The sequence below is a fragment of the Escherichia sp. TW09308 genome (assembly GCF_000208565.1).
GTDB lineage: Bacteria > Pseudomonadota > Gammaproteobacteria > Enterobacterales > Enterobacteriaceae > Escherichia > Escherichia marmotae.
The window spans coordinates 3,392,589-3,449,813 of the sequence record NZ_AEME01000001.1; the positions used below are offsets into that span (position 1 = coordinate 3,392,589).

Annotated in this window: 56 protein-coding genes, 1 tRNA gene and 6 pseudogenes; 29 read left to right on the plus strand and 34 right to left on the minus strand. The window is 49.8% G+C overall.

All coding sequences use genetic code 11. The features are described from left to right. Window position 1 precedes the first annotated feature (1 nt). From nanT to zapE, 8 genes are all read right to left on the minus strand, one after another. The gene (gene nanT / locus ESM_RS0116115) at window positions 2–1,492 is read right to left on the minus strand and encodes a sialic acid transporter NanT (protein ID WP_000108263.1); all 1,491 of its coding nucleotides are present in this window, start codon (window positions 1,490–1,492) and stop codon (window positions 2–4) included. 108 nt (window positions 1,493–1,600) lie between these two features. Next, entirely contained in the window at window positions 1,601–2,494 is an 894-nt protein-coding gene (gene nanA, locus ESM_RS0116120) for an N-acetylneuraminate lyase (protein WP_000224706.1), read from the minus strand. A 123-nt stretch (window positions 2,495–2,617) separates the two neighbouring features. After that, window positions 2,618–3,400 carry a transcriptional regulator NanR gene (gene nanR / locus ESM_RS0116125; protein ID WP_000990909.1) on the minus strand — a complete coding sequence of 261 codons (783 nt, stop codon included), beginning with the start codon at window positions 3,398–3,400 and terminating at the stop codon, window positions 2,618–2,620. A gap of 116 nt (window positions 3,401–3,516) precedes the next feature. Next, window positions 3,517–4,014 (minus strand): ClpXP protease specificity-enhancing factor, encoded by a 498-nt coding sequence (gene sspB / locus ESM_RS0116130; protein ID WP_000366123.1) that lies wholly within the window; start codon window positions 4,012–4,014, stop codon window positions 3,517–3,519. A 5-nt stretch (window positions 4,015–4,019) separates the two neighbouring features. Continuing rightward, window positions 4,020–4,658: a stringent starvation protein SspA gene (gene sspA, locus ESM_RS0116135; protein WP_000257293.1), complete on the minus strand. Its 639-nt coding sequence runs from the start codon at window positions 4,656–4,658 to the stop codon at window positions 4,020–4,022. A gap of 394 nt (window positions 4,659–5,052) precedes the next feature. Then, complete coding sequence (gene rpsI / locus ESM_RS0116140; protein ID WP_000829818.1) at window positions 5,053–5,445, minus strand: 30S ribosomal protein S9; 393 nt, start codon at window positions 5,443–5,445, stop codon at window positions 5,053–5,055. Between the two features lie 15 nt (window positions 5,446–5,460). After that, entirely contained in the window at window positions 5,461–5,889 is a 429-nt protein-coding gene (rplM, locus tag ESM_RS0116145; protein ID WP_001517180.1) for a 50S ribosomal protein L13, read from the minus strand. A gap of 274 nt (window positions 5,890–6,163) precedes the next feature. Beyond that, window positions 6,164–7,288 carry a cell division protein ZapE gene (gene zapE, locus ESM_RS0116150; RefSeq protein WP_001192361.1) on the minus strand — a complete coding sequence of 375 codons (1,125 nt, stop codon included), beginning with the start codon at window positions 7,286–7,288 and terminating at the stop codon, window positions 6,164–6,166. A gap of 193 nt (window positions 7,289–7,481) precedes the next feature. Here zapE and zapG point away from each other — a divergent pair, with 193 nt between their 5' ends. The 3 genes from zapG (at window position 7,482) to degS (ending at window position 10,559) form a co-directional block, all read left to right on the plus strand. Then, window positions 7,482–7,880: a Z-ring associated protein ZapG gene (zapG, locus tag ESM_RS0116155; protein WP_001517182.1), complete on the plus strand. Its 399-nt coding sequence runs from the start codon at window positions 7,482–7,484 to the stop codon at window positions 7,878–7,880. Window positions 7,881–8,034: 154 nt separating this feature from the next. Beyond that, entirely contained in the window at window positions 8,035–9,402 is a 1,368-nt protein-coding gene (gene degQ / locus ESM_RS0116160; RefSeq protein ID WP_000745037.1) for a serine endoprotease DegQ, read from the plus strand. A gap of 89 nt (window positions 9,403–9,491) precedes the next feature. Then, entirely contained in the window at window positions 9,492–10,559 is a 1,068-nt protein-coding gene (gene degS / locus ESM_RS0116165) for an outer membrane-stress sensor serine endopeptidase DegS (protein WP_000497718.1), read from the plus strand. On the opposite strand, the gene ESM_RS0116170 is transcribed toward degS, so the two are convergent. From ESM_RS0116170 to tssH, 19 genes and pseudogenes are all read right to left on the minus strand, one after another. After that, window positions 10,528–11,355 (minus strand): DUF932 domain-containing protein, encoded by an 828-nt coding sequence (locus tag ESM_RS0116170; protein ID WP_001234458.1) that lies wholly within the window; start codon window positions 11,353–11,355, stop codon window positions 10,528–10,530. The genes degS and ESM_RS0116170 overlap by 32 nt on opposite strands. A gap of 116 nt (window positions 11,356–11,471) precedes the next feature. After that, the gene (locus ESM_RS0116175) at window positions 11,472–11,759 is read right to left on the minus strand and encodes a hypothetical protein (protein ID WP_000107538.1); all 288 of its coding nucleotides are present in this window, start codon (window positions 11,757–11,759) and stop codon (window positions 11,472–11,474) included. A gap of 31 nt (window positions 11,760–11,790) precedes the next feature. Then, window positions 11,791–14,091: pseudogene (locus ESM_RS0116180) on the minus strand (DUF6531 domain-containing protein); the annotation flags it as partial. A gap of 19 nt (window positions 14,092–14,110) precedes the next feature. Beyond that, the gene (locus ESM_RS0116185; RefSeq protein WP_000203117.1) at window positions 14,111–14,554 is read right to left on the minus strand and encodes a DcrB-related protein; all 444 of its coding nucleotides are present in this window, start codon (window positions 14,552–14,554) and stop codon (window positions 14,111–14,113) included. 23 nt (window positions 14,555–14,577) lie between these two features. Continuing rightward, window positions 14,578–16,791, minus strand: coding sequence for a type VI secretion system Vgr family protein (locus tag ESM_RS0116190; RefSeq protein WP_000011507.1), 2,214 nt, complete (start codon window positions 16,789–16,791; stop codon window positions 14,578–14,580). A gap of 24 nt (window positions 16,792–16,815) precedes the next feature. After that, window positions 16,816–17,187: a hypothetical protein gene (locus ESM_RS0116195; RefSeq protein ID WP_000767837.1), complete on the minus strand. Its 372-nt coding sequence runs from the start codon at window positions 17,185–17,187 to the stop codon at window positions 16,816–16,818. Further along, complete coding sequence (locus ESM_RS0116200) at window positions 17,184–17,918, minus strand: hypothetical protein (protein WP_000528402.1); 735 nt, start codon at window positions 17,916–17,918, stop codon at window positions 17,184–17,186. Before ESM_RS0116200 ends, ESM_RS0116195 begins: the two co-directional genes overlap by 4 nt. 191 nt (window positions 17,919–18,109) lie before the next feature. Beyond that, window positions 18,110–18,874 (minus strand): TagF domain-containing protein, encoded by a 765-nt coding sequence (locus tag ESM_RS0116205; RefSeq protein WP_001250469.1) that lies wholly within the window; start codon window positions 18,872–18,874, stop codon window positions 18,110–18,112. Further along, window positions 18,874–22,740 (minus strand): annotated as a pseudogene (tssM, locus tag ESM_RS01000000125080) (type VI secretion system membrane subunit TssM). Before tssM ends, ESM_RS0116205 begins: the two are co-directional and overlap by 1 nt. A 295-nt stretch (window positions 22,741–23,035) precedes the next feature. After that, a complete protein-coding gene (locus ESM_RS0116220) occupies window positions 23,036–23,710 on the minus strand; it encodes a hypothetical protein (protein ID WP_000792641.1) in 675 nt (224 codons plus the stop codon). 5 nt (window positions 23,711–23,715) lie between these two features. Then, window positions 23,716–25,032, minus strand: coding sequence for a type VI secretion system protein TssL, long form (gene tssL / locus ESM_RS0116225; protein WP_000128884.1), 1,317 nt, complete (start codon window positions 25,030–25,032; stop codon window positions 23,716–23,718). After that, complete coding sequence (gene tssK, locus ESM_RS0116230) at window positions 25,029–26,372, minus strand: type VI secretion system baseplate subunit TssK (RefSeq protein WP_000118766.1); 1,344 nt, start codon at window positions 26,370–26,372, stop codon at window positions 25,029–25,031. The genes tssL and tssK overlap by 4 nt, the downstream gene beginning before the upstream one ends. Window positions 26,373–26,375: 3 nt before the next feature. Then, window positions 26,376–26,909 (minus strand): type VI secretion system lipoprotein TssJ, encoded by a 534-nt coding sequence (gene tssJ / locus ESM_RS0116235; protein WP_001045927.1) that lies wholly within the window; start codon window positions 26,907–26,909, stop codon window positions 26,376–26,378. A gap of 67 nt (window positions 26,910–26,976) precedes the next feature. Then, window positions 26,977–27,462 (minus strand): Hcp family type VI secretion system effector, encoded by a 486-nt coding sequence (locus tag ESM_RS0116240; RefSeq protein WP_000312805.1) that lies wholly within the window; start codon window positions 27,460–27,462, stop codon window positions 26,977–26,979. A 180-nt stretch (window positions 27,463–27,642) separates the two neighbouring features. Then, the gene (locus ESM_RS0116245) at window positions 27,643–28,095 is read right to left on the minus strand and encodes an STY0301 family protein (protein WP_000537223.1); all 453 of its coding nucleotides are present in this window, start codon (window positions 28,093–28,095) and stop codon (window positions 27,643–27,645) included. Between the two features lie 12 nt (window positions 28,096–28,107). Continuing rightward, window positions 28,108–28,515, minus strand: coding sequence for a BPSL0067 family protein (locus ESM_RS0116250; RefSeq protein ID WP_000332236.1), 408 nt, complete (start codon window positions 28,513–28,515; stop codon window positions 28,108–28,110). 51 nt (window positions 28,516–28,566) lie between these two features. Then, window positions 28,567–30,081, minus strand: a complete 1,515-nt coding sequence (tssC, locus tag ESM_RS0116255; protein ID WP_000245852.1) for a type VI secretion system contractile sheath large subunit — start codon at window positions 30,079–30,081, stop codon at window positions 28,567–28,569. Window positions 30,082–30,105: 24 nt separating this feature from the next. Next, window positions 30,106–30,651: a type VI secretion system contractile sheath small subunit gene (tssB, locus tag ESM_RS0116260; protein WP_000996822.1), complete on the minus strand. Its 546-nt coding sequence runs from the start codon at window positions 30,649–30,651 to the stop codon at window positions 30,106–30,108. A gap of 100 nt (window positions 30,652–30,751) precedes the next feature. After that, complete coding sequence (gene tssH / locus ESM_RS0116265; RefSeq protein WP_010379285.1) at window positions 30,752–33,394, minus strand: type VI secretion system ATPase TssH; 2,643 nt, start codon at window positions 33,392–33,394, stop codon at window positions 30,752–30,754. Between the two features lie 332 nt (window positions 33,395–33,726). Here tssH and tagK point away from each other — a divergent pair, with 332 nt between their 5' ends. The 6 genes and pseudogenes from tagK (at window position 33,727) to ESM_RS0116295 (ending at window position 39,896) form a co-directional block, all read left to right on the plus strand. After that, complete coding sequence (tagK, locus tag ESM_RS0116270) at window positions 33,727–34,638, plus strand: type VI secretion system-associated protein TagK (protein ID WP_000812393.1); 912 nt, start codon at window positions 33,727–33,729, stop codon at window positions 34,636–34,638. Further along, a complete protein-coding gene (locus ESM_RS0116275; protein WP_000183894.1) occupies window positions 34,628–35,458 on the plus strand; it encodes a type VI secretion system accessory protein TagJ in 831 nt (276 codons plus the stop codon). The genes tagK and ESM_RS0116275 overlap by 11 nt, the downstream gene beginning before the upstream one ends. Then, on the plus strand, window positions 35,455–35,949 hold the full coding sequence (gene tssE / locus ESM_RS0116280) for a type VI secretion system baseplate subunit TssE (RefSeq protein ID WP_001279389.1): 495 nt from the start codon (window positions 35,455–35,457) through the stop codon (window positions 35,947–35,949). Before ESM_RS0116275 ends, tssE begins: the two co-directional genes overlap by 4 nt. Before the next feature lie 15 nt (window positions 35,950–35,964). Further along, window positions 35,965–37,848 carry a type VI secretion system baseplate subunit TssF gene (tssF, locus tag ESM_RS0116285; protein WP_000371514.1) on the plus strand — a complete coding sequence of 628 codons (1,884 nt, stop codon included), beginning with the start codon at window positions 35,965–35,967 and terminating at the stop codon, window positions 37,846–37,848. Continuing rightward, a pseudogene (gene tssG, locus ESM_RS01000000125090) lies at window positions 37,845–38,839 on the plus strand (type VI secretion system baseplate subunit TssG). The gene tssF and the pseudogene tssG overlap by 4 nt, the downstream one beginning before the upstream one ends. Window positions 38,840–38,849: 10 nt before the next feature. Further along, a complete protein-coding gene (locus tag ESM_RS0116295) occupies window positions 38,850–39,896 on the plus strand; it encodes a type VI secretion system protein TssA (protein WP_000450215.1) in 1,047 nt (348 codons plus the stop codon). Window positions 39,897–40,044: 148 nt separating this feature from the next. On the opposite strand, the gene ESM_RS0116300 is transcribed toward ESM_RS0116295, so the two are convergent. Together ESM_RS0116300 and dnaQ are read right to left on the minus strand one after the other, a co-directional pair. Beyond that, window positions 40,045–40,121 (minus strand) — tRNA-Asp (locus ESM_RS0116300). 132 nt (window positions 40,122–40,253) lie between these two features. Beyond that, window positions 40,254–40,985 (minus strand): DNA polymerase III subunit epsilon, encoded by a 732-nt coding sequence (gene dnaQ, locus ESM_RS0116305; RefSeq protein WP_010379295.1) that lies wholly within the window; start codon window positions 40,983–40,985, stop codon window positions 40,254–40,256. Window positions 40,986–41,049: 64 nt separating this feature from the next. Between dnaQ and rnhA the strand changes: the two genes are divergently transcribed. Further along, complete coding sequence (rnhA, locus tag ESM_RS0116310; RefSeq protein WP_000917882.1) at window positions 41,050–41,517, plus strand: ribonuclease HI; 468 nt, start codon at window positions 41,050–41,052, stop codon at window positions 41,515–41,517. Here the strand turns inward: rnhA and ESM_RS0116315 are convergent. Then, a complete protein-coding gene (locus tag ESM_RS0116315) occupies window positions 41,514–42,236 on the minus strand; it encodes a class I SAM-dependent methyltransferase (protein WP_001515751.1) in 723 nt (240 codons plus the stop codon). The genes rnhA and ESM_RS0116315 overlap by 4 nt on opposite strands. Window positions 42,237–42,269: 33 nt before the next feature. Between ESM_RS0116315 and gloB the strand changes: the two genes are divergently transcribed. Together gloB and mltD are read left to right on the plus strand one after the other, a co-directional pair. Continuing rightward, window positions 42,270–43,025 (plus strand): hydroxyacylglutathione hydrolase, encoded by a 756-nt coding sequence (gloB, locus tag ESM_RS0116320; protein ID WP_001052786.1) that lies wholly within the window; start codon window positions 42,270–42,272, stop codon window positions 43,023–43,025. A gap of 71 nt (window positions 43,026–43,096) precedes the next feature. Further along, window positions 43,097–44,455 carry a murein transglycosylase D gene (gene mltD / locus ESM_RS0116325; RefSeq protein WP_000644687.1) on the plus strand — a complete coding sequence of 453 codons (1,359 nt, stop codon included), beginning with the start codon at window positions 43,097–43,099 and terminating at the stop codon, window positions 44,453–44,455. Window positions 44,456–44,502: 47 nt separating this feature from the next. Here mltD and ESM_RS0116330 read toward each other — a convergent pair whose 3' ends face one another. Beyond that, window positions 44,503–45,273, minus strand: coding sequence for a class I SAM-dependent methyltransferase (locus tag ESM_RS0116330; RefSeq protein WP_000211694.1), 771 nt, complete (start codon window positions 45,271–45,273; stop codon window positions 44,503–44,505). 77 nt (window positions 45,274–45,350) lie between these two features. Beyond that, window positions 45,351–46,151: an endonuclease/exonuclease/phosphatase family protein gene (locus tag ESM_RS0116335; RefSeq protein WP_001230982.1), complete on the minus strand. Its 801-nt coding sequence runs from the start codon at window positions 46,149–46,151 to the stop codon at window positions 45,351–45,353. A gap of 241 nt (window positions 46,152–46,392) precedes the next feature. Between ESM_RS0116335 and yafC the strand changes: the two genes are divergently transcribed. Then, window positions 46,393–47,307 (plus strand): DNA-binding transcriptional regulator YafC, encoded by a 915-nt coding sequence (gene yafC, locus ESM_RS0116340; RefSeq protein ID WP_000648552.1) that lies wholly within the window; start codon window positions 46,393–46,395, stop codon window positions 47,305–47,307. Here the strand turns inward: yafC and dkgB are convergent. Next, window positions 47,304–48,106: pseudogene (gene dkgB, locus ESM_RS01000000125095) on the minus strand (2,5-didehydrogluconate reductase DkgB). The gene yafC and the pseudogene dkgB overlap by 4 nt on opposite strands. A 187-nt stretch (window positions 48,107–48,293) precedes the next feature. Between dkgB and ESM_RS0116350 the strand changes: the two are divergent. The 14 genes and pseudogenes from ESM_RS0116350 (at window position 48,294) to ESM_RS0116395 (ending at window position 54,250) form a co-directional block, all read left to right on the plus strand. Beyond that, entirely contained in the window at window positions 48,294–48,614 is a 321-nt protein-coding gene (locus ESM_RS0116350) for a hypothetical protein (RefSeq protein ID WP_001060128.1), read from the plus strand. An 86-nt stretch (window positions 48,615–48,700) separates the two neighbouring features. Next, window positions 48,701–48,790, plus strand: a pseudogene (locus ESM_RS1000000129675) (RHS repeat-associated core domain-containing protein); the annotation flags it as partial. 48 nt (window positions 48,791–48,838) lie between these two features. Then, on the plus strand, window positions 48,839–49,129 hold the full coding sequence (locus tag ESM_RS1000000128495; protein ID WP_138922591.1) for a hypothetical protein: 291 nt from the start codon (window positions 48,839–48,841) through the stop codon (window positions 49,127–49,129). Further along, window positions 49,126–49,701, plus strand: coding sequence for a hypothetical protein (locus ESM_RS0116355; RefSeq protein ID WP_001058669.1), 576 nt, complete (start codon window positions 49,126–49,128; stop codon window positions 49,699–49,701). Before ESM_RS1000000128495 ends, ESM_RS0116355 begins: the two co-directional genes overlap by 4 nt. Window positions 49,702–49,973: 272 nt before the next feature. Beyond that, on the plus strand, window positions 49,974–51,110 hold the full coding sequence (locus ESM_RS0116360) for an ISAs1 family transposase (protein ID WP_000420985.1): 1,137 nt from the start codon (window positions 49,974–49,976) through the stop codon (window positions 51,108–51,110). A gap of 121 nt (window positions 51,111–51,231) precedes the next feature. Next, complete coding sequence (locus ESM_RS0116365) at window positions 51,232–51,495, plus strand: hypothetical protein (protein WP_001026260.1); 264 nt, start codon at window positions 51,232–51,234, stop codon at window positions 51,493–51,495. Between the two features lie 19 nt (window positions 51,496–51,514). Further along, window positions 51,515–52,168, plus strand: a pseudogene (locus ESM_RS1000000126965) (helix-turn-helix transcriptional regulator); the annotation flags it as partial. Window positions 52,169–52,284: 116 nt separating this feature from the next. After that, a complete protein-coding gene (locus tag ESM_RS1000000127875; RefSeq protein WP_001303586.1) occupies window positions 52,285–52,386 on the plus strand; it encodes a hypothetical protein in 102 nt (33 codons plus the stop codon). Then, a complete protein-coding gene (ybcN, locus tag ESM_RS0116375; protein ID WP_001054339.1) occupies window positions 52,383–52,838 on the plus strand; it encodes a DNA base-flipping protein YbcN in 456 nt (151 codons plus the stop codon). The genes ESM_RS1000000127875 and ybcN overlap by 4 nt, the downstream gene beginning before the upstream one ends. Then, entirely contained in the window at window positions 52,838–53,008 is a 171-nt protein-coding gene (locus tag ESM_RS01000000125100) for a NinE family protein (RefSeq protein ID WP_000224916.1), read from the plus strand. Before ybcN ends, ESM_RS01000000125100 begins: the two co-directional genes overlap by 1 nt. After that, window positions 53,001–53,291 carry a DUF1364 domain-containing protein gene (locus ESM_RS0116385; protein WP_000774513.1) on the plus strand — a complete coding sequence of 97 codons (291 nt, stop codon included), beginning with the start codon at window positions 53,001–53,003 and terminating at the stop codon, window positions 53,289–53,291. Before ESM_RS01000000125100 ends, ESM_RS0116385 begins: the two co-directional genes overlap by 8 nt. Then, complete coding sequence (gene rusA / locus ESM_RS0116390) at window positions 53,288–53,650, plus strand: crossover junction endodeoxyribonuclease RusA (RefSeq protein WP_001099715.1); 363 nt, start codon at window positions 53,288–53,290, stop codon at window positions 53,648–53,650. The genes ESM_RS0116385 and rusA overlap by 4 nt, the downstream gene beginning before the upstream one ends. Next, complete coding sequence (locus ESM_RS01000000125105; protein ID WP_000971055.1) at window positions 53,647–53,787, plus strand: YlcG family protein; 141 nt, start codon at window positions 53,647–53,649, stop codon at window positions 53,785–53,787. The genes rusA and ESM_RS01000000125105 overlap by 4 nt, the downstream gene beginning before the upstream one ends. A gap of 85 nt (window positions 53,788–53,872) precedes the next feature. Next, window positions 53,873–54,250 carry an antiterminator Q family protein gene (locus ESM_RS0116395; RefSeq protein ID WP_001204777.1) on the plus strand — a complete coding sequence of 126 codons (378 nt, stop codon included), beginning with the start codon at window positions 53,873–53,875 and terminating at the stop codon, window positions 54,248–54,250. A gap of 155 nt (window positions 54,251–54,405) precedes the next feature. Here ESM_RS0116395 and ESM_RS0116400 read toward each other — a convergent pair whose 3' ends face one another. Continuing rightward, on the minus strand, window positions 54,406–54,930 hold the full coding sequence (locus tag ESM_RS0116400; RefSeq protein ID WP_000780582.1) for a lipocalin family protein: 525 nt from the start codon (window positions 54,928–54,930) through the stop codon (window positions 54,406–54,408). 192 nt (window positions 54,931–55,122) lie between these two features. Here ESM_RS0116400 and ESM_RS0116405 point away from each other — a divergent pair, with 192 nt between their 5' ends. Together ESM_RS0116405 and ESM_RS0116410 are read left to right on the plus strand one after the other, a co-directional pair. Next, complete coding sequence (locus ESM_RS0116405) at window positions 55,123–56,082, plus strand: YbgA family protein (protein ID WP_000592547.1); 960 nt, start codon at window positions 55,123–55,125, stop codon at window positions 56,080–56,082. Window positions 56,083–56,433: 351 nt separating this feature from the next. Further along, the gene (locus ESM_RS0116410) at window positions 56,434–57,165 is read left to right on the plus strand and encodes a helix-turn-helix domain-containing protein (RefSeq protein ID WP_001146311.1); all 732 of its coding nucleotides are present in this window, start codon (window positions 56,434–56,436) and stop codon (window positions 57,163–57,165) included. Window positions 57,166–57,225 lie beyond the last annotated feature (60 nt).

Consider the following 57,225-nt stretch of genomic DNA (forward strand, 5'->3'; position numbering starts at 1 on the left):
ATTAACTTTTGGTTTTGACTAAATCATCTTTGGTGTTGCCAAACGGCACCGCACCGCTGAATGGTTTGCCGTCGATGGAGTCATGAGTACGCAATGCTTCCGGGCGCAACCAGCGCTGAACCCGGGAGGGCATATCCAGACCAATCAGCAGGATCACCACAAACGTCAGGCTGAACGAGAGCGATCCCAGAGCCGTCCCCAGGTCCAGGCGTTGAGCAATCAGCGCACCAATGATCGGTGCCAGTGCACCACCCAATGCACCAACGTTGTAGGTAAAGCCCAGTCCCGCCGCTCGCTGGTCGGTATCAAAATAACCGCCGATCAGTTTCGGCAAGATCCCGGAGATCCCCTGACCAAGCATTTGCTGGAAGAACAGTAACAGACCGAGTACCCAGACGTTTGCACCGCCAATCGCAAATACCGGAATAATCAGCAATTGCGAGGCCAGCAGGCTACAAACGTAGGCTTTGCGCGTTCCCAGCCAGTCACCGAGGAAGCCACCAACGCAGCAGCCAACTGCCGCACCAAAGCCACTAAAGAACAGGACATTGGCGACCGTATGTGGGTCATACGCCAAATCGGTTTTCAGATACGTCGGCAGCAGCGCCTGAATCGGCCATGAGTAAAGGAAAGCAAACAACACAACCACCATCAGCGTCACGCCCGTTGGCCAGCGCTTGCCCGTACTCTGAACCATAAAGCTAATAAAGATCGCAGCACATAACAGCCCGAGAACAGCGACGATTGCGGCATTTTGCAGGTTACCGGCAAAGCAGAACCACAGCGCAGTAGCCGCTGCCAGCGTCATCACAATATTGGCGATGCGATGTTCACCGCGATAAAGAATATCCACCATCGTGCGTACCGGCGCTTTACCTGCGTGCTTCTCTTTCCAGTCTTCCGCTTCCGGGATGTTTTTACGCAGCCAGAGAGCGAAGATGATGGGTAAAATGCCGATAAAGAACAGCGCACGCCAGCCCCAGACCGGAACCACCAGACTGTAAACCTGAGCGGCAACTACAGCCCCCACAGAGAAGCCTGAAATCAGAAAACCACTGGCTTTGTTGCGCAAGTGTTTTGGCCAGCTTTCAATCACATAAGTAGCGCTGGAGCCGTATTCACCCGCCATCCCCATACCGATCACCAGACGCGCGATAAACATAGTGATGTAGCCAGGCGCAAAGCCGCAAGCCAGTGTACCGGCAGAAAAGAGAACAATACTGGTGACCATTGCCAGTCGACGTCCGTAGCGGTCGCCCATAGCGCCAAGCATCAGGCCGCCGAACCAGCGAGAGATGAAGGCTGCGGAGATCAGGCTTGCTGCCTGTACCGTCGTCAGCCCAAACTCACCCTGTACTTCAGTAAGTACCAGGGCAATTAAAACGAAATCAAAACCATCAAGCAGGTATCCCAACCAGGCAGCGGAAAATGCCCGCCATTGTGCACGGTTGAGATGGCGATACCACGGGATATTCTGGATCGTTGTACTCATTGTGAGTCTCCCGCGGTGGGCGATGCCCACACGCTTTGGTATGAAAGTTGTAGGGTACAGATGCGGTTATTTCCCCTCACCCGGTAGGGGCGGGTGAGGGAAAAGAACTCACCCGCGCTCTTGCATCAACTGCTGGGCCAGCGCCTTCAGTTCTGGCAGATATTTTTCATCCACCGGACCAAACGGTTTGCGACACAGCGGCACAGACACCACATCCATATAGTGCAGAACGGTTTTCAGACCGCGGAATACGCCCGTTTTAATCAGTAAATCAATGACTTTATTACATTCGGTTTGCAGTTTCTGCGCGGTCTGGATATCCCCTTCTTTCAGCGCCTTCACGATACCCTGATAACGCCATCCCATAATGTTGTAAGTACTGCCAATACCACCGTCTGCGCCCGCCAGCAGGCCGGAGGCGAAGATTTCGTCGTAACCGTTATAGAGCACCAGATCCGGATGTTCGCGACGGATCTGTTCCATCTGATAGAGATCGCCAGAGGTCTGTTTCAACGCCCCTACGCCTGGCAGCGTAACCAGGGTGTTGATCTGATCCAGACTCAGTTTTACACCGCTCAGTGCCGGAATGTTGTACACCACCATCGGCAAACCATCCGCCGAATCAATGATTGCCCGGTAGTGATCGCAGTGTTCTTCAAAGCTGAAAGGATAGTAGAACGGCGTGACCGCAGAGACAGCATCAAAGCCATAACGTTTAGCAGATGCCGCAAGTTGCTGGCTTTCCGCAGTGCTGACGCAACCTACGTGAGCGATAAGTTTAATCTTGCCTTTTGCTTCTTCAGCGACAATCTCCAGTACCTGTTCACGCTCGGAAAGGCTCTGCACAAAGGCTTCACCGGTTGAACCACCTACGTACAGGCCGTCGATGCCCTGCTGAATATTGAACTGAACCAGGCGGCGCAGACTCGCTTTATCCAGTGCTTGTTGTTGGTCAAAAGGAGTCAGGAGTGCGGCCATTACGCCACGTAAATTCGTTGCCATAAATACCTCTGAAGTGATGCTTGCCTGTTAAAAACGATATACCTTTATACCTGTTATACCAGATCAAATAAGCAACACATCATACAGAACGCTTATAATGCGATCTGCTTCACTAAAGTGGCATTATTTCTTTTTGTTTGCGGTCTGCCCGAAGGCGTGCCAGGTGGCAGAGACGCTGTTGAGATGCGATTGCAATGCGCGATCGGCTTCGTCGGGATCGTGACGCCGGATCGCATCAACGATCGCAATATGTTGCTGATAACTAACGTTGTTATGTTCGTGTAGCGCCTGGTCAGCTACTGTCGGACGAGCTGCGATCAGCCAGTCAAGCAGAGCAACGTGGATCGCCATAAAGATCGGGTTGCCAGGGATCTCCGCCAGTACGCGGTGGAAATCAACGTCTGAACGAATGAACGCAGCGTTGTTATCCAGAGATTGACTGTTGATTTCCAGTGCTTTTGCCAGCAAATCGATTTGTTCATCGGTGGCATGTTCAGCCGCATAACGCACCAGGCTGGACTCAAAGAATAGACGTAGTTGTTCGAAATGGGCTATCCCACCAGGATGGGAAAGGAAATCTTTCGCCATACCGGATAGCTCACCAATGATGGTATCCGCGGAAGGACGCGAGACGCGAGCGCGTTCGCCGTTATTAATTTGTACCAAACCTTTGCGCTTTAACGCCGCCAGCGCTTCACGCACCGAAGGACGCCCAACGTTAAAGAACGCCATAAGTTCGCGTTCAGACGGCAGTTGCTCACCTTCGCCAAATTCGCGACGGCGGATCATCTGCTCCAGCTCTTCTTCCACCATTTCGGAGAGTTTTTTACGCGCCAGCGGACGACGACGCAAGTTACGACCGATAGTAGCCGGAGAATCTTCTGCTTGCGGATCAAATGCGTTCATAGGGCTCTTCTGGGAAAATATGTTGACGGATAATAGCGAAGTTATCGTAACACAGTATTAAAATCAGGCGAAAAGAAGGTAGATAGCAAAACAGGCCACATGGGCCTGTTTATCATTTATTTCACAACCCGCAATGCCGGGCGACCACCGCGGGGGGGCTGCGGAGGTTCATCGTCAGGATGATGGTCATCATCGTGATCTGGCTTATCGCCGTCAATAACCGACATAACGGTTTCATTATCTGCCGATGCTTCATCATCATTCATAATGCTGGCATCTTCGTCGTAGGCAGCTTCAGGCTCGAACATCGTTCCTGCGCCATTTTCGCGGGCGTAGATAGCCAGCACGGCAGCCAGCGGTACTGAAACCTGGCGCGGAATGCCACCAAAGCGCGCGTTAAAGCGCACTTCATCATTCGCCAGTTCCAGATTACCAACTGCACGCGGCGCAATATTGAGTACGATTTGCCCGTCACGCGCATATTCCATAGGAACCTGCACGCCAGGGAGCGTCACATCCACCACCAGGTGCGGCGTGAGCTGGTTATCCAGCAACCACTCATAGAATGCACGCAGCAGATAGGGACGACGTGGTGTTAGCTGTGACAAATCCATACAGATTAACTCCGGCCCAGACGCATTTCACGTTCTGCTTCAGTTAAAGAAGCAAGGAAAGAGTCACGCTCAAAGACACGAGTCATATAGCCTTTCAGCTCTTTCGCACCCGGGCCGCTGAACTCGATGCCCAGTTGCGGCAGACGCCACAGCAGCGGAGCAAGGTAGCAATCGACCAGGCTGAACTCATCGCTCAGGAAGTACGGTTTCTGACCGAAGACCGGCGCGATGGCCAGCAGTTCTTCGCGCAGTTGCTTACGTGCGGCATCCGCTTCAGAGGCTGAACCGTTGATGATGGTGTTCATCAGCGTGTACCAGTCTTTTTCGATGCGGTGCATGTACAGACGGCTTTCACCGCGAGCTACCGGGTAAACAGGCATCAGTGGCGGATGCGGGAAACGCTCATCCAGGTATTCCATAATGATGCGAGATTCCCACAGGGTCAGCTCACGATCCACCAGGGTCGGAACGCTCTGATTCGGGTTGAGGTCAATCAGATCCTGAGGCGGATTGTCCTTTTCCACGTGTTCGATCTCGAAACTTACACCTTTCTCAGCCAGCACAATGCGGACCTGATGGCTATAGATGTCAGTAGGACCGGAAAACAGCGTCATTACCGAACGTTTGTTGGCAGCGACAGCCATGAAAACCTCCAGGTATAGTCAGAATTTTTACTGCTACCAGCCACCAGGTGGCCGGTCAGAAGTTATGTTACCCAATGAGGAATTGCCTTCACTGTTCGAAAATCAAACAAAAAATGAGCAATACTCGACATTTGGGCAGAAAATTGGATGATAGTTTACCAGATTTTGCGACCTTTGTGGTAAGTCGATGCCGGAAATGGGGAAAAAGAGATGTTCCTTAGCCTGAAATGGTTGACTTAATCCCTTATCAGCGATGTTGTTTTTGCCTTTACCACCTGTTGGGTGGCAGTAAAAAGCACGTTTTCTGTTTTTACACAGATTCAGACTTAAGCTATAAAAAAACCCGCCGGAGCGGGTTTTTTCGCAAATTGTATTCTGCCGAAGCAGAAAGCAATTAACGTTTGGAGAACTGCGGACGACGACGTGCTTTACGCAGACCGACTTTCTTACGTTCAACCTGACGAGCGTCACGAGTAACGAAGCCAGCTTTACGCAGTTCAGAACGCAGGGACTCGTCGTACTCCATCAGAGCGCGGGTGATACCGTGACGGATCGCACCAGCCTGACCAGAGATACCACCACCTTTAACGGTGATGTACAGATCCAGTTTCTCAACCATGTCGACCAGTTCCAGCGGCTGACGAACTACCATGCGGGCAGTTTCACGACCGAAGTACTGTTCCAGAGAACGTTGGTTGATAACGATTTTGCCGTTGCCCGGTTTGATGAAAACGCGAGCTGCGGAACTTTTGCGGCGACCAGTGCCGTAGTATTGATTTTCAGCCATTGCCTATAATCCCGATTAGATGTCAAGAACTTGCGGTTGCTGTGCCGCGTGGTTGTGCTCGTTACCCGCGTAAACTTTCAGTTTACGGAACATAGCACGACCCAGCGGGCCTTTTGGCAACATGCCTTTAACCGCGATTTCAATCACACGCTCAGGACGGCGAGCAATCATCTCTTCAAAGGTCGCTTGTTTGATACCACCGATGTGACCGGTGTGGTGATAGTACACTTTGTCAGTACGCTTGTTGCCGGTTACAGCAACTTTGTCAGCGTTCAGAACGATGATGTAATCACCAGTATCTACGTGCGGAGTGTATTCCGCTTTATGCTTACCGCGCAGGCGCAGAGCCAGTTCGGAAGCCAGACGGCCCAGAGTTTTACCGGTCGCGTCAACAACATACCAGTCGCGTTTTACGGTTTCTGGTTTAGCTGTAAAAGTTTTCATTAAAAGCTTACCCAATAAATAGTTACACGTTGGTGAACACCCAAACGTCTTCAATTGTTGAGGTTCACACGACAAAGTCCGGCAAACCTACCCCTTCGAATAGCCTATGCCAGCACACAAAAAGTTTTGGGAAAAAAACTTTCTTGTAACGTGGGGTCGCAGGATTATAGAGAAGTCGGGGGCAAAGATCGACCCCTTTTTGTGATTTGTGGCAGGTTTTATCAGCAATGACGCGGTTGTTTGTACGCTGTCAGGATAAGACGTATGGCATAAATTACGCCAAATGCTCACGCGTCAAATACTCTTCGCTTTGCATTTCCTGCAAACGTGACAGACAGCGCTGAAACTCAAACTTTAGTCGCTCGCCCTGATAAATTTCGTACAAAGGGACTTCCGCGCTCACCACCAGCTTGACGTGGCGCTCGTAAAACTCATCCACCAGCGCAATAAAACGCCGCGCTTCGCTCTCCATCAACCGCGTCATGACAGGCACATCAAACAACATCACCGTGTGAAACAGACGTGAGAGCGCAATATAGTCATGCTGGCTACGGGCATCGACGCACAGCGTGATAAATGACACTGCCAGTGTCTGGTTTTCTACGCCCATTGTCGCCAGCGGTCGATGATTGATTTCCAGTGTGGGGGATTGTTCTCGTTTTGCACCTGCCAGTGCCAGCCACAGCTTATCCATCTGTTCACGCGTTTCATCATTGAGCGGCGACAGCCACAGATGCGCCTGAGTGAGCGTGCGCAGCCGATAATCAACGCCAGCATCGACGTTCATCACATCACAATGCTGTTTAATGGCGTCGATAGCCGGAAGAAAACGCGCACGTTGTAAACCATTTCGATAAAGTTCATCCGGCGGAATATTTGACGTCGCCACCAGCGTTATACCGCGAGCAAACAACGCTTTCATCAGGCCGCCCAGCAGCATAGCATCGGTAATATCCGAGACAAAAAATTCGTCAAAACAGAGCACATCGGTTTCAGCTTTGAAACGATCAGCAATAATTTCCAGCGGATCGCTCTGCCCCTGCAATGTGGTTAATTCTTCATGCACACGCAGCATAAAACGGTGAAAGTGCAGGCGCTGTTTTCGCTCTCCCGGCAAACTTTGATAGAACAGATCCATCAACCAGGTTTTTCCACGCCCTACACCGCCCCACATATATAAGCCACGCACCGGCGCGTTGCTTGTATCTTCACGTTTACCCCACAGCTTACCGACCCGCGCCATTATCCCGCTCACCCTGGCGGCTGGCGGCGTGCTACTGATGAGTTCCTGATAAATAATTTCCAGGCGACTGACAGCCTCTTTTTGTACGTCGTCGGGTTGATGGCTGCCTTCATTGAGCGCCTTCAGGTATTGCGATGTCGGGGTAACGCTTTGCATGATGTTATTGTTATTCCTTGAATAATCGGTGTACCGTTGTTCACGGTTGACGAAAAAAAGGCCGTTCTACACTACGCGATATGCAGTCGGGATTCCACTTCTGTGGAATTAACGGTTATAGTGGCATAATCAGCCGCAGGCATGGAGCCTGAAGCCAACACCCTACGGAAACAAAAGACAACGGGAGATGTTCATGACCTGGGAATATGCGCTAATTGGGTTAGTCGTCGGCATCATTATTGGTGCTGTGGCCATGCGTTTTGGTAATCGCAAGTTACGCCAGCAACAGGCGTTACAGTACGAACTGGAAAAAAATAAAGCTGAACTGGACGAGTATCGCGAAGAGCTGGTTAACCACTTTGCCCGCAGTGCGGAATTGCTGGATACCATGGCGCACGACTATCGCCAGCTATATCAACACATGGCGAAAAGTTCCAGCAGCCTGCTACCGGAACTGTCCGCAGAAGCCAACCCGTTCCGCAATCGTCTGGCCGAGTCTGAAGCCGGCAACGATCAGGCTCCAGTGCAGATGCCGCGTGACTATTCTGAAGGCGCATCCGGTCTGCTGCGTACTGGCGCGAAGCGCGACTAATTTATTTTTCGGGCGCAGCCATTGCGCCCTCCTCTTCTCCCGCCTCCGACTATCATTTAATTTGATGTCTCATTGTTAGCCATCTGAAAATTCAATAACATCAAACTGTTTTGAATCTTTTTTTCTTATCATTCAGGTACGAGAGCAGGAATAAATGAAAAAACAAACCCAGCTGTTGAGTGCATTAGCGTTAAGTGTCGGGTTAACTCTCTCGGCGCCGTTTCAGGCCATCGCATCGATTCCCGCTCAGGTTGCCGGTCAAGCGCCACTGCCCAGTCTGGCCCCGATGCTGGAAAAAGTGCTTCCCGCGGTAGTAAGCGTTCGAGTCGAAGGAACCGCCAGCCAGGAGCAGAAAATTCCGGAAGAATTCAAAAAGTTTTTTGGTGATGATTTACCGGATCAACCAGCGCAACCCTTCGAAGGTTTAGGCTCCGGCGTCATTATCAATGCCAGTAAAGGTTATGTGCTGACCAACAACCATGTCATTAATCAGGCGCAGAAAATCAGTATTCAGCTCAATGACGGGCGTGAGTTTGATGCGAAGCTGATTGGCGGCGATGACCAGAGCGACATTGCCCTGCTGCAAATCCAGAATCCTGGCAAGTTAACGCAGATCGCCATTGCCGACTCCGATAAACTGCGCGTCGGTGATTTTGCCGTCGCGGTCGGTAACCCGTTTGGACTCGGGCAAACCGCTACCTCCGGGATTGTTTCCGCATTAGGTCGCAGCGGGTTGAATCTTGAAGGTCTGGAAAACTTTATCCAGACCGATGCCTCCATTAACCGTGGTAACTCCGGCGGTGCGCTGTTAAACCTTAACGGTGAATTAATTGGCATCAACACAGCAATCCTTGCTCCTGGCGGTGGTAGCGTCGGGATTGGTTTTGCCATTCCGAGTAATATGGCCCGCACCCTGGCACAGCAACTTATCGACTTCGGTGAAATCAAACGCGGCCTGTTAGGTATCAAAGGTACAGAGATGAGTGCCGATATCGCTAAAGCCTTCAACCTTGACGTACAACGCGGAGCATTTGTCAGCGAAGTGCTACCAGGTTCTGGCTCAGCAAAAGCGGGCGTGAAAGCGGGTGATATTATTACCAGCCTCAATGGCAAACCACTTAATAGCTTTGCCGAGTTGCGTTCGCGCATCGCGACCACCGAGCCGGGCACGAAAGTGAAGCTCGGTCTGCTGCGTAACGGCAAGCCGCTGGAAGTGGAAGTGACCCTCGATACCAGCACCTCATCATCCGCCAGTGCTGAGATGATCACACCAGCGCTGGAAGGCGCAACGTTGAGCGATGGTCAGCTAAAAGATGGCAGCAAAGGCATTAAGATCGATGAAGTAGTTAAGGGTAGCCCTGCCGCCCAGGCTGGTTTGCAAAAAGACGATGTGATCATTGGCGTAAACCGCGATCGGGTGAACTCAATTGCTGAAATGCGCAAAGTGCTGGCAACCAAACCGGCCATCATCGCCCTGCAGATTGTACGCGGCAATGAAAGCATCTACTTACTAATGCGTTAATGTCGCAAACCGGGCATCAGGCTGACGTGTGATGTCCGGTTAACTCGTGGTATGCTGCTGCCGTTCCCTTTATTAACGACGCCTCCATCATGTTTGTGAAGCTCTTACGTTCCGTTGCGATTGGATTAATTGTCGGCGCTATTCTGCTGGTTGCCATGCCTTCGCTGCGCAGCATTAACCCGCTTTCCACGCCGCAATTCGACAGTACCGATGAGACGCCTGCCAGCTATAATCTGGCGGTTCGCCGCGCTGCGCCAGCAGTAGTCAACGTCTATAACCGTGGTTTAAATACGACCTCACACAATCAGCTTGAGATCCGCACGCTGGGATCTGGTGTGATCATGGATCAACGCGGTTATATCATCACCAACAAACACGTGATCAACGACGCCGATCAGATCATCGTCGCCTTACAGGATGGTCGTGTTTTTGAAGCGTTACTGGTGGGATCTGACTCTCTGACCGATCTGGCAGTGCTTAAAATTAATGCCACTGGCGGTTTACCCACTATCCCAATTAATGCTCGTCGCGTACCGCACATTGGCGATGTGGTGCTGGCGATCGGTAACCCGTACAACCTCGGACAAACCATTACTCAGGGGATTATCAGCGCCACGGGTCGAATCGGCCTGAACCCAACCGGACGGCAAAACTTCCTGCAAACCGATGCCTCCATTAACCACGGTAACTCCGGCGGCGCGCTGGTTAACTCGCTGGGCGAATTGATGGGCATCAACACGCTGTCGTTTGATAAGAGTAACGATGGCGAAACGCCGGAAGGTATCGGCTTTGCAATTCCCTTCCAGTTAGCGACCAAAATTATGGATAAGTTGATCCGCGATGGTCGCGTGATCCGTGGCTACATTGGTATCGGTGGACGCGAGATTGCTCCTCTGCACGCCCAGGGTGGCGGCATCGATCAACTGCAAGGGATCGTGGTTAATGAAGTGTCACCTGATGGCCCGGCAGCTAACGCGGGTATCCAGGTCAACGATCTGATTATCTCTGTGGATAACAAACCGGCTATCTCTGCTCTGGAGACGATGGATCAGGTAGCAGAAATTCGCCCTGGTTCGGTGATCCCGGTTGTAGTGATGCGTGACGATAAGCAGTTAACGTTGCAGGTTACGATTCAGGAATATCCGGCGACCAATTAAGGCCGGAGTTAAGCACAAAAAACCGGAGACTTATATCACCATCAATACCTGTAATGGCTCTTGTCCTGGTATTTTTCCCGGAGGCACTTCGCCCCGATAATCCACCTTTTATCATATTCTCCTGAACCCGCTGCCAGGTTGTCCAGAGATCGTTCTGTTTATCCTCCCGACGACGGGGAGTAATTATCTGTTCAGGCGTCACCGGCGTTTTATTTTCATCTTCATACCTGACCATCAGGGCAGCTCTGCCAAATAAATGTTGCTCGTCACTGTTAAGATGAATTTCTTTCATTGCCTCCATATTATCAGTGACCTTATCAAAGACACCGATCACTTCATACGCTCCCTCGATAACCTGCCCGACAATATCACCTTTATGTGGAACGCGGATTTCGCCAAAATTATTTCCGCACACCAGGCCATTTGTGCAGACAAAACGAAAAATTCCCGGGATCATCTGATAACTGGATGAACCATCATGTGAATTAAGCAGGATAATTTCAGGAACTTCCTGCCCGTTAATATGCCCTTCCCTACGAAGACGTAACATATGTTTACTGTATTCCCGACGCCCCAAATCACGAACCCGACTCTGACAGGCAAAGAATGGCTGGAAACCTTCATCACGTAACTTATTGATGATATTGATTGTTGGAATATACGTATAACGTTCACTCCGGGACTCATGTTTATCACCGGAAAATACCGAAGGCACGAACTGCATTAATTCATCATCCGTTAAAGGACGTTCACGGCGGATGGAATTATACCGACCAAAACGGGAAGCTAATCGCATAACAGCTACTCCTTTATGAAAGAATAAATTTAATAAAAAATTTTTCCGCTTAATATCATCCCCCGTTCTCCATTAACAACATTGCAACAATCAGGAGGGATATTCATCACATCCGGTCAGCAGATCGCCCGGATATCGAGGCCGGCACGCTTAATCTGACGCAGGAACTGTTTGAAGTGATCAGCTTCCGCAATGTTGATATGGCGGAACTGCGTATCCACACCCTGGCTGAGCGCGTAGCTATAGCTGAAGGCCATCTTTTCCGGGTGGCTTTTGCGATATTTTTTCAGCTCAGTCAGGCTGCTGAATTCCAGGACGTCCCACTCTTCCCCGGTGTTTTTTTTCTTCCCGGCAACAAGAAGCGTGTACGACGCGGTGTTAACGTGGATATTTCGGGTACTCATCCTGCTTTCTCCTCTCTCTGGTTTTCAGCATCCGTATCAGGCCGTCCGGGCGCTGTTCTCCCGTCAGTCGTCCATCCGCATCGTGACTGAACCGGTAAAGCGCCCCGTTGCCGTTACTCAGGCTGGCAATCCACCCCTCCGCAGTGTAATGCCAGCGCGTCTCCCGTTTCTCTTCATCCGTGTGGAGCGTCAACAGCCCCCGCGGCGTATACTGCCAGCTCTGTATACTGCCCGTAAGACGACGGTGGCTGCTCAGTAATCCCAGCGCGTTCCAGGTGTAACGGTCCTGCTGTTTGCCCGGATGGCTGACTGTCTCCGGCTGTCCCAGACGGTTATAGCTGATGTGTACCGTTTTCCCTTCCGCGTCCGTCACCGCCGTCAGGTTGCCGTCTTCATCGTATTCATAACCCGTGGCGCGCCCTGAACAGTCGGTGTAACGCACCAGTTGACCGCGCGCATCGTGCACCAGCGCAACCAGGCCGCCCCTCGCATCCGTGCGGCTGACTGCCAGCCCCTGTTCATCATACCCGTAGCGCGTGACGCGTCCTTCCGGGTCTGTTTCCTGTATTACCTGACCGTGTTCGTTGTAACCCACTTTCCACACATGGTCGTCATCCAGCGCACGACGAGTGATTTCATCAAAACTGCCGTTCCACTGCGTCTGTGTCACCCGGCCTGCCGGATCCGTCTCTTTCACCACCCGGCTCAGGGTGTCGTATTCCAGCGTTACCCTGCGTTCGCCGGGGAGTTCAACTGCTACGGGAAAATGGTTTTCGTTGTACGTGAAGCGGTACATCCTCCCGCCCGCCGTCCGGTGCGCAGTCACATACGTCTGTTCATCAAACCACCACTGCCACTTATGCCCCGGCCTGCCGGTAACCACCGTCTGCCCGCCAGCAAAATCATAGCGGAACCGGTAATCCTCGCCATCGCTGGTCGAGTGCTCCACCACCCTGGGAACCCCCTCAATCTCTTCCCAGCGGTAGGTACAGGTGAAGCCCGTCGCGTTGCGGTGCTCTGCCATCAGGCCATTTTCATAGGCGAACTGTCGCACTGCCACACCGGCCCGGTTCACCACACCGGTCAGTTGCCCGTTATTGTCGTAACGATATTCCACCAGGTTACCGGGACGTCCTCCCTTCACCAGTTCAATATGCGAAAGTCTTTCCCCCGCCGGGGTCATTGTGCGGTGCAATAACAGATGGTGCCCGCTGCTGGAAGCCACCCGCACCAGCCTGCCGTTCTCTCGCCCGAAAGCTATACGCTGTCGGTAGGGCGTCTCCATAAAAAGTAACGGTGCGACGCCGTGGTCATCAAATTCATCAAATATGTAATAGCTGCGGTCGGTGTAATGCAGTACATAGCGTCCGTCATGCAGGCGGCTCAGGTAAAACTGCTCTTCCGGATCGAATATCTGGTGCCCCGGCGTCAGCATGTCTTTCGGATAACTTAACTCACGCCCCTGGCCGCCAATCAGAGTGATATATTTCTCATCGGTGCGCAGGGTTATTTCCCAGTTCAGCCGCCATCCTTTGCCCAGTAGCCCCTCAGTTTCCAGATGGCTGGCATAAAAGCGCGAACAGGTAACAGGCAGGCGGCCCGGCAGGGTGAAATCCGTTTCCGGCAGCAGAATTTTTTGCCCGGTAGTTACATCAACCGGGTTGCTGAACAATCCCATAGCGGCCTCGGAAATGCCCATCCCGGCAATTTCGCCACCAATAAATTTTGCCGCGCATTTTGTGCCAAATTTCGAGCCCATCTTTGTCGCCTGACGCGAGGCTCCAGCCAGCCCCCCCAGCATTCCGGCGACCACATACAGCACATCCACAACCTGACGCAGCCAGTCCGGGATTTCCGGGCTGATTTCCAGTACCGTCTGCGTACCGCCGCCGAGAAAGACATTGGGGGAGCCATCCTCAATCACCGCATCACATTCAGTATGATCATCTTTTCGGGCGGCAGGCTGACTGTTGATGTAGATGTTGCCGGAACCCTGGGCAATGCGGATTTCCGGAGAATGGTCTTCGCATATCACCGTACTCAGTACGGCGCGCGCGGCCGGGCGACTGTTAGTTCTGACATTATCAGATCCGGTCAGAATTTTTCCTGCTGTGGAATGTATCGAGCGCCCGATGGCCTCCCCAAGTTGCAGGACTCCGGAAGCGATCTGATCAGCCAGAAATCCCAGAACAAGTCCGGCAAAAAAACCACAGGTAGCAAAAGCAAAGCTGGCGGCGGCAATAATGGCAATGCCAATGATGGCCCCTATCAAAAAACCGGCAAGGGCGCTGGTGTGGTAGATAGGATCATCCACCCGTGCGGCTTCATACATGATAAAACCTCCCTGTTTTTTAGTTTTTAGCAGGCTGAAAACTGGTCAACCATGCAGTCCATAGCTGGTCGGTGTGCTCATCAAAAGGGCGCTGACTGGTCAGCGTCAACACCAGTACCTTTGCTGACCCGGTGATAAACCCGGCCTGACGCTGATACACTTCTGTTTTTCCAGAACGGTGGGTGGCGAGGATCTGCTCACCTGTCATGGCATCTTCGCCGGCTCCCGCCAGTGCCGTTCCCCGCGAAAGTACCCGATGCTGGCCAAGGTTTTTTTTCATCAATGCTATCTGGCGATCAATGTAGGTCGTCAGGTTTTCCTCTGGCCTGAGCGTGTCGCGGGAAATATTCAGGCTGGGTGATGCTCTCTCATTGCCCGACGGGACGAAGATATTGACGGTGCGGTCAAGAAAAGTTTCAGGCAGGGCAAAGCTGCCCTCCTGAATACGGTAAAGGCTGGTCATAGAAAAAATTCCTTTTATATTTTTTATTCAGAAGCGTCCGGGGTAGGTAACGGGGCAATATCATCCGCAGTCATGGCTTTGCCGCCATCCGGGTTCATATCAATTCCACTGCCAATGAGTTGCATAACATCGCTGGTGTGCAGTAAAAGTTGTTTTCCGCAAAACTTAATCGAGCCATCCTTGTGTAATACAAGCGCTGCATTGCCGCAGCGAAGGGTAAATTGATCGACAACGTCCAGACGATATGTCGTTCCGACATTGATGGTTTGGGCCTGTTTGACGGAAAGCCCATCATTTTTTGTGATGGTGGCATTGCGGTCTTCTCCCACGCTGATGGTTTCATTTTTAACAATGGTTTTTGTGCGATCGACCATGACTGTATGCGTTTCATTGTTTTTTACCGTAGTATTCAGGTCTTTTTCCGCGTGGAACTTCACTTCTTCCGCACCCGTTTTGTCATCAAAGCGCAGCATGTTTCCGTTCGTCGGCCCGCCCTTTAACGAGTGACTGAATATCCCGCTCTGCGACGCCATGCCCGGTAGCCCCCACGGTGGCATGGTGTCCTGGTTGTAGGTGCGCCCGATGATTATCGGTAAATCCGGGTCACCATTTTTAAAGTCCACCAGTACTTCCTGGCCGATGCGCGGGATCTGGATCATGCCGAATCCTTTCCCCGCCCACGGATAGCTGACACGGATCCAGCAGGAGCTGTTTTCGTCATTGTTACCGTAACGATCCCAGCCAAACTGCACCTTCACCCGCCCATATTTATCCGTCCAGATTTCCTGCCCCGCCGGGCCGGTGACGATGGCGCTCTGCGGGCCTTTGGTGTGGGGTTTGCTCAGGGTTCGCTGTGGACGGTAAACTTCGCAGGTGGGGTGCAGTTCAAACGTGGTGACATAGGTAAAATGCTGGTTCTGACCGCTGTGCTGCGCATTATCCCGTAAAAACAGCGTGGTCTGTACCAACAGGTAATCCTGGTTAACGTCTGCCGTCGGATGATTCATCAGCGTGAAGGTGTAGCCCGTCATGAGGGTGCGGATATTTCCCGCCCCGCCAACACGGCTGCCGGGGCTGCGCTGTGCTTCCATACGAATGCGCGTCAGCATCTCACCTTCTCCCGTAGTGAAGTAATCACCAGGCCATTCGTAATGCTCATATTCAGCATGACCGGTATCGCGCGGACTAGCTACGGTACTTTTCAGCAGCGAACGTGGCTTCATAAAATCAAAATCGTCCAGCACCCACTTTCCAGTACGCAGCTTCTCACTGGCCGTAATGGTGTGGATAAACTCCTTATCCAGCTTCAGTCCTTCCTGGTGCCACTCCACCAGCGGCGAGTCCGGGCATGCTTTATGACCATTGATGGCATCAGCCAGCACCAGCGTGTGGCTGTTCTCACTGTGTTCAAACCACCAGTAAATCCCCCATTCCTGCATCAGGCGCTGAATGAAATCAAAGTCAGTTTCACCGTACTGTACCTGCCAGGCGCGGGGCGGATAATTTTCCACCAGCCGCTTTTCCACCGGAAAGGAATATTCATCCAGTACTTCACTGAGAATATCCACCACGGTTTTGTTCTGGAAAGCTTTGTAGTCACTGGTGTGGGTCAGCAGTTTCAGCCACGGTTCAATGCGTAATTCATACGTGACCGAACGTCCCTCATGGCCGACTACCCGCGCAGCGGTCACCAGCCCGCTGATATACCGTTTTCCGCCACCGTCCAGTTCGATACTGACGCACAGATCTCTGCCCACCATCGGCTTGAGCGGCAGATTGGCGGCGGGCGAAACGTAGCCCAGGTTCAGGGTGTCTGGAGTTTTAAGCTGCACAGTGTAGGAAAACAGATTTCCAAGCCCTTCCGAACCATTCATCCCCGCGAACAACAGCATCTGCGGTGGCACCGCACTACCGCTTACAGTGATGTTATGCGCCCCCGGTCCACCGGCTGCAAGCGACGCCACCGCATCCTGAACTGCGCCAGCCATATCCGAGATCCCTGCCGCCGCAGCGGCGGCCTGCGCTGCGGCTACCGCCGCTTTCACCAGTCCCGATGGTTCCGGCAGCGCACCAAACAGATCCGCTGCTGCCTGTTCTGCCATCTGTTCGGCTGCATCAGCTACATCTGTTGCGGCTGAACCTGCGCTTACAGCACTACTTTCTCCGGCTATTGGCGGCGTGGTGATGGCTGGCCCACCATTACTGCCAGATTTATTACCCGTAGATACAAAACTCATGATATTTATTCCTTTAATATCGGATTAGAATTTAGCGCCCGGCGGCCAGAAAAAATAAGAAATAACCCGCCACTGTCCATCTTTATAATGAAAAAAACATGTCAGATTTAAATCCCCCGGCAAATGCCAAAATATTTCTTTGATGGGGATATTTCTGAATTCAGGATTTGTTGAGCGATAGGTATTTTCAATTTCTATATAATATTCACCAACAAATTTATAACGAGGTTTTATAAATTCATACGCTGGCTGACCATAGTTATTTAATAGAACATTCTCTTCAACTCCATTATACACACCACTCGCATTCAGATAAGCATGCCCAGGAATATCAGACATGTTATTTTTCGCCCCACCCACTATCAAAAAAATAATCACAGCGTATATTAGTTTCATTTTTTTACGCTTTTCACAAAAAAATTAGAACCCGGAACCATTCTATTTAACCGCTCAATGACATTTCCCATATAACGAGAGCGCAGCTCCATACCAATATTCATTAACGCACTGGCATCCCCGGAAAATGGGGTAGTTGCTTTATCTGCATCATCACTATAGTATTCATCAGTAAGATATCCAATAATATGCCCAAGCTCGTGAGACAACCCTATTTGCTCATGGCAAGCTTTTGATGAACCAAGACATTTAGCTGCAGCAACTATATCTTTAGAGTCAAGTTCCACGTATCGACTATTCCAGACAATGGAACTCTGACGAAAACTATTTGGATCATCATTATCAATTTTAAACACCACTACATCCCAATACCCATGACGATCAGTCTGAATTATTTCTATTGTGAAAGGTAAATCCTTACCATTAAACTTACTGACAAACTCAGACTTCCCAGAAACGGATAAAAAAATCTTATCATTCCATGTTTGATTAATGACAAAAATAACTTTCCCATGAAAGGTATTTTTCTCCATATCTGTCCAATCAGTTTTTGCATCCCATCTTTTTATCCAATTATATTTCCATCTCAGAAATAATGAGATTGCACCATTTTCACGGTCAATTCTTAAATCTCCCCAGGCATCATTGTCCCTGATATATCGTTTATCCAGCATTAAGTCGTCATAAGCATCGTATGCCTGCTGAATAGCCTCATCATGAGAGTTACCCATGTTCACCTCCTTATATTGCTATATATCCAATAAACCTGAAGATGATTGCTTACCCACCAATGCAGACGGGACCTGGGGTAGCCTGAAGTCAACAAATAGCAATCAACTTGAAGTTCAGGGGTATATTTGTTTCCCATCTACACGTTTATCGTCATATTTTTGTATAGCTATTCTCAGCATTCGTGGGCACATTATTTTTTCTCCAACCGCAGCGCATCCACATACCGCCCCTCGCTGTTCTGCTGCCAGAACCAGCCTTGCCCCTGCTGCGCCTGCGCCAGCATTTTGTCCGGCCAGCCTGGCCACGGCAGGTGGCGCACACCAGGCAATTCCACTATCGGCGCGTCCGGTAGCCCGGTGAGTTCCCGGCTACGCTGCGGTACACGTCGCAAGCCGCGCAGCCACTGCGCCCAGCGCGGCCCCGGCCGCCACATCGCCCACAGTTGATCTGTCTGCTCTGCCAGCCGCCCGCAGCATTCTGTCTGTGGTGAGACATATACTGCCGCCAACTGCGCCAGCCAGTACAACCAGCCCTGCGTGTCATCCAGGCTCTCTTCCAGCCATTCCCGTCCGGCACGCTGATAAATCACCAGCGGCCACGGTCTGCCCGTACTGTCTCGCGATGCGGTCAATACTCCGGTCAGCCATTCATCACGCCCGCCAATGGGGAGAAACCCCGGCGATAGCACAAAACTCCACGGCAATGGGTGGTGCTCCGGCAGCGTCTTTTTCTCACGCGGTGACAGGTGCATCCAGCCGTTGTTTGCTCCAGCCTTCGCAGCATCCGTTCCTTCCGGCAGAACAATATGCCGCCCCTGTCCCAGCCACGTCTGCTGGTTCAGCCATGCCTGCCACACCTGCGCTTCGTTCGCACTCACCCGCCAGCGCACGTAGTCCCGCTGGTCCGGCAATCTGCCGAACATCGCCGGAGCCGATACTGCCGTAGCCCGGCGCATCAAAGCGTCCTCTCCGGGCAGGCGAAGCGTTGCAGTAGCCCCCGGTTCACCGGGTCAAAATCCCGCCCAGCGGTAATCTCCAGCACCACCCGCCGCCCATCAAAACTGTACTCCACCTGCTGAGTTCCCCGTACCGCTGTCTCCTGCGCGTTACCCGCATCCAGCAGATGAAACAGCGCCCACGGCCCGTTAGTCAGTAACGTCGAGGTGTCCTGGCGGATGCGCGGGCTGGCGGTGATTTCCGCCATTGAGCCATTACGCGGCCCGGGCCAGCTCACTTTCAGCGGCCTGACCGGGCCGTGAGCGTAACGCAGCACCTGCCCGTCAATGTCAATCACCAGTTCGGTGATGGCAGGGTCCATATCCACGACGCGGACCTGCATCGCCCAGGAGAACTTTTTCCCGCCTTCCCCGTTAAAAAAACGCTACGGATCTGCTTTGCTTCCTGAAACGGTAGTCAGATCCGGCCCGAGCAATGTCATGTTGCCTTCGGTCGGCTTGTAGCGCCACGGGTTACTGGCAGTGTCCGCCAGCGGGGCAAGTTGCTTCGTCCAGAAAGCATCCAGCACGCCGCCGCTGGCAAAGATACGGTTAAAATCATCCGCACTGACTTCCTGTGGGCTGTCGGCAAAGGGGTAGCGTCCGTCAATGGCATCACGGCACTCATCACCGATCACCGCCTCCATTTGCGCATTCAGCACTTCACCCGTTCCGGCGTTGATTTTGCGCGTCCCCTGCTGTGTTAAATCCAGCAGAATATTTTTCAGCGGTGCAGGCAGTTTTGCTGCCTCCAGTTGAAGTTTATCCGCCGCCGAAATGCGGCCCGGTAATGTGCTGGCCGCCAGCGCACTGTCGGCAATGGTGAGCTGGGTGTAATACTCATTGAGCATCGTCAGCAACGAATTAAGCTGTGGTGCGCTGCCCCCTTGTGCGCTGTCCGTACGCCCGGAAACCACTTCCCGCAATGCGGCAAAACGATCATCCACCAGTGTTTTCTCCAGACGTTCTTCCGGATGGATGTCCTGCAACAGCTTCGCCGTCTGTACCGCTTTCCCCGCATTACCGGAAAGCCGATCCTGCGCTCGCTGAGCCATCTGCTTTTGTCTGGCCTGCGCATCCAGCGGCGGCACCAGGGTGGTCTGATCTACCACGACTTTACTCAGCCGCATCAGCGGGGAATCAGGTGAGGCCAGAGTACGCAGCACCTGAAGGTCATACGCCAGTCCGGGGCTGCCGTCTTCCCCAGCGCTGTTGATGCTGTGAATGCTTGCCAGAAAATCCTGCCAGCGGCGGGCATATTCAGCGAGGTACAGGCGACGGACTTCACGGGTAATCGGGAGTTCCTGTCCCGGTAACTGGCTCATTACAATCTCAGTCGTTTTTTTTTGCGCACTTTCGCGCCCCATCACCCAGGCGTCATCCGCTGATGCGGCGGCGACAAACTCCGACAGCCGTTTGTCGAACAGTTCCCGGTAGCCTTCGCGGGTGAAGATGCCAGGCACGCCCCGATCTAATGGCGCACCATCCGTGCGGACAAAAACCGTTCCCGCATCCGCGCCCACGGCACGAACCAGCGAAAACTCCTGCGGCGCTTCGCTCTCCATAGAAGCCAGTGCACGAGTATAGATACGCTCGGTGCTGGTATGACCGTCAAGAAAGGCTCGCGCCAGGCGGATCAGCCCCTCATCTTTTTCGTATGGCGAATGCACCACGCGACTGCCGTCAAACAGAGCATCGATATGTTCCAGCACGGCTGCGCGACCGCCGAAATCCGCCACGCTGTCGCGGTTGTTCAGATCGTTCAACACCCAGGCGTGGATCTCCGCGGCGTTGTATTTGTCCTCGTGGTCTTTATCGAGGTTCAGCAGCAGATAAACATGCAGAGCGTCATAGGCAGCTTTACTGTCCTGACGGGCAATCGCATCCGAAAGTACGTATTCCATGCGCTTCACCAACGGCGGTAGCAGTAACTGGTCAAGCAGGCGGTCATACAGGGATGCCACGCTCTCCATCACCGGAGGGACGCTGTAAAGACCATAACGCCAGGCCAGCGGCGGTGAGTCCGGATCCAACCCCGGCCAGGCAGAGAGCGCCCGCGCCTGGTTCAGTAATGCGGGAACCGGCTGCATGGCGGGTTTTCCGGTATAGGCTTTGACGTCATCATCCAGTTGGGTCGTCCGGTTGGTGATTTCATGCAGATAATCGCTGTTACCCTGCTGGCTGCCCTGCATTCCCTGCCACAACCAGAAAGCCAGCGCCAGTACCAGCAGATGCCCACCGGTACGCAGCAGGCGGTAACGCCAGGCCCACTGAAGGTTCGGCTCCACCATGTGCGCTTCACGGAAGATAAATTTAGTCAGCAGGTCATGGAGAAAATAGCTTCGGTTGCCATCCGGCAGAGTATGGGACGGAGACTCCTCGTTCCCTTTTATTGCCCGGACAAAACGCTGCCAGATGCCCGTCTGGTCTGCTACGGCGTCTGCCTGCGCCTGTGCGGCACTGGTGAAAAATACCCCGCGCAGGGTGTTGTTAAGCTGGGTGGCATCGAATTTTGAATCGAGGAAAATCTGTTCAATGGCTTCCAGCAATGGCGTGCCCAGCGCGGCAAATTCACGCGGGAAGCGGTAGAGCCGTTGGCGGCTTTTAAGGTCGTACTCTTCCTGCAACCGACTATCCATCCCCTGATCCAGCCGCAGCGTCAGATTTGCCAGTTCCTGACCACAGAGCGCATGCAGTGACTGCGAATCACTGGCGTGACGCCTGCGGCTGTATGGCAGAGTAAAGCCCCAGACCTGAGCACGCAGGTGACTGGTCAATCCACGGAAATACTCCGTAAAGCCGGGTAGCAGATCCATTTTGGTGACAACCAGATAAACCGGGAAACGAATGCCCAGTGTCTCCCGCAGTTCCGCCAGCCGCGCACGCAGGGCTGCACAGGCAGCCAGCCGTTCAGCCGGGGATTGTGCGGTCAAATCTGCCACATTCAGCGTCAAAATTACGCCGTTCAGCGGCGCGCCGGGACGGTGTTTACGCAGTAGCCCCAGAAATCCCTGCCATTCCCCGGCGTTGCGCTGGGTTGCACTGATTTCACCGCCATCATCGTGGCGGGCATAGCGCCCGGCGGTGTCAATGAGCACAGCCTCATTAGTAAACCACCAGTCGCAGTGCAACGTGCCGCCGCCCGGCACGGTGAGGATATGCGCGGTCTGCTCCATCTGTTCCGCCAGCGGAAACTGTAGCCCGGTGTTAAGCAGCGCGGTGGTTTTACCATCACCGGGGCTGCCGATAACCATGAACCACGGCAGTTCGTACAGAAAGCGTTTCCCTTCCAGGACCTTACGCCAACCAGGTAGATCCACACGCAGTTGTTTCAGTTGTCGGATGGCGCGGTTGAAAATATGGCTGACGGTGCGCAGATCGGCCTTAATTTCCCCTGCCACCGGTACGTCTTCCCCGCGCGGATGCAAGAAACGGCGCAGCAGTTGTTCATCCAGACGCAACGCCCGCCAAAGCCGGTACAGGCCATACAGCGCATAGCTCAGCAGGATCATGCCGATCAGCGTCAGACGCAGCCACAGCGGCGCAAACGGGCGAACGTCACCGAAGGCCAGCAACGGTGAGACAAAGCCGATAACCAGGCACAGAACCGTCACGCCAATGATGCTCATCGACCAATTCACCAGCCACAGCGCGAGGAACATTAGTAACAGAACGATAGTGACTACCCTACTCCCCACGGATGCAAGCGGATGCAGGGTATCAAACGCCACCAGCGGCCCGAGAAACCAGACCAGTAGCGCCAACGCCACCACGCAGACAACGACCAGCGCACGGCGGGAAAACAGCAGACTGAGAAATTTTTGCATTATTGTTCAGAACTCCATGCGATAATCAGTAATAGCAAAATGCCGCAAGCTGAAAAAATCCGTCCAATACGGGCTACTGAAAAAAAATAAAGAGCAATCTGAACAATTATCAAAATAAAATAAATCAACATTTTGATTATTTCTCTGTTCCCATTTCCCTGAGGCAACGCTGTTATTGAAGGATCTATATCCTGCATCTATTGATACTCACTCCCGGAAAAAAGCATAATGATGATCAGACCCATAATGAATAATAACCATCCTGATATTTGAATTATTCTTCTCACGAAGACTCCTAATGGGCGATGAGTAAACGAGAGAAATGCAACCAGTTGTTGACAATAAAATTGCCATAGCTGGTATCTTCCTTTATTTTCTCCAGGGTAAGTGACATACCCCGGTTATAACGGGCACCAATAATTCTTATCTGCTCTTCCGTCAGGTGTGGTAAGGAGGACTGAAATCCATCTCTTTCAGCTAATTGATAAAGATGTCTGGCCACAAGTTGAATATTAAAAATATCATGCTGGAGGCAATTTTCCAGTTCACGCAATTGAGAGGTATCCATTTTTGACTCATCAAGCCCAGGTGTTCTGGCTGTGGTTCGCAATTGCATACTCACTGCACCAAAAGATGTTTTTTCTGGTCTCGAAGTCATGGTGATATGTTCATCAATCCACTCAGGCCCACTCCAGTTAATAGTCCGAGCATCAAATGCCAGCATATCTACAATACAGGGCTCTCCCCCGACTTCTATCCAACACACACCAGCCAGTAAAGGCGCTGGCAAATTATATGTATTGGCAGTCGACGTTATCAGAAGGTGGTTATGTTTCACCCAGCGATCTTTGAAATAACGCCCATAAGGTACACCTTCGCCCCATTTTTTTGGGGCTAATTTCCAGAAAATAAATTCGGTCACGCCCCATACCGGTGAATGATTCGATGCATTGCAGTCCAGATTCTTCATTTTTCTCACTCCACCACCAGAATTTCTACCCGGCGATTCTGCGCCCGTCCGGTTTTAGTGCTGTTATCGGCCACTGGTGCGGTATCCCCTTTCCCGACAACCCGGATCCGGCTGGCCGAAACGCCACCGGACGTTAGCAACGAAGCCACTTCTGCCGCACGTTTTTCTGATAACACCTGATTCGACGGGAATTCAGCGGAGTGGATAGGCTGGCTGTCGGTGTGACCGGTCACCGTCACCGCACCGCCCACACGCGCAATCTCGCGCGCGGCCTTATCAATCACCGGGCGGAGCGCATCATTTACGGTTTTCTGCCCCGGTATAAACATCGTATCGCCTCGGAAGATCACACGGCTGTGATGGTCATCTTCCTCCACCGTCAGCAGGCCACGGGCAATTTCGTTCGCCAGCAGGATCTTCAGTCGCAGTTTGTGCACCGGAATCGGTGGCGGCGACAGGTGTTTACCGATGGCGTCGATATGCTGCTGTACAGTTAAGGTGGAGAGATTCATCCGGTGGCTGTAAAGGCCAAACAACGTCAGCATCACCAGCAGAGCTATTCCGGCACTCAGCCAGACCGGCACCCGGCGCATCCGGCGCATCCGTCCGCTGACAGCTCCGGTAAATCCCGGCGAGAGCGTCGGCGTGACCGGATCGCGGCGCTGGACCAGTTGGGTCAGCAGTTGCTGGCGAATATCGTCCAGTTGCTTACGTCCGTCGGGCCGTACGCTGTAGCGACCTTCAAAACCCAGCCCCAGAATGTGGTAAATAATTTCCAGCACATCGCTGTGCTCCTGGAAGCTGGAGGCCAGACGACCAATTATCTGAAATAGTTTGATGCCACCTTCACTTTCGCCATGAAAAGTGACCAGCAGACTCTTCCCAGCCCAGACACCGCGTCGTCCCCAGGTGGTGTTGTTGGCGGCTTCATCAAGCGACGTACACAGGCAGTAGCGCACCGCCAACACATGTTCGCGGCGCAGGTTTGCCTGGTCGCACAGCGTCTGATACCGACGAACTTCACGCTCCAGCAGGGCGCGGTAATGTTCGACAAAAGCAGGGGCAAGTTCACGGGGCATCTGCGCCAGTGCGCACAGCAGCGGACTTGCCGCCGCCAGCAGGGGATTAGCGGCAGCGGTGATTTCGGCCAGCCGGAGTTTCATATCCGGGCCGTCTTCAACCACCATCTTTATATCTTCCCTGCGAAGGCTGTCCTGTATTGCGATATCATAACCTTCATTATCAGGTGGTTTTGTCCCCCCCACTGATGGCTGGAATGGCTGGGTATTCATCGCAGGATGCGTCAGAATATCGTCGGTCATTTATCGCGAACTCCCCACAGCTCCAGCTCCAGCCCTGGAAATTCTCCGGCGGTATGCATTGCCATGCCGCCATAGCGGGCGATATGTTCCCACAGCACGCCGTCGCGACGGATGTCGTAATAGATATAACCGGACTGGAACGGAATCTGACGCGGCGGCACCGGCAGCACCTGTAAAGCAAGGCCCGGCAGGTGCGAACGAATCAGCTCCGGCAGGCGTTCGGACGGCCCTATTTTGGTCTGAGCCGAAAAATGTTGCAGCAAGGTTTCGGCGGACATCTGCGCCTTCACCGCCAATACTAACGAGCTGAAATCTGACAGTTCGGTAGGTTCAATCACCGCATTGAGAATACCGTAAGTTCCCTCCTCCAGAGTGATTCGCTGCGCCCCGCGGATCAGCACAGCATTTAGCAGATACTGCACCTCATCTACCACCGATTTCAGCCCGGCATAGGGCGTCAGGTGCTTATATTCTTTATATTTTTCCGGACGGCGTGTTTGCGGACGCACGTAGGTAGAGAGTTCTCCGGCCAGTGCGCAAAGATTACGATAGAGCACTTCAGGCGACAGCGGCGTTTTCGACATATGGATCAGTAAGGGGCCAAAACGATTGAGAATTTGCAATAGCAGGTAATCCGACACTTCCGCCGCCTCATGGCCGTGTTTATCACTGCCCGTCAATCGCTCAGCCAGAGAATTTGCCCGCATTTTGATCAGATCGTTGATCCACGACAACCATGTACATATCAGTGAACTTGCCTGATAGTTCACCACCGGCGGGATCAAATCTTCGTCAATATCAACCCGCCCCTCTGGATGCAATGCTGTGATACGTGTCAGCGGCAGGCCGATCCACGCATCCGTCACCGCCTTTTCCGGCAACAGACGGAGGCGCAGGTGGCTGAGTTGCAACAGTTGTGCGCCGCGCCCCAATGAGTTTGCATCACGGATTTCATTTTCATGAACCGAAAAGCGTGCCAGCGATTCTGGATTATTGCCAAAACTGGTTTCTTCGCTGTTCGGTGTGCGTATTGGCACCGCCAAATAAATCAATTGGTTAAGGTGCTCTGGCAGGATGGTAAGAGGCGGCGGTAGTGGTGTGTGTCCCGGCGCATTAAACGGTGTTCCGTCGGCAAACACCCCAAAAGCCTTCGTGAGTACCAGCTTTCCGATGTTCAGTGCTTCACTGTCAATGCCGTATTCACTGAAGCCCCAGAAAAAGGGGGAAAGAGGCAAACTGCGGTAATGAATGACATGTTCCAGATAGCGTTCCTGCTGCTGAAACATCTGTGGCAGCAAAAATTGCCCTTCACTCCAGACGACCCGGTTATTCCAACTCATAATTTACTCATCCCGTTCTTTAATCACTATGGCGCTTTGCTCTATACCGGCATCCAGTTCGACTTTTTTCTTTGGCATAAAGCGGCTGTACCAGCTTTTTTCCGGGGGATCAGGAATTTTATACGTGACTCGCCATACCGATTTTCCCAGATTGCGATAGCCAGCAAGGATCCCCAGTGCCGTGGTTTCTTTATTGAGAGAGCGACGCAGCTTTTTCTCCTCGCCCGGACGCAGGATAAAGCTGTCGCGGTGCAGTAAATCATCGGTAAGAACAGTTTTGTCATTGTCCTGAAGAGACCACCAGTCCGCCGCCGTGAAAGCTGCATCATTTTTCAGTTCATAAACGCGTATCTCTATGGGCGCGGCTTTCTTCTGATTGTCTGGGTTCACCTTATCGGAAGCCTTCATCACCAGATCAAGTCGCTGTGACATCAGGTCCGGCACGGTGTCGCTGTCAATGCTGCACCCGGGCAAAAGGCAGATAAAAAACAACGCTACCGCCCATAACCGCCAACCGGGGTCACGCCATTTATTCACTGTAATTTCCTTTAAAATCAAATAATAAATAACGGCCAGGCTATATACCTGGCCGGAAAAAAATTGCTTAAATTTCTTTGTTAGCTTTGAAATCGTAACCTGCCGTGATAGTGCCGCCGCTGCCGCCCTGCTGGTTCTGCACCACGTATTCCTGTTTCACGGTGCTGAAAGAGAGTTCGACTCTTTCGCGGGAGGCGATCTCGCCCTCCTTGCTACCACTGGGGGAAACCACAGCCACAATCAGGTCAGTAAAAGTGTACTTGAGGTATTCCAGCGGATTGCCGCCTGCTTTACGCATGACAAGGATGGACTTCGGAATGTGCTTGCCGGAGGAGCAGTATTTGAACAGGTTCGGGCTGGCGCGATCGATATAATGTTCAAACTCCAGGTTAGTCACGGAGACTTTACCGGATCCCAGGCCGCTGCCCGCGTGCATGGTGGATTCCTGGTGGATATTCCAGCGCCAGCTCAGCACCTCAATTTCATTTTTATGTTTGTCATCCATTGACTCGCCGTCAATGCCGTCAATTTTCAAAAAAATGTCATAAGCCATTTTTATTTCCTTATTAAGAATTACTTAAAAATAATCTCTGATTTATCTGCATAGCTGAATGCAGATAAACCATTGCCGTACAGAACCCCCTCTCCTTTATTTCAGAAGAACAGAAGGCTGTATAATTTCCGGTAATGAGATACCAGTATTTAATTAATTTACATGTTGAATGTATTACGTCTATTTACATATCACAGATATCAATGACTCTCCTTGTTCCCGCTGACGCTGTAAAGAAGATGCCTGGCACTGTGTTGCAGATGCTGGTACTGGTTGTGATAACCAAACCTGTCCGTGGTTATAAATACAAGAAACCCAGTAACGCTCACTATCCTGATTAGTGGTCATTGTGGTATCCCATATTTGCCTGGTTTCACCCTTTATTTTCTCTGTCTCTGGTTTTAGATCTATCCGATTTTCAGGTTTTCCCTGCGACATCCCTACGCCGTCCAGCCACAGACGGGGTTCATAGCGGGAAGATCCCTGCCAGGATGCAGGTACATCCGACTCCAGTTCTGTCGTTGAGGATTTTATATTGATAAACTCGGGGCAACTGACTTCCCACGCTGCAACAAATTGTGAATAAAACAACATATAACCCAATAACAGAGAAAAAATAAAACGGGTCCCCATTGAATCTATCCTCTACTCAATAACATAAAAAGCTTCAGCGTTATTACTGGCATCATGATATGTCCCATCACTGCGCATCCCACCTTTTCTGGAGATTTTGCGCGCAGATACATTCGAGGCTTTGCCTGTCCACTGATCCATAACATAAATATACGAATCATCCTGTTCGAGATAGAAAGCAGCATGTTTATGAGCATTGTCCCCCGATGGATATTTCCCATTCACAAAAGTCGCAATTGCTGTTCCTCTGGGAATCGATTTGTCTCCGAAAACCTTCCGACCCTGCTTCCACGTTCCGGTATGCCCCACATGTGCATATACCTGAACCAAGAACACACATTCCTTTCTGTCTCCTGCCCCCGCCATTCCCACCATTTCAGTGCCCTGCAATGAATCTACCAGTCCATAAACATATGCCATATATCCCCCCTGAGTATTACCCGACATCATTCATTCAAATATTCATAAAAATCAGGCGGTTCCCTGTTTTACTGACGGCAGTTTTGTCACCAGACGCAGCGATCCTGTTAATCCTTCAAGCTGAAAATGCGGGCGCAGGAAGAATTTGGCATCGTAATAACCCGGATTCCCCTCCACTTCTTCCACCACTACCTCAGCAGCAGCCAACGGACGGCGGGCTTTGGTTTCCTGCGAGGAGTTCACCGGATCGGCATCAACGTAGTTCATGATCCATTCATTGAGCCAGCGCTGCATATCTTCACGCTCTTTGAACGAGCCAATCTTGTCGCGCACGATACATTTGAGGAAGTGCGCAAACCGCGAGCAGGCGAATAGATACGGCAGGCGTGCGGAGAGATTGGCGTTGGCCGTGGCGTCCGGATCGTAATATTCCTGTGGTTTTTGCAACGACTGTGCGCCAATGAAGGCGGCGTAATCAGAGTTTTTGCGGTGGATCAGCGGGATAAAACCATTTTTCGCCAGTTCAGCTTCCCGACGGTCAGAGATGGCAATTTCCGTCGGACATTTCATGTCCACGCCACCATCGTCGGTAGGGAATGTATGACAGGGTAGGTTTTCCACCGCACCACCAGACTCCACACCACGGATCAACGTACACCAACCGTAATGTTTGAAAGAACGGTTGATATTTACGCCCATTGCATAGGCAGCATTGCTCCAGACATATTTGCTGTGGTCTGCACCATCTGCATCTTCTTCAAAATCAAACTCATCGACAGGGTTTGTTTTCGCACCATAAGGCAAACGGGAGAGAAAACGTGGCATCGTCAGGCCAATGTAACGAGAATCCTCACTTTTTCGCAGCGAATTCCACGGAGCATATTCGAGGTTTTGGGTCACAATTTTGGTCAGATCACGCGGGTTAGCCAGTTCCTGCCAGGAGTCCATCTGCAACACTGACGGAGAGGCCCCGGCAATAAACGGCGCATGGGCTGAGGCAGCCACTTTGGCAATGGAGCCGAGCAGATCCACATCCGGCGGGGTGTGATCAAAATAATAATCCGCAATGATACAACCGTAGGGTTCTCCGCCTAACTGCCCATATTCAGCTTCATACAGCTTTTTGAACATGGGGCTTTGATCCCAGGCGATCCCTTTGTAACGCTTCATATTTTTCCGCAATTCATCCTTTGAAAGGTTCATAAAGCGGATTTTTAATTTTTCATCGGTTTCGGTGTTGTAAACCAAATGTTCCATCCCACGCCAGGAAGACTCCAGTTTCTGAAAATCCGGATGACTCAGGATTAGCTTGATCTGTTCCGTTAATTTGAAATCGATCTGCTCAATAATCGTAGCAATACTTTTGTAAGCATCGTCACTGACGGTGACTGTATTTGTCAGAGCCTGTTGGGCCAGCGTCTGAACTGCAGCCTCAACAGCCTTTGCAGCCTGAGGTGTCTTGGGACGGAAGGCTTTATCCAGCAGTGAATCAAATTCAGTGTCCTGATAGGCTGTGCTTTGCTCAGCAGTGAGATCGCCTGTCGCCAGAAGAGTATCGTTTACCATGAAAGTTCCTTAATAAAATCGCAGTTAGTCTGTTGTTCCCGTTTCACCTGATAAGACACTTTCCTGTTGAGTGACAGGTTTTGGTGCACTGGCCAGAGCGTTCAGTAACGTCGGGTCTTGTAAGAGTTTATTGATCAGATTTTCTGCTCCTGCTTTACCATCCATATAGGTTTGTAGGTTGGCAAGCTGAGTACGTGCTTCCAGCAGTTGGTTCAGGGCGTCCACCTTGCGGGCAATCTGCGCAGGTGAAAAATCATCCATATTCTCCAGCGTAATATCGACCATTAACTGCCCTTCGCCCGTCAGCGTATTGGGGACAGCAAACGCCACGCGCGGCGCAATAGCCTTCATTCGCTCGTTGAAATTGTCGATGTCAATATCAAGGAATTTACGATCGGTTACTGTGGGCAACTCTTCACGTGGCTTACCGGCCAGATCGGCCAGCACCGCCATGACAAACGGCAGTTCGATTTTTTTTTCGGAGCCATAAATCTCAACGTCATACTCAATCTGCACGCGGGGCGCACGGTTGCGGGCAATAAACTTCTGCGCGCTGTTGTTGATAGCCATAATCCTTCATTTCCTTATCAGTCAGCCGCCGACCGCCAGGAGAGCGGTTCAACGGTACAGTTTAAAAATGCACAGCAAACAGTTGGTTCATACGGATAAATCATGCTTCATGAACCGTTTCAAAAATAATCTGTTCATCCTCATCAACACGAATGCGGATTTGCGTGATGGCCGTTTTCTCTGTCATCGCCTGCAACCAGTAACGGGACAGTTGTGGGAGGAGATGTTGTTCGATATAGCCGATAAGCAAACGAGCGCCGGTTTCGTGCATCGGGCAATGTGCCACTATGTGCGTAATTAATTCATCGCCATAGACGAGTGAAACGCCATGCTGCTCTGCCATCCGATCCATCAGCCTGTCAAGATGCAGGCGGGCAATAACGCCACGCGCCGTCTCATCCAGCGGCAGATAGGGGATAACCGTCACCCGTCCCAGGAAAGCAGCCGGGAAGTGTTTGCGTAACTCCGGCATTAAGGCTTCTTTTAATCCTGACAAATCAGGCAGTAGCGCCGGATCCTCGCACATCTGGCTGATAAGGTCCGCTCCTGCATTAGTGGTCAACAACAGCGTGGTATTTTTGAAATCGATGTGGACACCTTCGCCATCCTCCATCGCGCCTTTATCAAATACCTGGTAGAACAACTCATGGACGTCATGATGGGCTTTTTCAATTTCGTCGAGCAGCACCACGCTCCAGGGATGACGACGTACAGCTTCCGTCAACACGCCGCCTTCGCCATAGCCCACGTAGCCGGGCGGCGCACCTTTCAGCGTGGAGACGGTATGGGACTCCTGAAACTCGCTCATATTGATGGTGATCAGGTTCTGTTCGCCGCCGTAAATAGCTTCCGCCAGCGCCAGCGCGGTTTCGGTCTTACCCACACCGGACGGCCCGGCCAGCAGAAAGACACCCACTGGTTTACGCGGGTCACCTAAACCCGCCCGCGCGGTCTGGATACGCTCACCAATCTGCACCAGCGCATCCATCTGCCCGGTAACACGCTGCGCCAGACGGATGGGGAGTTCGAGGATCTGGCTGGCTTCATCTTTCACCATGCGCCCGGCGGGAATGCCTGTCCAGTCGGAGACAATCGCTGCCACCACCGCCGCGTTAACTTCCGGGAACACAATGGGGTTTTCACCCTGCCAGACTCGTAATGCAGTTTCCGACTGTTGTAACGTGGTTTCATCACGCTCATCGGGCTCTGCGGCACGCTGTTCCTGTAAGGTATGAACCAACTCCAGTTCCTGCTGCCAGCGCGCTTCGGTGTCAGAAAGATCTGCATTCAGTGAGGCGATCCGTATCGTCAGTATGTCGCCCCGCTCTGCGCGGATACCCATTTTTTCCTGCTTTAATAACAACTCCTGCTCCAGTTCAGCGGCATTGAGCTGCTGACGCAGATACTGGACTTTCGCTGGTGGGGTATGCAGCGACAGCGCTACACGGGCCGCCGCCGTATCCAGCAAGCTGATAGCCTTGTCCGGTAGCTGCCGGGCCGGAATGTAACGGTGAGAAAGCTGTACGGCGGCGCGCACAGCCTCATCAAGGATCAGGACGTCATGGTGTTTTTCCAGCGTGGTGACTAACCCGCGTACCATCTCAACAGCAGCAACCTCTTCCGGCTCTGCCACCTGCAACACCTGAAAACGCCGGGTCAGCGCCGGATCTTTTTCGATATGGCGTTTGTACTCACTCCAGGTGGTTGCGCCGATGGTGCGCAGGGTGCCACGCGCCAGCGCCGGTTTCAGCAGATTGGCAGCGTCGCCCGTACCGGATGTACCACCAGCGCCCACCAGGGTGTGAACTTCATCGACAAACAGAATAACCGGCTGCGGCGAACGCGCAGCCTCTTCCAACAGCGCCTTCAGGCGGGATTCAAATTCGCCCTTCATGGACGCCCCGGCCAGCAGCGCCCCGACATCCAGCGACAGCAGACGCACGTTTCGCAGTGAAGGCGGCACTTCGCCCCGGGCAATCGCCAGCGCAAATCCTTCCACCACAGCCGTTTTCCCGACGCCCGCCTCGCCGGTCAGCAGCGGATTGTTCTGCCGACGACGCAGCAGAATATCCGTCATGGTACGAATTTCGTGTTCGCGGCCGGTGACCGGATCAATATTGCCTTCACGCGCCAGTGTAGTCATGTCCTGACAGTATTTCGCCAGCGCAGATTTACTTCCGCTTGATTCGCTGGCAAATACCTGGCTAGCTTCCCCCGGTACTGCAGAATTCAAACCCGAGCCGTCATATGGCATTTCTGTTATTTCAGAAGATGATGTGATTAAAGACGGAAGGATATCTAATAGTTCATCTACCGGTAGCCCAGCCAAAGGCGCACAGATATTTTTTAACACCCGATGCAATTCTGGCGTGGTTAACCAGGCAAGTAATAACCAGCCACTACGAATTTTTTGATCACCAAAACGGATACTTGCCAACATCCAGGCTTTTTCGACAGATAGATCGATATGATGGGAAAAATCGTTAATTACACTCGCCCCGGCAGGCAATATCTCCAGTTGTCGAATTAACGCATTCTCTACATCAGCAGATGTTATTTGATAGTGTCGAAGCACATTGTGAATGTCATTCTCTGGTTGTTGTATGAGTTGATGCAACCAATGTGTCAGTTCGACATAAGGATTAGCACGTAATTTACAGAACGTTGTCGCGGATTCCAAAGATCTAAATAAAGATTTGGTCAGCTTTCCATATAGTGCACTGCGTGAAACAGGAGTGTCCATCTGTTACACCTGATGATGTAAAATCATATAAATGATACATAAGCATAACTGTATCGATTAAAATTCCTAATTAATAGAATCATCAAAAACCCAGAATGAAACAATGATGCATATCACAGAACACAATGTAATATAGCAGTTAGTATCTTTTTTATGGTGATATTCAATATAGCAATTTAATTTCATATATATTATGAATATATTACGCTAAAAATCACCACTATATATTTCCGCGAAGACTAATATTGATAAAGCAAATTGATCAGTATTGCTTATCTAAAAATTTTAATTAATTATTCTGTTGAAAAAAACACTCTACACAGTGATATGCAATGAAACAAAATATTACCTGGGGACTACAAAAAATACAGGCGCATGGGATCTCCGATAACACAATTTATGCGACTGCAGGAACCCAAATTATCTTCACCGTTACCACTCCCTGGATCCCTGTTTTTGAGGCAAATGATGATGTAAAGATTGCCCTCAGTCTGACCCGCCACGAAGAGGCATGGTGGATAATTAATCAGTCTGATGAATATTGTTGCACGGTAAATGATCAGATTGTCGAGCCGCATCACCGTATGCGCCTGAACGAAGGAGACTTGATTGAATGGGGATTATCTTCATGGTGTCTTGTGCGCGGTAACCTACCATCCACGGCTTTACACGTGGAAAAGACGACAGCGCAGATTACCGCTTCACCAAAAACAATGATTGAGTATCTCGATCTCGACTGGTTTCGACAACAGCAAACACAACCGCAAAACCCGTTCGATATCATTCCGATCCACGGCGCAGTCACCACAGAAGTTGCCCCAGAAACAGATAACCCACTCCCCCTTCTTTATCAAGAATACCGCCAGGCGTTGTCGTCCCCCGAACAGGATATTCATCACCATGTTGATCCTTTTCCCCTGTACGAAGAGGCAGTCACACAGGATCTGACCTCCTTATGCAGCCTGACCTCTGAAACTGATACATTGCAGGATATAGTCACTGGTGGGCTAAGTATTGACGCGATTCTCGATGTGCTGGATACCACCGGCGAAGAAGAAACCACCTGGCCTGTCGAAACGATTCTCCCCGATATCCTGCATCTGCTTTCCCCGGAATATGCACAGGAAACGATACATAACGCCATTCTACCCGACCTGACACAACGTGAGCACCGCATCATCGGCATTGACAGTCATTACCGGGTCACCCCGGTACAACACGGAGATATTTATCATGACAAATAATAACGTGCTACCGGCGATGTTGTCGGCGCTGTTGCGGGATTATTCTGTAGCGGAAGGAATTCAGATAGCGGAGCAACAGGTAAAGAAGCAGCCGACGTTGGCTTCACATCGGCACAATCTGTTTCAGTTATTGTGCGTGACAGGCTGTTGGTCGCGGGCGCTACAACAAATTCAGCTTTGCGCCCGAATAGACGCTAATTATACCCGAGAGGCTCAGATATTTGGGGAGCTGATCCGCTGTGAGATATACCGCCACACCTGCTTTCAGGGGGAACAGCGTCCCGGTTTTATTCTCTCCCCGCCCGCGTGGATGGAGAATTTGCTGGCCGCCCTCACCGGTAACACCCGTGGTGAAGCGCAGGAAGCTGATGTCCACCGCAACCGCGCACTTGAGGCCATCACAGACACTACCGGGCAGTGGAATGGCGGTAAATTTGACTGGATTAGTGACAGTGATTCCCGTACCGGCCCGGTACTCGAACTGATCGCGGGCGGTGTATATATCTGGCTGCCATTTTCACAAATTCGTTCGCTGAAATCGCCACGGCCCGTGCATCTGACCGATTTGCTCTGGAAACCCGTCAACATCACCCTGCATAACGGTGACACGCACAGCGCCTGGCTGTTTTCCCGCTACAGCGGTTCTGAAAGTGCTTCTGACACCTTACGCCTTTGCCGGGAAACCGTCTGGCAGGACGGGCCAGGAGATACCCTGGTTACGGCACTGGGACAAAAAATGTGGCTCACCAGTCACGGCGATATCAGCCTGCTGGATATGACCGCCTGTACCTTTAATGCGCCCGAAGGTAGTGACGCATGAGCGACTTTCGCCTGCGCCATAGCAACCACCTGATGCCTACATTGTTTGATCGACTGTGTGACGATGCTCCACAGCAGAAGCGCGACCACGATATCAGCGTCAGTCCGGTACAGCTCAGGGAGATCATCCGTAGGGATTTGTCATTTTTGCTCAACACGGTCAGTCATGAAGATAATATTGATGCCGCGCATTACCCGCAGGCTGCGGCTTCCGTACTGAACTACGGTCTGCCGCCGCTGGCTGGCAGCTTTCTGTATGAACACAAATGGGACGATATCCGCAGGGCCATTTTACGTACCATCATTCGGTTTGAACCCCGCCTGAAAGCATCCACTCTGCAAATCATCCCGCTCCAGGATGAGCGCCGCCAGAGCGGTCATAACACATTACAGTTTGAAATTCGCGGCGAAATCCTCACGCAGCCGTACCCTACAGCATTTCGGGTACGCAGCGTGCTGGATATGGAACAGAGCCACATTACATTTTTTTAATACAGAAGGTGACCGATGGATCCACGGCTACTGGAATACTACAACCGCGAACTGAGCTATCTGCGGGAAACGGGAGCCGAATTTGCCACCCGTCATCCTAAAGTCGCCGCCCGGCTGGGTATGCATGGAACGGATATTGCCGATCCGTATGTAGAAAGGATGGTCGAGGCCTTCAGCTTCCTGACCGCCCGCACGCAGCTTAAAATTGATGCTGAATTCCCCCGACTCACCCAGCGTCTGTTGGAGGTCGTCAGCCCTAATTACGTTACCCCCACGCCCTCAATGAGTGTGGCGCAACTCCATCCCGACCCGGAAGAAGGTGATCTGGCAAAGGGGTTCACCGTACCGCGCAGCACTGCCTTTTTTTCCGCCATCCCGGAAGGTGAAAGCACCGCCTGTCAGTTTCGCAGCAGCCAGGATGTGACACTGTGGCCACTCGCCATCGAAGAAGCACGTCTGACCGCCGCACCGCCAGATATGCCCGCCCTGCACCGCTACCTGCCTGCTAACATTCACGTTGCTGGCGCGCTGCGTATTACCTTGCGCACCTTCGGTGAACTGACTTTCAGCCAGCTTGCCGGGCTGGACAGGCTGCCGCTTTATCTCTGCGGCGAGGAACGCACGGCCTCACACCTGTTCGAACTGCTGCATACCAGCGCTATCGCCACACTGGTTGGCGTTCCGGGCCATTTTGACGGCATGTTGGATGTGAACCTGAAACAGCCCGTCATGTATGAGGGTCTGGAGCCGGATCAGGGACTACTGCCGCTGGCGTGGAACGTATTCCACGGCCATAACCTGTTGCATGAATATTTCGCCTGCCCGGAGCGATTTTATTTTTTCACACCAACGGGACTGTCTGCCGGGCTACAGAAAATTCACGGCGGCGTGGCGGAAATCGTCATTTTGCTGAACCGCCTGCCGCCGGACTGGCTTAGCCACCAGACGGATGCCACACAGCTCAGTCTATTCTGTACCCCGGTTGTCAACCTGTTCCCCCGAGTCACCGCCCGGATCGACGTCACGCACAGCACGACGGAGCAGCATCTGGTAGTAGACAGAACCCATCCACTGGATTATGAGGTGTTCTCGGTTCAGGAAGTGGAAGGGCTGGAAACTGACACCACACGGAAGATAGCCTTTCGCCCGCTCTACCACACGCGCAATAACGATGAAGGCAACCACGGGCGTTATTTTTCCCTGCGCCGGGAACCGCGCCGCTTATCAGAAAACGCCCGCCGTTACGGCACCCGAACCCCCTATACGGGTTCGGAAGCGTTCCTGTCACTGGTTGATCAGTATGAAGCGCCGTACCCGGAAAATCTGCGCCATATCACCATCACGGCCATGATAACCAACCGCGATCTCCCCTGTCTTATTACACGCAATGGCCGGAACGACCTGACCGTGGATGCGGCAATCCCGGTGGCGGGCGTCGGGCTTATCCGTCCACCGCGACCGCCGCAGCCCCCGCTGGCTGAACGTGAAATGGCCTGGCGGTTGATCCGCCAGTTATCTTTTAATTATCTGCCACTGGCCGATCTGGATCACCGCACCGGCGGCCAGGCGTTGCGCGATCTGCTGAGCCTGTTTATTCCGGCGCATGACAGTCCGCTGTCGCGTCAGGTGCGTAGTCTGGTTGGCTGCAAAACGACACCGGTCACACGTCGTCTGCCAGGTTCCGGTTTGCTGGTCTATGGTCGAGGCGTCAGTTGTGAACTGACCGTGGATGAAGAAGGCTTCTCGGGTATCAGTCCATATCTGTTCGGTCTGGTGCTGGAGCATTATATCGCCCGTCATGTTTCCATTAACACCTTCTCGCAAATGACGCTACACAGCATGCAGCGCGGCAGAATTATGACCTGGCCGGTCAGGGCTGGACAGCGGGGAAGCATATGAGCGGCAATTTCACGCAGGCACAGGAAACTCCCTGGCGTTACGGTTTTCTGAACCTGATGCGTCGCGTTGATGTGCAGTTGTGCACCGTCCCGGCTGGCGGCACATGGCAACCGAGGATGGAAAAATTTCGCCTGGGACAAACACCTGCGCTGACCTTTGCACCAAGGGAAATCGCCAGTGTGAGCTGGCAGGAAGGACGACTGAACATCAGCCTTTACAGCCTCGGGCTGTGGGGGCCGAACGGCCCGCTACCGCTGCACTACACAGAACTGGCACATAACCGGACCGAAAGCCGCCGCGATCCGACACTAACTCGTTTTTCCGATCTTTTTCATCACCGCTGGCTGACGCAATTTTACCAGGCATGGCGCAGCGCTCAGTCCGCCGGGGGGGTCTGGATAATCCGCAACATGACCGCTTTGCCTTTTATATCGCCAGTCTCAGCGGACAGGATTTGCGGGAATGCGCCGACAGCCCGTTGCCGGATCACGTTCGCCTTGCGGCATCGGCTCATCTGGTGCGTGAATCCCGCAATCCGGACGGACTGGCAGCCACGCTGGCGCACTATTTCGGCGTGCCATTCCGGGTACAGGAGTACGTTTTGCACTGGATAGCCGTAGCAAATGACGAGATCACCCGACTGGGCATTCCTGCCCCCTCTTCCGTTATTGGCAACGGCGCACTCATAGGACAGGCCGTACCGGACATGCAGTATAAGTTTCGGCTGGTCATTGGTCCGCTGACACTAGAGGATTACCAACGTTTTCTGCCTGGCGGCAATAATTTGCCGGTGCTGACGGAACTGGTTCGCGCCTTCACCGGTTTTGAATACTGCTGGGAAATTGAGCTACAGCTTAAACCACACACTGCACCTCCGGTTGTTACAGGCGGCCCATACCAGCTTGGCTGGACTGCCTGGGCTGGAAAGGCCATGCATGATAACCCGGTGACGGGCATGATTTTCGAACCTGAACACTATCTGGCGTACTGAGGATAATTTAATGGAAACATCTCTGGCTGACCCTGTTTCGGCTGAATGCCCATGTGGCCCGGATCTGGAGTACGATCCTGAATACCTGCTGCTGTTCACCCGCGCAACGCCGCGTGAAGAAGCGCAATACGGCGATTTTGTCAGTACGCCGGAAACCATTAACTGGGCGGAGCTTGAGCGGGATGCCCGCCGCCTGCTGACGCGCAGTAAAGATATCCGTATTCTGGTTGTCCTGCTGCGCTGCCGGATCCAGCAGGCCGGTGCCAGAGGGCTGGCGGAGGCATTTACCTTACTGGAAATGCTGTGCGCCACGTACCCGGACACCATCCATCCACAACTGCTCGCGACTGAAGATATCACCGCCGAAGATGCTACAGTAGCACGCAGTAACGCGCTGTCGGCGCTGCTGGACCACGAAGGAGTAATGGCGGATATTCGTGGCATTATGCTGTCAAACAATGCTGCTATGCGCCTTCAGGTACGGGATGTGGAGCGTTCGCTGTCTGCATCACGCCCGACGGATGCGCTGGCACCAGAATCAGTACGCCAGCAACTGGCCGACCTGGAAGCTCAAGGCGCACTGCCGCTGGATGCCTTTCGCCAGGCCTCGGAAACCACAGAGCGCCTGCAATGTCATGCGCGTGCAACGCTGAATGATCATGCCCCGGACTTTTCGCGTCTTACACAATTGCTGGCCCTATTGCCAGGAGCGGTGCAGAGCACCACGCCGGAGATCCCGCCGCAACCGCAGGCTGAACAGCCGGAGAACGCCGCCATCGATCATACTGAACAGATACAGGCAGAGCACGTTGTGCCACCGGTACATACTGCGGTGGGAATATCTCCGCTGCCCGGCGCAGAACCCCGGCAGATCCGTGACCGGAACGACGCGCTGGAACGTTTACGAGTTATACGTCGATGGTTTGAGCACAGCGAACCGAGCAGCCCGACTATTCCCTTGCTGCGCCAGGCGGAACGGCTGATTGGAAAACGCTTCTCGGAAGTAATAAATGAAATTCCAGCAGAACTGCTGGAGAAATGGGATGCGCTGGAATAACAGAAATGGACGGAATGTATAACGGCTGGCCATTATATTATGTGGCCATTTTTTAAATCATATCCGTTTTAATTCTGGGGCAACAAATTCCCTCAGCGTCCAAAACGACGAAAGCCCGAATCATTACTGATTCGGGCTTTCTGAATACTGGCGGAACGGACGGGACTCGAACCCGCGACCCCCTGCGTGACAGGCAGGTATTCTAACCGACTGAACTACCGCTCCGCGTTGTGTTCCGTTGGGAACGAGGCGAATATTACGGACTGCCTCGTTCTTCGTCAACGGTTTTTCTCATCTTTTGAATCGTTTGCTGCAAAAATCGCCCAACGTGCTATTTTTAGCGCCTTCAACGGATAATTATGCCCGCCAGAGGCAGCTTCCGCCCTTCTTCTGCACCAGATCAAGACGGGCTTCATGCGCTGCAAGCTCTTCATCTGTCGCAAAAACAACGCGTAACTTACTTGCCTGGCGCACAATACGCTGAATTGTCGCTTCGCCTTGTTGCTGCTGTGTCTCTCCTTCCATCGCAAAAGCCATCGACGTTTGACCACCGGTCATCGCCAGATAAACTTCCGCCAGGATCTGAGCATCGAGTAATGCCCCGTGCAGCGTACGCTTACTGTTATCTATTTCATAGCGAGCGCATAACGCATCGAGGCTGTTGCGCTTGCCAGGAAACATTTTCCTCGCTACCGCAAGGCTATCGGTTACCTTACAGAAGGTATTGGTCTTTGGAATATCGCGCTTGAGCAGCGAAAACTCGTAGTCCATAAAGCCGATATCGAACGCTGCGTTATGGATCACCAGCTCCGCGCCGCGGATATAGTCCATAAACTCATCAGCTACGTCGGCAAACGTGGGCTTATCAAGCAAAAATTCATCGGCAATACCGTGTACGCCAAAGGCTTCCGGGTCTACCAGCCGATCGGGCTTCAGATAAACGTGGAAGTTATTGCCCGTCAGACGACGGTTCACCACTTCAACGGCACCAATCTCAATAATCTTGTGGCCTTCATAGTGCGCGCCAATCTGGTTCATACCGGTGGTTTCGGTATCGAGAACGATCTGGCGTGTAATTGCAGTGCTCATAGCGGTCATTTATGTCAGACTTGTCTTTTTACAGTTCGATTCAATTACAGGAAGTCTACCAGAGATGCTTAAACAGGTAGAAATTTTCACCGATGGTTCGTGTCTGGGTAATCCCGGGCCGGGTGGTTATGGCGCTATTTTACGCTATCGCGGACGCGAAAAAACCTTTAGCGCAGGCTACACCCGCACCACCAACAACCGTATGGAGTTGATGGCTGCTATTGTCGCGCTGGAAGCGTTAAAAGAACATTGCGAAGTCATTTTGAGTACCGACAGCCAGTATGTCCGCCAGGGGATCACCCAGTGGATCCATAACTGGAAAAAACGGGGCTGGAAAACCGCAGACAAAAAACCGGTAAAAAATGTCGATCTCTGGCAACGTCTCGATGCCGCGTTGGGTCAGCATCAAATCAAATGGGAATGGGTTAAAGGCCATGCCGGGCATCCGGAAAACGAACGTTGCGATGAACTGGCTCGCGCAGCAGCGATGAATCCCACGCTGGAAGATACGGGCTATCAAGCCGAAGTTTAAGCCTGCGGCTTACGAAATTGCCGGGTGGCACCAACCGCCTGGCGAATTCGCGGTTTGTTTTTGCTCTGTTTCATCGGGTTGAGCGTTAGAGGAATAGTCCGTTTCCGGGCAACAATAAGTTGTAAGCAACCAAGCGCAGGAATATGCGTGCTCAATAGTTTTCCACCATATTTGTTCCACGGGAGAACATGGAAACGGCTGGCATGCACTACTTCAAAATTCAACAAAGAAAGCCAGTCCAGTTGCCGCATCAGGGTAAACATCCGGCTATTATAGGGCGATGTTTTTCGCAATACCGGCACAAGTTTACGTAATCCCATTAAACTGATGGGATTGAAGCCAGTAATAACCAGCCAACCATCATCAATCAATACCCTATCGGCTTCGCGTAATAAACGATGCGGGTCAGTGCACCACGGCAACGTATGCGCCAGTAGACAAACATCGACGGATTTATCGGCAAAAGGAAGATGAAGCGGATCCGCCTGCACTTGTACGGGCGTTCCTTGTGCAGAAACATTCACTTGATGAGAAACCGCGCACGCTTCGCAATTGATTTCTGCGCTTAAATTGCCAATCTTAAGCAGATGAAAACCATACATTTTAGCGAACCATGGGTTGAGCTGACGCTCCAGCGCCTTGCGATAAAGCTCTCCCCAGGGCAAATCGCCCCAGCAATCAGGAGCCACGACAGTTTGAGGGTTCCTTGCCGGTTTCATCACAACCTTCCGTTTCGCACTGAGAGGTAATCTATGAATCTTAACAGTATTTCCGCCTTTGATGACAATTACATCTGGGTTTTATCTGATGAAGCAGGTCGTTGCCTGATTGTCGATCCGGGAGAGGCAGAACCTGTATTAAAGGCGATTTCAGATAACAACTGGCAACCAGTAGCGATTTTCCTCACTCACCATCACCACGATCACGTTGGCGGTGTAAAAGAACTGGTAGAAAAGTATCCGCAAATTGTGGTGTATGGACCCGAAGAGACACAAGATAAGGGAACAACGCTGGTAGTCAAAGATGGCGATACTGCCTTCGTTTTAGGGCATGAATTTAGTGTAATTGCTACACCAGGTCACACTTTAGGACATATCTGTTACTTCAGTAATCCTTATCTATTTTGCGGCGATACTTTGTTTTCTGGAGGATGCGGGAGGATATTTGAAGGTACTCCACCACAGATGTATCAATCACTTAAAAAACTAAGTGAACTTCATGATGATACATTGGTGTGTTGTGCTCATGAATATACTTTATCAAATATGAAGTTTGCCTTGAGTATTCTTCCGCACGATTTGTCCATAAATGATTATTATCGTAAAGTTAAGGAGTTACGGGCAAAAAATCAAATAACACTCCCCGTAATTCTGAAAAATGAGCGACAAATTAATGTTTTTTTGAGAACAGAAGATATTGATTTAATTAATGTAATTAATAAAGAAACATTATTGCAACAACCTGAAGAGCGTTTTGCATGGTTAAGGTCAAAGAAAGATAGGTTCTGATAAAACTTTCTTGTCATTGGCTTCGTTCGCCGTTATGATCGGTCGTCTTTTAAGCAACTATTGACACACACATGAAGGCAAAAGCGATATTACTCGCCTCTGTCCTGCTCGTAGGTTGCCAGAGTACCGGTAACGTTCAACAGCACGCACAGAGCCTTTCTGCAGCTGGTCAAGGGGAAGCAGCAAAGTTTACAAGTCAGGCACGATGGATGGACGATGGGACGTCTATCGCGCCAGATGGTGACTTGTGGGCTTTCATAGGCGACGAGCTAAAGATGGGAATTCCGGAAAATGACCGGATTCGCGAACAGAAACAGAAATATTTACGCAATAAGAGCTATCTCCACGATGTAACTTTACGGGCAGAGCCGTATATGTACTGGATTGCCGGGCAAGTTAAAAAACGTAACATGCCTATGGAACTGGTACTACTACCCATAGTGGAGAGCGCTTTTGATCCTCACGCAACGTCTGGCGCCAATGCCGCAGGCATCTGGCAGATCATTCCGAGCACGGGGCGCAATTATGGTTTGAAACAGACCCGCAATTATGATGCGCGTCGCGATGTTGTTGCTTCAACAACGGCTGCGCTGAACATGATGCAGCGTCTGAACAAAATGTTTGACGGCGACTGGCTTCTGACCGTAGCGGCTTATAACAGCGGCGAAGGTCGAGTCATGAAGGCAATAAAAACGAACAAAGCGCGTGGTAAATCCACGGACTTCTGGTCGTTACCGTTGCCACAGGAAACGAAGCAGTACGTGCCTAAAATGCTGGCATTGAGTGATATTCTCAAGAACAGCAAGCGTTATGGCGTACGTCTACCGACGACCGATGAAAGCCGTGCTCTGGCGCGTGTACACCTGAGTAGCCCAGTTGAAATGGCGAAGGTTGCAGATATGGCGGGAATTTCTGTCAGCAAGCTGAAGACATTCAACGCTGGCGTAAAAGGTTCCACGCTGGGCGCAAGTGGTCCGCAATACGTGATGGTGCCAAAGAAACATGCAGATCAACTGCGTGAATCTCTGGCTTCAGGCGAAATTGCTGCCGTACAATCAACACTGGTTGCCGACAATACGCCACTTAACAGCCGTGTTTACACCGTACGCTCTGGCGACACGCTTTCAAGCATCGCTTCACGTCTCGGCGTAAGCACAAAGAATTTGCAGCAGTGGAACAATCTGCGCGGTTCTAAGCTGAAACCCGGCCAAAGTCTGACGATTGGCGCAGGTAATAGCGCACAGCGGCTGGCAAACAACAGCGATAGCATTACGTATCGTGTGCGCAAAGGCGATTCGCTTTCAAGCATTGCTAAGCGTCACGGCGTGAACATCAAAGATGTGATGCGCTGGAACAGCGACACTGCGAATCTGCAACCAGGCGATAAGCTGACGTTGTTTGTAAAAAACAACAACATGCCAGATTCCTGACAAACCAGATAACAGAAAGGCACCGATTCCCCCGGTGCCTTTTTTATTTATGCCGCTTTATGAGCTTCAATCATAATAGTATCACTGGTGAAAGAGCCATCATTCTGCAAGGCAAAATACGTTTTCACCTCTGTAGATGCGCTCTGTTGGTAAACACGAATAGCGTCTGCTAATACTTCTGGCGTGCGCATTCTCGCGACCCACGAAGAAAATTCCAGCGGCAATTTATCGGTGATCAAGTTATCAACAACCAGACTGGCTTCATTGACTAACGCCAACCATTCGCCACTGGAGTAGTTGCGCACGTGAGAAGTATCACGTAACGCTTCTACCGTCTGTAACCAAATATCGCGCACCGAATGACCCGGTGACATCACATCCATCACAATCAACAGACCACCGGGCTTCAGTACCCGATTCACTTCACGCAGTGCCGCACCGACATCATGCCAGTGATGGGCAGAATAACGACTGATAACAATATCAAAAGAGCGATCGGCAAATGGCAGGCATTCAGCATATCCCTTGCGAGTAGTGATATTTGTCAGTTGCCGTGCATTGGCCGCTTGTGTAACAACATCCAGCATTTGTGAAGATAAATCATACGCCACCACCGCCTGCACATTTTGCGCCGCGACAAAGCTGGCATGTCCTGCTCCACAGCCCATATCAAGCACGCAAGCTTCAGGATATCCGGCCAGACGCGCAGCCAGACGCTGCAAGTCTCGCCCGGATGCATGCACGGTACTGGTTAAATACTCACTGGCCTGCGAGCTAAACTGCTTTTCTACATGGTCATGGTGGGATTGTGTTGTCATTGCGCTGTCCTTTAGTTGTTTGAGTATTAAAGGGCAGCGCCAAACATTGGTCTGCCCTGTGGCAGACCTGACATACCTTATTTATCAGGCTTGCCGGGACCGAATTCAACGAGTAGCGGATTGTGATCGGAAGCGCGCGTAACCAGTACGGAAGCTTCACTAACATTCAGCCCACGGTAGAAAACAAAATCGAGCGGACGACCAAACGCCCGACGGCGTTGATCATCAGTAAAACGCACCTGACGCAGCGACATTTCCCGCGCAAAGCGGTATAAGGCATTCATCCTTCTACGGCTCCAGGCATTGAAATCTCCCGCCATAATGACCGGGCCGCTGTGGTGGGCTATCTGATCGCCAATAGGAAGTAACTGCTTACTATAGACATCCACGCCCAGGCTGAAGTTAACGGCATGAATATTCACCACCATCAATAAACGCGTATCTGGCAATGGGTAGACCGTCACCAGCGCCGACTTTGCCAGACGCAAAATAGGTTCTCGTTCGCGTAACGGGCAGCAATAAACAGGATGCGCCGCCGAAAGCGTCATAACACCGGAAGGATGTTGTGGCAGTACGAAAGCAGGCACCTGATCAGCGGCGAGATAGTTAGCGGTCGCAAACTGCACTAACTCTGGTGTTGTTTGCGCTTCCTGCAATAACACCAGATGCGCATCTTTGCCGTAATTTTTCAGTACCGACAACCATTCAGCACGTTGCTGTTTGTAAATGTTCCACACCAGGATCCGAATACGCTCTTCGGTACTTAACGGCTCTCCGGGGGGTAATGCCTGGCCGATGCTCGCAAAAGACCCTGGCGGTAAGATCCTTTCCGCAGGTTGTCCGGCAACATAGCGCATGGCATAGGTGTTTTTTCGCACTTTTGACTTTGAAACCTCTATTACGTCAACCCTTCCGCACTCGGGAGGGTTCTACTGTTATAGGGATTTTAGCTCACTCTTTCAACGAGCAATTGTATATTGTTATGTAAGCAAGTGCTTACATCGGACAGAATTTGGCTCATCATTGATGATCATTAAATCGGATGACTTATCACCTGTCCGAATGGTTTAATAACAAATAAATTCAAAATCTCTTTTATATTTTGCAACAGGAGCAAAAATGAAAGCCACGTCGGAAGAACTCGCCATTTTTGTTTCGGTAGTCGAAAGCGGAAGTTTTAGCCGGGCGGCAGAACAATTAGGACAAGCGAACTCTGCGGTAAGCCGGGCGGTGAAAAAGCTGGAGATGAAACTTGGCGTTAGCCTGCTTAATCGCACCACGCGGCAACTTAGCCTGACGGAGGAAGGGGAACGTTATTTTCGGCGTGTGCAGTCGATTTTGCAGGAAATGGCCGCAGCAGAATCAGAAATCATGGAGACACGTAATACGCCACGCGGACTGTTACGAATCGATGCCGCGACCCCCGTGATATTGCACTTTCTGATGCCGTTGATTAAACCATTTCGTGAACGCTATCCGGAAGTTACTTTATCGCTAGTCTCCTCCGAAACCATTATTAATTTGATCGAAAGAAAAGTGGATGTTGCGATTCGCGCCGGCGCATTAACGGATTCCAGCCTCCGAGCCAGACCGTTGTTTAACAGCTATCGAAAAATTATCGCCTCCCCCGATTATATTGCCCGCCACGGGAAGCCAGAAACTATCGACGATTTAAAGCAGCATGTTTGCCTGGGATTCACTGAACCAGCCTCCCTCAATACCTGGCCGATAGCCTGTAGCGATGGGCAATTACATGAGGTGAAGTACGGTTTGTCATCCAATAGCGGGGAAACGCTGAAACAGCTTTGCCTGAGTGGCAACGGGATCGCGTGTTTATCTGACTATATGATCGACAAAGAAATTGCACGTGGTGAACTGGTAGAGTTAATGGCAGATAGAGTACTGCCAGTGGAAATGCCTTTCAGCGCCGTTTATTACAGCGACCGTGCAGTGAGCACCCGTATACGAGCCTTTATCGATTTCCTTAGTGAGCATATAAAAACAGCTCCCGGAGGAGCTGTCAGAGAAGTTTAATCCCATTCAGGAGCCAGACCTTCCGGACTTACGAGGCGGTCGTTGCAATCCAGCGTGGCGATCGCTTTTTTGTCTTCGGCATCAAGCTGTAAATTTACTGCCTGCAGGTTACTCTCCAGATTTTCGCGTTTAGTAGAAGAAGGAATAACCGAGTAACCTTCCCCCATCGCCCATGCCAGAATCACTTGTGCCGGAGTCGCATTGTGTTTCGCGGCGATACGAGCAATAACCTCATCTTTCAATGCCTTCCCATAAGCCAGCGTCATGTAGGAGGTAATATGAATGTCGTGCTGTTTAGCCCAATCGACCACTTTATGGTTTTGCAGATAAGGAGAGAGCTCAATCTGGTTGGTGGCGATGTTTTCAGCGCCAACAGCAGTAATCGCTTTTTCCATCAACGGGATGGTGAAGTTGGAAATACCGATCTCACGCGTCAGCCCTTGTTTTTTCGCTTCCAGCAGCGCCTGCATAAACTCTTCTACTGATACCGCATCATTTGGTGACGGCCAATGGATCAGTGTCAGATCGACATAATCGGTACGTAATTTTTGCAGACTATCCTTCAAACTCGGGATCAGTTTGTCTTTGCTGAGATTTTAATCCAGATTTTAGTGGTGATATAGAGTTCATTACGTGGTATGCCGCTTTCTGCAATCGCCTGACCTACAGCAGCTTCGTTATCATAGATTTGTGCGGTATCAATTGCGCGATAGCCAAGTTCCAGCGCGGTTTTTACTGATGCAATAACAACGTCATCCTTCAGACGGAAAGTACCTAAACCAAATGCAGGGATAGCCATAATATGCCTCTTTTAATGATATGTTCGTTAACTGAGATGATTATGGACTTCAGATTGTTGCGGAAAAAGAGCGTAAAATGCAGAGGATTTTTGCGATTCTGGCAATAATGAAATTGCAGACGAAAAAAAACCTCGAGCGTTAACTCGAGGCTTCTTAATAATAAGACTACGAGAAAAGGAAGGATTTGTGAATAATAAAGATAAATTGCATCTTGAAAAACTGCTTAATTCTGAAGATGAAAAGCAAGTAGCTGAGACACTCCTTTATATAGTCTACAATGTTAAAGATATTTCATGGTCTGAAGAAGTATTCATGAGGATGGCTAATAATTTCAATGGTGATATATGTGGACTTGCTTTAACTTGCATTGGGCACTTGGCAAGAATAAATGGTAAAATAGATAAAGGAAAAGTCATTCCATTTCTAAAAGAGAAAATGGAAAATTCAAATGAGGTAATATCGTCAAGAGCTGAAGATGCGCTTGATGATATTAATGTTTTCACTTAGATTGTTGTATTTATAATGGGGAAACCGTACTAAGTTACGACCCGAACATCTGGTATGAGCGGGGAAATGGTTAGATTTGCTTTCTTGACCCGATAGGGCTGCTTGGTGGAATAAACCTTTACCAGTATGCGCCTAATCCAATAAACTGGATTGACCCGTTAGGCTTACAACGGCTTTGTGCATTTGGAAATAAGAGTGGGCCAAAAGGTATTCGTGAGCGAGATTTGACACCCAATGAGCATGGTTTGCTTCCTTCACAAGCAGGTAAGGTTAAACCTCAAGGTAAATCAGTGACCAGAACACCTAAAGAATCAGGTTTACAGGGGTATTATCATACTTTACCTGAAGATGTGAAAATGCCTGATGGGTTAGGTATTAAGCACGATGGGCGTGATATGCCGGGAGGGTATATGTCTCCGGGATACTCAACAGTGTATCCTACTAGAGATATGACGCCAGATGAGTTCAATGATTTGTTTAATTCATTACCATGGGAGTATGGTGGTAAAATATGAACAATTTTATAAAAAAGTTCATTGCTATAGAAGATTTTTTTAATGAAGGGACTCGTAATTTTATTGAGTTAGTCCAATGCAATGGAATCACATGGTCAAAATATGAGTTACAGGAAATCGCTCTAAACCAATACTATTATCATGTCCGTTCCCTACTTCTTGAATATGAACCTGATTTAATGTTTTTGCTGTGTTCAACAGATAGTGAATATAGAAGAGTATCTTTGAAATTAATAAAAGACAGCTTGCTTGATTTTTCTTCATCTGATTTATTTCTCGAGAAACTTATAAATATATCGATCATCGGTAATGATGAAGAAAAAAAACTGTCGAGAGATATTATAATTTCACGTGGATGGCTGTTAACTCGACATGAGTTAGTCGAAGATGCCATATCTAATTTTTATAATAATGGCTTAGACTATTATTTATATAAAGACATTGGGGAGTTCTTATATATTATAAAAAATAATGCATTGTTAAATATGCATGTAAAATTAGGAGTACATAGCCAAGATAAAGACATTGTTGAGTGGGCTAATGAACTAAAAATGAATTTAGTCGGCAGATAATTCTGCATTTGCATTCTCAATGGATGACTTTGGTTGCAAGGCGAGACTGCATTATGACTTGCTCAGATACTATGACCCGGAGTGCGGAAGATTTGCATAATCCACCGAGAATGTAAATATGCCAATAGCAGGGAAAGATCACGTAACGCTGCTTTTTTGCACTAAATAATTCGCACTAAATGTTCAATAATTGAGATATTCCTTATTACCTAAAGCTGTTTTTCATTGTTTATACATGATCAAATACTCCTTACATAATTAAGGAGAACAAAATGGAACTTAAAAAATTGATGGAACATATTTCTATTATCCCCGATTACAGACAAGTCTGGAAAGTGGAACATAAATTATCTGATATTCTACTGCTGACTATTTGTGCCGTTATTTCTGGTGCAGAAGGTTGGGAAGATATAGAGGATTTCGGGGAAACACATCTCGATTTTTTGAAGCAATATGGTGAATTTGAAAATGGTATTCCTGTTCACGATACTATTGCCAGAGTTGTATCCTGTATCAGTCCTGTAAAATTTTATGAGTGCTTTATTAACTGGATGCGTGACTGCCATTCTTCAGATGATAAAGACATCATCGCAATTGATGGAAAAACGCTCCGGAACTCTTATGACAAGAGTCGCCGCAAGGGAGCGATTCATGTCATTAGTGCGTTCTCAACAGTGCACAGTCTGGTCATCGGACAGATCAAGACGGATGAGAAATCCAATGAGATCACAGCTATTCCTGAACTTCTTAACATGTTGGATATTAAAGGAAAAATTATCACAACTGATGCGATGGGGTGCCAGAAAGATATTGCAGAGAAGATACAAAAACAGGGAGGTGATTATTTATTCGCTGTAAAAGGAAATCAGGGGCGGCTTAATAAAGCCTTTGAGGAAAAATTTCCACTGAAAGAATTAAATAATCCAGAGCATGACAGTTACGCAATTAGTGAAAAGAGTCACGGCAGAGAGGAAATCCGTCTTCACATTGTTTTCGATGTCCCTGATGAACTTATTGATTTCACGTTTGAATGGAAAGGGCTGAAGAAATTATGCGTGTCAGTCTCCTTTCGGTCAATAATAGCAGAACAAAAGAAAGAGCCAGAAATGACGGTCAGATATTATATCAGTTCTGCTGATTTAACCGCAGAGAAGTTCGCCACAGCGATCCGAAATCACTGGCACGTGGAGAATAAGTTGCACTGGCGTCTGGACGTGGTAATGAATGAAGACGATTGTAAAATAAGAAGAGGAAATGCAGCAGAATTATTTTCAGGGATACGGCACATCGCTATTAATATTTTGACGAATGATAAGGTATTCAAGGCAGGGTTAAGACGTAAGATGCGAAAAGCAGCCATGGACAGAAACTATCTGGCGTCAGTCCTTGCGGGAAGCGGACTTTCGTAATCTCGCCCTGGCATACTGCCACTGGTGGGGGTTCTGATCGAGGAACAAATCCGAATCATAACGCTGATGTTCACATTCCAATGTCTCCGGGACGATTCCCATATAATTAATGTGAGGTTTTATGAATATCCGAAATCAATATAATGAAGCCTTAAATAAATTAGAAGTTGATGTTAATGATGGTTTGAGAGATTTAATAAACATATATTGTGTGGCTATTGATTCTTTTGAAAATGATATCGTTGACTCGATTGCTTTATACGTGATTGATATGGGAAATAAAGATACTTGTCGATATCTACAAGAAATATTATCAGAGAATGAAGATCCTTATTTAGTAAAGGAATTTAATGCATGGATAAAAGAAAATAAGAAAAAATATTAAAATAAAAGCCGGGAAGGTTATAACTGTTGATAATAATCAAATAATATTATTTCCTTGTGGTTATGAATTTTATATTGAGAATTATCCTGAAGCAGGGCTTTATCTTGCAGAAATGCTTTACTTACCCATTGATTTAATTGAGAGTTTCCAAAAACTTTATACGGTAACTGATCAAATACGTAACAAAACAAGTTTCTTTTTACCTCAGAATCCTGAGTTAATATATTGTTGGGAGCAACTAAAAACATCTGTTTCCCGAGGCTTCTCAACTAAAATTCAGGAGCACTTAGCAATGGGCGTTCTACTTTCGTTAGGAGTGAATCATGTTAATCATTTACTTTTATCATATAGTAAACAATCATTGATAAGTCGTTGTTATAACCTGCTGCTATCCGAACCCGGCACAAAATGGACAGCAAACAAGGTTGCTCGATATCTCTACATTTCTGTTTCTACATTACATCGCCGTCTAGCAAGCGAGGGGGTAAGTTTCCAAAGTATACTGGACGATGTGAGGTTAAATAATGCGTTGTCTGCTATACAAACGACGGTAAAACCTATAAGCGAGATTGCCAGAGAAAATGGTTATAAGTGTCCTTCTCGTTTTACTGAAAGATTTCATAATCGTTTTAATATAACACCAAGAGAGATAAGAAAAGCTTCCAGAGAGTAAAAGTGTTTTAAGAAGGAGCAATTCTATCGATTTTGATTTTGGGAAATCAACACGGCATAATTATGTCACCGGAGCCTGAACAACTCCGGTGACTTCTGCGCTAAACGGGGACGTTTATGCGCACATACAATCCAAACTCTCTTCTCCCTTCACAGATGCAGAAATGCACCTGCAATTCTTTGCATCTAGCGTTTGACCTCTGCGGAGGTGAAGCGTGAACCTCTCACAAGACGGCATCAAATTACATCGCGGCAACTTCACCGCTATCGGTCGGCAGATCCAGCCTTATCTGGAGGAGGGCAAATGCTTTCGCATGGTGCTTAAACCGTGGCGTGAGAAACGCAGTCTTTCCCAGAATGCACTCAGCCACATGTGGTACAGCGAAATCAGTGAACACCTCATCAGCAGGGGTAAAACGTTCGCCACTCCAGCTTGGGTAAAAGATGCTCTCAAACACACATATCTCGGTTATGAAACCAAAGACCTGGTTGATGTCGTAACCGGTGATATCACCACTATCCAGTCGTTACGCCATACCTCCGATCTTGATACCGGAGAGATGTATGTCTTCCTGTGTAAGGTTGAAGCCTGGGCGGTGAATATTGGCTGCCACCTGACTATTCCGCAGAGCTGCGAGTTCCAGCAGCTCCGCGACAAGCAGGAGGCGTAATGGCTACACCGCTTATTCGTGTCATGAACGGACACATCTACAGAGTATCAAATCGTCGTAAGCGTAAGCCTGAGCTGAAGCCATCCGAAATACCAACACTGCTCGGATATACCGCTAGCCTGGTTGATAAAAAATGGTTGCGACTGGCAGCAAGGAGGAATCATGGCTGATTTGAGAAAAGCAGTGCGTGGTCGGGAATGCCAGGTAAGAATCCCTGGCGTATGTAATGGCAATTCTGAAACGTCTGTACTGGCACATATCCGGCTGGCTGGATTGTGCGGTACCGGTATCAAACCGCCAGACCTGATTGCCACCATTGCATGTTCTGCCTGCCACGACGAAATCGACCGCCGCACACATTTTGTCGATGCTGCATATGCAAAAGAATGCGCGCTGGAAGGTATGGCGAGAACACAGGTTATCTGGCTGAAAGAGGGGGTTATTAAGGCGTGAATACCTACAGTATCACATTACCCTGGCCTCCGAGCAATAATCGCTATTACCGCCATAATCGCGGGCGCACGCACGTCAGTGCAGAGGGGCAGGCATACCGCGATAACGTCGCCCGAATCATTAAAAACGCAATGCTGGATATCGGCCTGGCTATGCCTGTGAAAATCCGCATTGAGTGCCACATGCCGGATCGCCGTAGCCGTGACCTGGATAATCTGCAAAAAGCCGCTTTTGACGCACTCACTAAAGCAGGTTTCTGGCTGGATGATGCTCAGGTCGTTGATTACCGCGTTGTGAAGATGCCTGTTACCAAAGGTGGGAGGCTGGAACTGACCATCACCGAAATGGGGAATGAATGATGTTTGAGTTTAATATGGCAGAACTTCTTCGCCACCGCTGGGGGCGTCTGCGCTTATATCGTTTCCCCGGCTCTGTTTTGACCGATTACCGAATACTGAAGAATTACGCCAAAACACTGACAGGAGCAGGAGTATGAAGTCAGAGATAACAATCAACTAATACTGTTTTGTTGATTTTTGCTTGTAATTGGCGTTCTGGTCTGAGTTTTGTGGAGTAAGTTGATGCGTGATATTCAGATGGTTCTTGAGCGTTGGGGAGCGTGGGCGGCTAATAATCATGAAGATGTGACCTGGTCGTCCATTGCCGCCGGTTTTAAGGGATTAATTCCTTCAAAAGTAAAATCTCGCCCGCAATGTTGTGACGATGACGCGATGATCATTTGCGGGTGCATGGCCCGTCTGAAAAAGAACAACAGCGATTTGCATGATTTATTGGTGGACTATTATGTCGGCGGCATGACTTTTATGGCGCTTGCACGTAAGCATGGGCGATCTGATTGTTGGGTTGGCAGGATGCTCCAGAAAGCTGAGGGCGTAGTGGAGGGTATGCTGATGGTGTTGGATCTCCGATTGGAGATGGATGCTGATTGTTCGAAATAATTAAAGGAAAAGTTGCTGTCTGATTGTCATTAGTCTAACATTTTAAATGTTGGAATCGCAACGTAGTTATTATCATATAACAGCTTGTTTCCTGATTTAGCCAGCCTCCCCAAAGGCTGGTTTTTTTCTAATAAGTATCATTTCGGGTAGGGATTTTATTGTTTAACCCATAATAATTCATTGACATTGAATCCCAACTTTTGAGCGGTTCGCACATAGTCTGCTTTTACTTTATCTGGAATAGTTGAGGTCCTTGCCAGAATCCATAGGTATTCTCTGTTCGGACCACTGACAAGAGCATACTTATACTCATCATCCAGTTTGATTACATTATAGCCACCATAGAAGGGGCCAAAAAACGAAACCTTCAACGCTGCAGTTTTAGTATCTCCAGTAAAGTATGCTTTACCTTCGCTCTCGCTCCATTTATTTTTCGTTGGATCGTATCCACGGTTAAGTACACGAATCCCTCCGTCGTTCCGTTTTCCATAAGTAGCGCTGACCTGTTCCAGACCACGTTCGAACCGGTTCTCGAGGCGAGCTATTTCATACCATTTTCCGAGGTAGCGGTTGGCGTCAAAATTTGTAATCGGCTGCACACCTTTAGGTGGTGTCGGGGCCTTACATGCTATAAGAGTGAAAGAGAGCGCAATGCCAGTCAACACAGGCCATAACTTCATAATAAATCCTGTACTTTTGATAGTTGAGAGTAAGTATGAAAGATAGATGATTACGACCGATCACTTAAAGAACTTTCATACTATATTAGGAATAGTCCATAACAGAAAAATTGTCAGTGATGACGCCAGAAAGGCAATTTATTCCGTGCACTACACAGTTTATGTGTTAATGAATTAGTCAAGGGGGAGGATATGATAAAAAAACCTGTGATTGGAATCAGCGGTTGTTTGGCCGGTTCTGCTGTTCGTTTTGATGGTGGTCACAAAAGAGCTGACTTTTTAATGGACAAATTAGTGGAATGGGTAACATTCAGACCAGTATGTCCGGAAATGGCTATAGGGCTGCCAGTTCCGCGTCCTGCTCTACGTCTTGTGCGCTCGACGCAAGGAAATATACGGATGTGTTTCAGCCACGACCAGAATGAGGATGTGACAGAGAGAATGACAGAGTTTAGTCGTTCTTATATGGACAAATTAAAGGATGTATCGGGGTTTGTGGTTTGTGCTAAATCTCCCAGCTGTGGCATGGAGCGCGTGCGTGTCTATGATGAAAATGGTAATCGAGGTCGTAAAGATGGAGTGGGACTATTTACGAGCACTTTGATGGAAAAGTTTTCCTGGCTACCGGTTGAAGAGGATGGGCGATTACATGATCCAGTGCTTCGTGAGAATTTTGTTGAAAGAGTTTTTGCTTTGCATGAGCTCAATCACCTTTACAAGGAGAAATTATCAAGAAGAGAGTTATTGGCTTTTCATAGTCGTTATAAGCTTCAGTTGTTGGCGCATAGTCAGACAGGCTATAAAGATATGGGACCATTTGTGGCTGCAATACACGAGTGGGCGGATCTTGAATCATACTTTGAGGTGTATCGTGATAAGCTGATGGCGATTCTCAGAAAACCTGCATCACGTAAAAATCACACGAATGTGCTGATGCATATACAGGGGTATTTTAGTAACTACTTAAGTACACGCCAGCGTAAAGAGTTGAGCGAGGTTATACTTAACTATCGTTCTGGCACATTACCTCTTCTTGCGCCGTTGACTCTGCTGAAGCATTATCTGGGTGAGTATCCTAATGATTACTTGCTTACACAGAATTACTTCGATCCCTATCCGGACGAACTGGCTCTAAGACTGATGGTAAATTAATTGTATGCGATATCATCCAAAAGGATGAGTTCCTGCATACAGGATATTTACAATCGTAAAAACTACACTATGATACCCAGAGTGTCAGTTTGTATAAAAACTCTGTTTACGCTGAAGAAACCATTGAGATGCAACTTAAATTTGGTAAACATGCCAGTCAAAATATATGATATTATGATTCCACGCAGCTATATATAATATAACAGATTGGTTTAATAATTTGTCTTTGTGAGTTAAATACATAATTTTATACTTGTGATGCAATGAGATTTTCCTTATTGTTGAACTGGCGAATATTGATTTTCCACCTATACTTACCTGGTGTAACCCCAATGATATCAGGTGGATAATATGCCATACATATGTTCTATCATTTTGGTGTTGAACTCGTTTGATGTCCGAATTGGTAAAGAAGATATTTTGTTTAAAAAAGGAAGTGCTGTTCTCATTGATTACAATTTAAAAGATTTTTTTTCATCAAATATAGATCATGTAATGATCGTAGATGTTGAAGAGAAAACAGTTAATGATTTCTTTAAAAGCAACACACTCTCACCTTTTTCTGTAAGAAGGTTTTATCCGGCATACTTGATGGTGGAATGTGAAGATTTTTCATTGTTAAAGAACTTGATTGCATGCTTGAATTGTGATGGCAGAACTGTGGATTTTGTTAGAAATCAAATATCACTTGCATGTCTTGCTATCTTATCTTCAGAGAAAATAGTGCAAAGTTTTTTATTTGGATGTCTTAATAGTTTAGGAAGTAAAGTTAAGGCTATTATTCACACGGATATATCTGCAACATGGAGACTTTGTGATATATCTTCAAGACTGTATCTGAGTGAAAGTCTGTTAAAAAGAAAATTAAAGCACGAAGGCTTATCATTTAGTAAATTAATTCTTGAAGAGCGAATGGTGATGGCGGAAAGGTTATTAAGCTACAATTTATATTCTGTTGGAAAAGTTGCTGAGATATGCGGTTATGAAAACACGTCATATTTTGTAAGTGTTTTCAGAAGATATTTTGGTGTTCCTCCCCATCAATATTCATCAAGATTTTTTTTAGAAAAAGACATGATGTAACGTGATGCGTTTTAATGATTTTGTAATTTTCGTATTTGATAATTGTATGATGCTTTCAGC

What these genes read in the sequence shown, in the direction of transcription:
- mltD (WP_000644687.1), top strand. Translation starts at nt 43,097, where the DNA reads ATGAAGGCAAAAGCGATATTACTCGCCTCTGTCCTGCTCGTAGGTTGC.
- ESM_RS0116355 (WP_001058669.1), top strand. Translation starts at nt 49,126, where the DNA reads ATGAACAATTTTATAAAAAAGTTCATTGCTATAGAAGATTTTTTTAAT.
- tssC (WP_000245852.1), bottom strand. Translation starts at nt 30,081, where the DNA reads ATGGTAAACGATACTCTTCTGGCGACAGGCGATCTCACTGCTGAGCAA.
- tssL (WP_000128884.1), bottom strand. Translation starts at nt 25,032, where the DNA reads ATGACCGACGATATTCTGACGCATCCTGCGATGAATACCCAGCCATTC.
- ESM_RS0116275 (WP_000183894.1), top strand. Translation starts at nt 34,628, where the DNA reads ATGACAAATAATAACGTGCTACCGGCGATGTTGTCGGCGCTGTTGCGG.
- ESM_RS0116395 (WP_001204777.1), top strand. Translation starts at nt 53,873, where the DNA reads ATGCGTGATATTCAGATGGTTCTTGAGCGTTGGGGAGCGTGGGCGGCT.
- ESM_RS0116175 (WP_000107538.1), bottom strand. Translation starts at nt 11,759, where the DNA reads ATGAGTACCCGAAATATCCACGTTAACACCGCGTCGTACACGCTTCTT.
- zapE (WP_001192361.1), bottom strand. Translation starts at nt 7,288, where the DNA reads ATGCAAAGCGTTACCCCGACATCGCAATACCTGAAGGCGCTCAATGAA.
- ESM_RS0116295 (WP_000450215.1), top strand. Translation starts at nt 38,850, where the DNA reads ATGGAAACATCTCTGGCTGACCCTGTTTCGGCTGAATGCCCATGTGGC.
- degQ (WP_000745037.1), top strand. Translation starts at nt 8,035, where the DNA reads ATGAAAAAACAAACCCAGCTGTTGAGTGCATTAGCGTTAAGTGTCGGG.
- tssF (WP_000371514.1), top strand. Translation starts at nt 35,965, where the DNA reads ATGGATCCACGGCTACTGGAATACTACAACCGCGAACTGAGCTATCTG.
- tagK (WP_000812393.1), top strand. Translation starts at nt 33,727, where the DNA reads ATGAAACAAAATATTACCTGGGGACTACAAAAAATACAGGCGCATGGG.
- tssK (WP_000118766.1), bottom strand. Translation starts at nt 26,372, where the DNA reads ATGAGTTGGAATAACCGGGTCGTCTGGAGTGAAGGGCAATTTTTGCTG.
- nanR (WP_000990909.1), bottom strand. Translation starts at nt 3,400, where the DNA reads ATGAACGCATTTGATCCGCAAGCAGAAGATTCTCCGGCTACTATCGGT.
- rpsI (WP_000829818.1), bottom strand. Translation starts at nt 5,445, where the DNA reads ATGGCTGAAAATCAATACTACGGCACTGGTCGCCGCAAAAGTTCCGCA.
- zapG (WP_001517182.1), top strand. Translation starts at nt 7,482, where the DNA reads ATGACCTGGGAATATGCGCTAATTGGGTTAGTCGTCGGCATCATTATT.
- ESM_RS0116330 (WP_000211694.1), bottom strand. Translation starts at nt 45,273, where the DNA reads ATGACAACACAATCCCACCATGACCATGTAGAAAAGCAGTTTAGCTCG.
- sspA (WP_000257293.1), bottom strand. Translation starts at nt 4,658, where the DNA reads ATGGCTGTCGCTGCCAACAAACGTTCGGTAATGACGCTGTTTTCCGGT.
- gloB (WP_001052786.1), top strand. Translation starts at nt 42,270, where the DNA reads ATGAATCTTAACAGTATTTCCGCCTTTGATGACAATTACATCTGGGTT.
- ESM_RS0116250 (WP_000332236.1), bottom strand. Translation starts at nt 28,515, where the DNA reads ATGGCATATGTTTATGGACTGGTAGATTCATTGCAGGGCACTGAAATG.
- ESM_RS0116190 (WP_000011507.1), bottom strand. Translation starts at nt 16,791, where the DNA reads ATGAGTTTTGTATCTACGGGTAATAAATCTGGCAGTAATGGTGGGCCA.
- ESM_RS0116185 (WP_000203117.1), bottom strand. Translation starts at nt 14,554, where the DNA reads ATGACCAGCCTTTACCGTATTCAGGAGGGCAGCTTTGCCCTGCCTGAA.
- ESM_RS0116315 (WP_001515751.1), bottom strand. Translation starts at nt 42,236, where the DNA reads ATGAAACCGGCAAGGAACCCTCAAACTGTCGTGGCTCCTGATTGCTGG.
- ESM_RS0116205 (WP_001250469.1), bottom strand. Translation starts at nt 18,874, where the DNA reads ATGCGCCGGGCTACGGCAGTATCGGCTCCGGCGATGTTCGGCAGATTG.
- ESM_RS0116170 (WP_001234458.1), bottom strand. Translation starts at nt 11,355, where the DNA reads ATGCGATTAGCTTCCCGTTTTGGTCGGTATAATTCCATCCGCCGTGAA.
- ESM_RS0116365 (WP_001026260.1), top strand. Translation starts at nt 51,232, where the DNA reads ATGAATATCCGAAATCAATATAATGAAGCCTTAAATAAATTAGAAGTT.
- ESM_RS0116220 (WP_000792641.1), bottom strand. Translation starts at nt 23,710, where the DNA reads ATGAAGAATCTGGACTGCAATGCATCGAATCATTCACCGGTATGGGGC.
- rplM (WP_001517180.1), bottom strand. Translation starts at nt 5,889, where the DNA reads ATGAAAACTTTTACAGCTAAACCAGAAACCGTAAAACGCGACTGGTAT.
- ESM_RS1000000127875 (WP_001303586.1), top strand. Translation starts at nt 52,285, where the DNA reads ATGCGCACATACAATCCAAACTCTCTTCTCCCTTCACAGATGCAGAAA.
- ESM_RS0116195 (WP_000767837.1), bottom strand. Translation starts at nt 17,187, where the DNA reads ATGAAACTAATATACGCTGTGATTATTTTTTTGATAGTGGGTGGGGCG.
- ESM_RS0116245 (WP_000537223.1), bottom strand. Translation starts at nt 28,095, where the DNA reads ATGGGGACCCGTTTTATTTTTTCTCTGTTATTGGGTTATATGTTGTTT.
- tssB (WP_000996822.1), bottom strand. Translation starts at nt 30,651, where the DNA reads ATGGCTATCAACAACAGCGCGCAGAAGTTTATTGCCCGCAACCGTGCG.
- ESM_RS0116200 (WP_000528402.1), bottom strand. Translation starts at nt 17,918, where the DNA reads ATGGGTAACTCTCATGATGAGGCTATTCAGCAGGCATACGATGCTTAT.
- yafC (WP_000648552.1), top strand. Translation starts at nt 46,393, where the DNA reads ATGAAAGCCACGTCGGAAGAACTCGCCATTTTTGTTTCGGTAGTCGAA.
- degS (WP_000497718.1), top strand. Translation starts at nt 9,492, where the DNA reads ATGTTTGTGAAGCTCTTACGTTCCGTTGCGATTGGATTAATTGTCGGC.
- tssH (WP_010379285.1), bottom strand. Translation starts at nt 33,394, where the DNA reads ATGGACACTCCTGTTTCACGCAGTGCACTATATGGAAAGCTGACCAAA.
- ESM_RS01000000125105 (WP_000971055.1), top strand. Translation starts at nt 53,647, where the DNA reads ATGATGTTTGAGTTTAATATGGCAGAACTTCTTCGCCACCGCTGGGGG.
- sspB (WP_000366123.1), bottom strand. Translation starts at nt 4,014, where the DNA reads ATGGATTTGTCACAGCTAACACCACGTCGTCCCTATCTGCTGCGTGCA.
- ESM_RS01000000125100 (WP_000224916.1), top strand. Translation starts at nt 52,838, where the DNA reads ATGGCTACACCGCTTATTCGTGTCATGAACGGACACATCTACAGAGTA.
- tssE (WP_001279389.1), top strand. Translation starts at nt 35,455, where the DNA reads ATGAGCGACTTTCGCCTGCGCCATAGCAACCACCTGATGCCTACATTG.
- rnhA (WP_000917882.1), top strand. Translation starts at nt 41,050, where the DNA reads ATGCTTAAACAGGTAGAAATTTTCACCGATGGTTCGTGTCTGGGTAAT.
- nanA (WP_000224706.1), bottom strand. Translation starts at nt 2,494, where the DNA reads ATGGCAACGAATTTACGTGGCGTAATGGCCGCACTCCTGACTCCTTTT.
- ESM_RS0116240 (WP_000312805.1), bottom strand. Translation starts at nt 27,462, where the DNA reads ATGGCTTATGACATTTTTTTGAAAATTGACGGCATTGACGGCGAGTCA.
- ESM_RS0116410 (WP_001146311.1), top strand. Translation starts at nt 56,434, where the DNA reads ATGCCATACATATGTTCTATCATTTTGGTGTTGAACTCGTTTGATGTC.
- dnaQ (WP_010379295.1), bottom strand. Translation starts at nt 40,985, where the DNA reads ATGAGCACTGCAATTACACGCCAGATCGTTCTCGATACCGAAACCACC.
- ESM_RS0116360 (WP_000420985.1), top strand. Translation starts at nt 49,974, where the DNA reads ATGGAACTTAAAAAATTGATGGAACATATTTCTATTATCCCCGATTAC.
- ESM_RS0116385 (WP_000774513.1), top strand. Translation starts at nt 53,001, where the DNA reads ATGGCTGATTTGAGAAAAGCAGTGCGTGGTCGGGAATGCCAGGTAAGA.
- ESM_RS0116400 (WP_000780582.1), bottom strand. Translation starts at nt 54,930, where the DNA reads ATGAAGTTATGGCCTGTGTTGACTGGCATTGCGCTCTCTTTCACTCTT.
- ESM_RS0116405 (WP_000592547.1), top strand. Translation starts at nt 55,123, where the DNA reads ATGATAAAAAAACCTGTGATTGGAATCAGCGGTTGTTTGGCCGGTTCT.
- nanT (WP_000108263.1), bottom strand. Translation starts at nt 1,492, where the DNA reads ATGAGTACAACGATCCAGAATATCCCGTGGTATCGCCATCTCAACCGT.